The sequence below is a fragment of the Candidatus Thorarchaeota archaeon genome, assembly GCA_021498125.1.
In the GTDB taxonomy this organism is placed as follows: Archaea; Asgardarchaeota; Thorarchaeia; order Thorarchaeales; family Thorarchaeaceae; genus B65-G9.
Genome location: JAIZWL010000003.1, coordinates 170,025 through 227,695, shown reverse-complemented (window position 1 = coordinate 227,695; position 57,671 = coordinate 170,025). Strand labels below are relative to the sequence as shown.

The following is a 57,671-nucleotide window of genomic DNA, read 5'->3' as shown; positions in this document are numbered from 1 at the left end:
ACCCACAACAGGAGTGGACACATTGGGAGCACGAGTTGTCAGGAATATGCTCAAGCGTCTGAGCGAGGAGGAGAACCGGACAATCGTTCTGACAACTCATGACCTGCACGAGGTTTCAGAGCTGTGTGATAGAGTGGGAATCTTGAATGAGGGGCATCTCGTAGCAGTCGGTAGACCCGATGAGCTTGAAGAAAAATTCAAGGCTGCCAACCTAGAAGAGGTTTTCACTGGACTTGTCACCGGAGAGGGAATAGAGAAGATATGAGACTATGCACTTTGAAGCATTCATTAATCCAGTTTACAGCCATGACTAAGTATAACACATAAATTTTCGGAGAGGACTGACTCTGTGTGAAAAGTCTATACGACAGGCGATTATGAAAAGTATTAACACCATTTTGCCTCCGAATCCGATACTTCCGGGATTCATTCTGATTTGAACGATTTATGTCTATGGACTTTTCACACAGCTCCGAGAGGACTGAAATGTAGTTTAATGCATTACAAGTAAATGTAGAACTGACTGGAACCATCTGAGAGATGACACTCCAGTTCACGCCTAGCATAATGCCCACTTCGAAAGAGGCCCATTCAAAATAAGCAACAATGCGTAACTTTTTTACATATTGAAAATTGCGAGTTTCAAAGTTGCTCCCCGAGGCGTATATAATGACCACCAAAATTGTCGTAATAGGAATGGGTTATGTTGGAATTCCAGCTGCTGCATTGTTGGCGGACGTTGATGGATTTGATGTCACTGGACTGCAGAGAAGATCTAAGAGGTCAGGCTGGAAGATTGATGTTCTAAACAGTGGCAAGTCACCTTTTGAGGGTGATGAACCGGGTCTTGATGAATTAATCGCACGGGTTGTGAAGAAGAACACATTTAGAGCGACAGATGATATAGAGGTCCTGAAGGATGCGGACATTATCCTCATTGATGTTCAAACGCCAACCGACTCGATGAATATGCCACAATATCGGAGCCTGCGCGAGGTCAGTGAGAATATCGGCAAGAGAATAAAGAAGGGAACATTGGTCATTGTCGAGTCCACCGTTGCACCGGGCACTACCGAGAACGTTGTCAAAAAGATCATTGAGAAAGAATCAGGAATGAAGGGCGGAGAGGACTTTGATGTAGCATTCTCCTACGAAAGAGTCATGCCTGGAAGGCTTTTGGAGTACATTGTACACATGCCACGAGTGGTCGGTGGTATAACACCAAGGGCAACAGAACGAGCAGTTGAACTATACTCCAAGATTGTGAAGGAGAAGATTTACACTACCGATACATTGTCTGCTGAGCTCGCAAAGACGATTGAAAACGCGTACCGTGATGTGAATATTGCATTCTCCAACGAGATGGCTCTGGTCTGCGAGAGCTTGGGCGTCAACATTTACGAAATTATCAAACTCATCAATGCGCGACATGACAGACACATGCACATCCCCGGTGCGGGAGTTGGTGGTCACTGCCTACCAAAGGATCCGTGGCTTCTTAGATATGGTCTCTATGAATACGGTTCATGGAAGATCGAACCCGAATTCATCTCACTTGCTCGCAGAGTAAATAATCATATGCCAGTTCATGTGGCCACTCTTGCTGAAAATGCAATGATTTTGAAAGGCGTGGATGTTCAGGATTCTGTCGTGACCGTTTTAGGTCTCGCATATCTTGAGAATTCAGATGATACAAGAAATACTCCAGCTGCCACAGTAATTGCAACTCTCCAGAGTAAGGGTGCAACACTCAAACTTCATGACCCTTATGTCAGGGACTGGAAATTCACGAAACACGAGATTGAACGTGATGTTTACAAGGCTGCCGAGGGCTCGGACTGCCTCATTCTAGTGACCAAGCACAAGGAATACTTTGACCTTAATCTTGCTCGTCTAAAAGAGATTATGCGAACCCCGATTATCGTTGATGGACGTAATGTGTTTGACCAAGAGGAAATCGAAGCAAACGGGTTTGAGTTCAGAGCCGTTGGTAAAGCAGGAATTTCATACCAATAAACGTCTTAGTACATAGATATACGATTCATCAGTATTAAGACGGTATGTGATTCCACGAAGTCAGTATAATTAGTGTAAATGCGTTACCCGCAATGAATGAGCAGTTGCGATAAGTATCAAAAAACACGGCACATTTACACTTTCCAACCCATATTTTTAGAGAGAGCCTCTATTATATATCTGAGAAATTATAGGTTTATCAGATTCATCGCAGTTCGGCATGAGTTTACGAGGAGTCTCGGGGGAGACCCCTTTTCATAACGAATACAATACCGTGATCAAGAATGGACCAGCCTAAGACAAATGTGGAATTGAGTGGTGCGGCCCCTACTAGGAAGCCATCACCATCTTGATAGCAGCCAATTAACATAAACGATACCAATCTATGATTATTGAATGAGAACACCGATGAAAACAGACTATTCCACAGAACATCTGCGATCAGTAGTCAGTAGAATTTGGGCGGAAACAGATCGAGCAGTGGACACTATCTTAGATCGCGGTAAGATCGACCCACCCAGACAAGTTGTGATTCGAGAGGGAACGGAAAGGATAGGTGGATCTCTAGACGGCGAGATTCTGTATCTCAACAAGGAAGCAATCACTGAAGAGTTCATCTTACAAGGAGTCATTATTCGAGAGTATATGATGGCCACTCTGCCGAAGAGAATCACACCGCATGTTCAAAAGATGATTGGCAACAGCGTCGCAATATACTTCCAGAGGGGAACGAAACGCGAACAGTGGCGTGAGAAGGTCGGCACCTCGATGTTCGAGATGAAGTTTAGTACCCCTAGAGGGGGAGCAGGTCATGAAGACTGGCAATTTCACTGCTTTTGGAGAATTCTTGTGGAGGTCATAGAAGCAGCAGAGTGTGGGATCACAATTGGACTGGACGAGTATCGCAGAATTGTGCATAGGATAAGTGAGAGGTGCACTCCGTGCTTAGATGCTGATGAGGTATCACTCCTTCGCCGAATTGTAAAGTCCCCCCCATCCCCCTATAGCAAAATTGCGGATGAATTGAACAAGTCGATACAATGGGTGTCAAAGAAGATCAAGGAACTTGAAGAGATTGAGGTGCTACAGCGGTATACGACATTGAACCCACATATCATAGGTATTCGTGAATTTACTGTAATCAATACAGTCAACGAGAGGGACCATCTTAGACCAGTGGTAGATATGCTCAGTGAATTCCCATTCACCTACAAGATAGAAGAATGTTCACTAAGCAGGCGGTGCCTCATAGCGTCCCTCCGTGCACCAGATACGCGGACAAGCGTCCAAGCCATAAAGCTACTAGTTGAGGATCTATCAAGTCTTGGAGAAACACGTCTTCACGAGCATATTGCCTTGGGACATAGTGAGAAGCTCAAGTTCTATGATGTGGATGAGGGAATCTGGAGAATCCCATGGGATATTGCCGAAATTGAGTTTAACCGTATTTATCACGAGTCACTTGCAACAGTAATGCCCAAAATAGAGGCGGACATGACTCCCACAAGCAAATACTTGACCCGTTTCGATCTACAGGTGCTTCAGAGTGTCCTAGAAGGAGCGACACGAATCACAGACATTCGTCAGGCCCTTCGCGTTGGCCAAGCCAAGGTCGCCACTTCATACAAACTGCTTAGAGATGAGGGGATTATCTCAAATGCAGTTGAGCTATTTCGAATCGGACTGAATGAATGTGTGGCAATTCTTACAGAAGATCCGAAGGTGGCGGATTCAATTACGGCATGGTCACAGACACTACCAAAAGTTGGGGTCCGCCGATGGCTAAAAGGGGGGATGGAGATGAGATTGCAGTTACCTCAAGGAGGCACACTTGGTGTCCTTGAGGCGCTCAATGAGGTGTTACCGGATATTAATACCTTCACCATTCGAACTCGAACAGTGAAACAGTTTGTCATTCCTGTAGAGGAGTGGGACGAAGATCAACAGAGATGGGAGAACAACAGTCGCAGAATTGAAGAGTGGATCAATACGCATCAGTAGAGAAGTATGACATTCTACAAAATAACAGGCTATTGTGACAACTCATTACTGACTACTGAAACACAGTAGTTTCGAAACAGGCAGTAACAGCAAAAATCGAGGTTCCAGAGCCAGAGTCATCGGTTTATAATATCATAATGGACAACATATTGGCTGTAAGAGCATTATAATCATGCCATTATAATCATGCCATTATTGTGCTGCTAAATATCAGAGCTTGAATAAGATCATAGAGATGAGGGAATCTTGGTGTTCCTATTGTCCTCCCAGTTCAAACATAAATTACAACGACGCCGTCTTGAGGGAACTAATAGCGTATCCAGAGTGGATGAACGACTCAGAGGAGGGGCATGGAGGGTCTACCCTCTTCGGACATCAGATCCAATAACAATTCCAGTTTCTGATATCTCAGAACGATACTGCGAAACTATGCGAAACATATTCATCAGACATGTAATGGGAATCGAACCGACAATCACTGGTAATGAATATGACAATTTTGTCGTTAATGAGGTCATAACAAGAGCATATGAATATGCAAAGAGAGAACTTTACAATAGAGGCGCGATGAAGGGCATAGAGCTGAAAGATCGTCTCGATTTATATTACAATGAAATAATTGACTCTCTCAAGTCGTATGACTGGAACGAGGAAGAGAGTCTCGACACACGACTTGATTGGATAAGAGCGGTATGGAACAAGATCACAGACCAGATAGAATCGGCAATTGACAATGTGTTGGAAGAGCAACCACAGGTTGGTGCAGATGCGCTAGTAAATGCAGCACTCCCAATTATCATATCAGATCATTTTGCAGGAATCCAGATGGGACTAACCGAGTCGTTTAGCTCATACATCTGGATGCCTGAGCATGCCGTCATTAATCTCCGCATGGGCAAGAAACGACTATACCATAGACTTGCAACAGTCGCAAGCGCAATCTTTGCAGAGAAACTCTATGACTGTCCTATTGATATAGGATGCATTGTCTATGCCAAGTTTAATGGAACAGAGGATTTTAAAATCAAATATGAAACCTTCAACATCGGCGACTTGAGCCGGCGTGAATTTATCGACATCCGTAATAAGGCATTGCACATCATCCGTCAGAGAGAAGATCCCGGCATTGCTACATTCTGTCTTTCAGAATGCCCTTACTATCATGTGTGTCATGGTACGATACCAGATTAATCACAAAAAAAAGAAACCTCGGGTCGGAACACGCTCGCACAGGACCGACCCGAGCCTACTGAACTGAAGAGGCTAGGCCTCTATCTAGTCCCGACCTAGGTGGTTATTACCACGGCCAATCGGGACCCTTTGGATCATTGTTAGGGCGCTTCATGATTAACAATGCCCAATATAATAATAAAAAACAGTAAGTATCAAATTGAATTTAAAATTAAAACTTGCACTTTAAATTAATAATTTCCGCCCTCACCGAAACATGAACCCCATTCATCAAAGTTGCCTATAGAAATTCAATTTGAAATATTAAGGGAAAGTATTAGAGCCGGATTGACTCTTTTTTTTTAGGGATGTCGTATGAAATTACACATTGCCACGGTTGGCATCGATTACAGAAAACGAGTTGAATTCGTGGTCATGAACAAAGGTGCGGACCATGTCATTCTTGTATGTTCTGAGGAGAGCATTGAGATAGGTAAGAGCATCTGTACCATGTTTAGTTCAAAAGGCATCGAGTGTGAAACAATCATTATAGATCCGTGGAACTATGAGAACATCCTTGCAAAAACACTCGAGGCAATCGTGGAGCAGTTGGAAACGGGCCTCTTCTCAGAGATTGAATTTAATGGCTCATGTGGAACGCGAATTATGACTGCCACAGTATACATGGCGGCCATGATCATTGATGCACCGATCTATCTCGTAGGACGCTGTTCGGAGGGAGATGATATTGGGGAGGCGATAATGCTTCGGCCGATGCCCATATCCATGTTGACTTCCCCCAAAAAGATGATTCTTCAGAGTCTCAAGGACAGAGGTGGCAAAGTTGACTCACAAACAGAGCTGGGCAGTCGTACCGAACTTGGTGCCGACTCAATTTCCAAACACATTAGAGATTTGGAAAAAGCAAGATACGTGAAATGCCACCAACATGGCAGACGAAAGGCTATAGAACTCACGCACTTAGGAGAAATGGCCCTTGAACTCAAATATGTAAAGAGAACATTAGAAAAGAATAAACGGAAAATACGAGCGCGCAATCGTGGACCGTGATATCTCATGGCCTCACTTCAGTATCTGTGGAAGCACGGTGGCAAGATACTCAAGGAGGAAATAGGGATTGATCCAAACCCACTCTCAATAAACCAGACAGTCACAGATATGGCTCAGACCCTAGAAGACTTGGGTCGCAACTCGCTCAGTACTGCACTAAAAATTCTGATAGAGAGAGATCTTCCACAGGAGGCAGTCGCGGTCTGGATAAATGTTGTATGGGCACTGAAACAAGAAACCCTATGCTCAGAAGCGATCAATGATTTTGGAATGGCGCTTGCAAGCACTCGACTGACCTCAGAACAAGATACCAAGACGTGGAGAGAAACTTGGCAACAGATATCGCCGCACCAGAAGGTCACCCCGAATATTATCTACAACCCTGCAAATTTGTACATGTCAATATTTCAGGTAGGTGGAGCCGATACGATCAAGAGAATTATTAGAGAGATCGTTCTCTATGTCAGAAATGGCTCTGAGATCTTACTCACTGATTATGCAAAATTAATGATCCGTAGATATCGAAGGCTCATTCAGGAACTAACAGAAACTGACAAACGCGTTTTGCAGGCCTTACTAGACAATCCTGATAAGAGTATCAGGGATTTAGCCAATCTTACAGGAGTCACACCCAGTTATTTTTCTCAACGGGTCAACCTCATGAGAGAAAAACTAGTATTATTGGAATTTGACCATGTACCGTTCTCAAAGATTGCCATTAGAATGTATAATATTCTTTTAAAAAGCCGGTATAGCAAGAACGATGCACTTCATCTGATTGAGAGATCACCGTTTCTATATGGCTACCGTCCAGTGTTAGCAGGGGATTGGGATTATCTTGCGCTCTTCTGCATCCCTGAAACACGGCAAATATCAAGATGGCTATACAGATTTGAGAGACTGGCAAAACAATGGGAGATCAAAGTCACCATATCAGAGATTGTACGGTCAGGAGCGTCTACCTCATTGAGGTACTATCAACCAAATGGAGAGGGATGGCGTATACCTTGGTCGGCCTTGGGTCTGTGGTGCGAAAGACAGCCTAAGTGCGAGGAACAAGAGGAAGAGATGGTTCTCATACCATATGGCCATAGAAACATGCGAATTGATGAGTTAAACATGAAGATTCTCACCACTATAAAGAGAGGGATCACAAGCTATAAGGCGATCAGAGATGAGGTGGGCGGAAGCCAAAATATCATAGCCGCGCGACTCAAGAATCTCAGAGAGCACAAGTTCATCGTGAAATATATTCAATTATTGCACATCGGCTTGAGAGAAGGGGCAATGATCGAAACAAGAGATCCGGAGATGAAAAAGATCCTCTTGAGATTGGGGCCAAAGCTACCTCGTACTATTATCTCCATAGATAGAGCGTCACGGATTATAATGACCACAAATCTCCCGGAAGGCGGAAGCGTAGAACTTCTTAAGGCACTTGAACCAAAAAGTCATGCGTTCTCATTTGCATTTTTGGGAGACAATATCTACGGCGGATGGGAGATTCCAGAGTATTCTTGGAACCCGGACACACAGTCGTGGATGGTCCCAGAGGATGAGGTGAATCAATGGCTTGACAGCCTGAGATAAAAGAAACGCACCAATCACTTAAGGCCTCAAGCATTTTAACAAGTATAGGAATGGTGAAGAGGAATGGCGAGTAATCGAGAAATGAGCATCGAACAAGAGGTCAGACTGCTAAGAGCGGAAGTACAACGGCTTCGAAAGGCAGTAAGTAAGATCGTAGAGACCATGAATATAATGATCAACGAGATAGATCCCAATCTCTTGCTGGATGTGGATATTTAACAGCGCATATGCATTGTCGAATAGATGGAGATGCCACCAATTGCCCCGACAAAAGAGTATCACAATGGTAGTTGAGCGATTCTGGCCAGCAATTGGAGGTGTTGAGAAACATGTGTTCCGATTGGCTCAGGAACTCACTAGGAGAAGTTGGAGCGTACGGGTAATCACCGGTGCACATGAGAAGGGGCTTGCCGACATAGAGAAGGTTGAGGGGATCGAGATACACAGGATTCCATACACTCATGCCCGATCACCGCCTCGGGCAATGTCGTGGATAATAAGAAATCGACACCTATGGAAGGGTGTCGACATCATTCACATCCATGATACAGTTCCTCTTCTGGTCTGGTGTCTTCCAATTCTTGCGGTCAGAGGGAAAAGATCAACGGCTGCCACATTTCACGGATACGAGCATGATCCAGTCCCATTACGGTTCTTGCTCTTGCGTAGAGTTGCTCGAAGGTTGATGGGGAAGAGGACTCTCTGTGTTGGCCAATTTATTGAGCGGTGCTATGGAATAGAATGTGGACAGATAACTCTTGGAGCAGTTGAGATCCCTGCGAGTCCGTCTAACAATAGACAGGGTCTTGTCTATGTGGGGCGCATTGAGAGAGATACAGGGATCATGGAATACATCGAGGCACTCCGCATCTTGAGGGAGGGACACGGACTAAATCTGCACATGGAAGTAATCGGGGATGGTTCTCTAAGACCACAGGTGGAGCAGGTTGCAAGAGAGAGAGGTCTACCAGTCAAATTTCATGGTGCGATGCATGAGCCATGGTCAATTGCCGGAAGTGCAAAGGTATGTCTGGCTGTTGGATTTCTCTCCATATTGGAGGCCATGTCACTGGGAATTCCTGTGGTCAGTCTTGCAACGTCGCCTCTACGGATCTCATATCTGAGGTCAGTGAACGATGCAGGGGGACCGATCTCTATTCAGACAACCGCAGAGGGGGTTGCCAGAGAAATCGCAAGATTGAAGAGCAACCCACATCTGTATCAGAAGATCTCCAACACGGGCAAGATCTTTGCAGGCAGACACACATGGACAGCTCTGACTGAGGAATATCTCCGCCTCTGGAGATCACTGAGATAACACTACACACATTTGGACATGCGAAGGTAAGCGAACAAGGCCACTCCAGTTGCCACTACAAGAGCCACTGCTGAGAGGGAGATGGCAACAGCCCCTACAGGCACTACAAGAACAATAGTCCCAAGACCAAGAGCCTGGATGAGTTGGATGAGATAGTTGAAAGCGTAGGGAACGAGGACAAGGATATTCGAACGATTGCCGGGGGAGCCCGAAACCCAATGTACTTGAATAGTCAGATAGTGCCTCGCAAGTTCGAACAAGATCACAACAACAAAGACCGTAATCGCCCAACCAATATAATTCGAGAGAGGAATGCCCTCATACATCAGACCAAAGAACTCGGTGGGATCTTCCCAGATCCACATTCCCACAACAGTGGCCATGAGCGGATCGTTGATGAGATCCCAGCCAACCATTAGAGCTGCTGCTGTCAAGGCACGCAAGAGGGGAGTCCTGAGATCAAGTCCAGTGACACTACTCTTGTGGTCAGACATGGCCGCAGTCGGGAAGATGATACAGGCCATATAGTACGAGGGATAAAGTACATTGAACCATTGAAGTGGAATGACCCAAGGAACGCCGAGGACAAGTGTGCCTAACTTCGAGGTATAATGGTAATGTCCAAAGGGAACACCGAAATTGATACTCAACCACTCTAGAAAGAAGGTCATGATCACTGCAATAAGTAGGAGAATCACAATACCACGTCTCATGCTCCACCAGCCATGAAGAAACGCAAACAAGAGCATGAGAAAGAAGGGAAGGAACATGAGAACCATCCTGAGCAACGGTACAGGCTTGGACATCACTAAGAACAAGTTGGCGAGAAGCAGACCGGAGATTATGCTCAGGAAGAGCGTCTGCCGTGAGATCGACTTCAGGGCATCAGCGGACATACCAAGAAAAGTTGACAATCGACCTGTTAACTTCTTCGAACCGATTGTCTTGGAACGAAAATTCAATAACATAGGGGGCAATCAAATCACGAGAGAAGATGAGGAAGGTAGAGATCATTCTTGATAAGCTAGCATACTTACCGGGAGAGACCATCTCCGGAACATTAAGTGTGGTCACAGACAAGAACTTCAACGCCAATTGCGTATTGGTCTCTCTCAATGGCGAAGCATTTGCAGAGGTCTCCGAAGGCACGGGGGAGGATGAAACAACCTACAGCGAGCGGCAGACAGTGATCGACCAGACCATTCGCCTCAAGGAAAAAGGGATGATCAGTAAGGGAGTGACCAAGTTCCCATTCGAGTTCCAGCTTCCGGATGGCATTCCCGGATCGTATAACGGAACTAATGGAATGATATCATATTCCATCAATGGGAAAATAGAGATATCGTGGCGTTTGGATCCACGAGCCACACAGGTAATTAAGATCATGCAGCCCATCCAAAGACTTGCTCCTTATTCATACGAGTCGAGAATTACGTTCGATGAGGAGAACGAGATCATTATTCAGATGGACAGTGATTTACTTACTCCTGGCGAGCCGGTTGTTGTCCGATATAGAGTAAATGGACGACCAAAGATCAGAGGACTGAGATTTGACATTGTCCTCCGGGAAACAGTACGGCCAGAAGGAGAAGAGGAGACTTTCTCATCGGTCAAGAGCACTGGTTTTTTCGCACTCGAGGACATACCACCAGAAACGTGGATGCAGGCCGAGGCCAAGACGGAGATATCATGGCCGACAACGCCACAGAGCCAACTGATCCAAGCACAATACTTTGTCGAGGTGACTGCGGACATACCGTTTAGGTTTGATAAGACGGCATCGATCCCCTTACGAATTGGAAGACCAATAGAGAGCTAGTTCCCAAAACTACAATAATGCAAATGTAATGTGAGTGGACAACCACCGAACCATAGAAGGATTAGCCCATGAAGAAACGCAAGCGCCGTGATAAGAAGACGATCTGGCTCTTCAGAAAAGAGGTCAAGTCAGTACTTCGATCACGCTGGCTGCTTCTTGGCTTTATTATCAGTCCGCTCTTCGCATGGCTCTTTCAGGGAGCGTTCCTATCATTTATCGTGGCTCAGACGACCACCGAGCCGGAAACCGTATACATCACACTCGAGGATGATGGCATCTGGGGAACAACCCTCTACAATGCGATACATTCGCATACAGATGAACTCCTGATCGACCCGCTCGTCAACGTGACCCGATCATATGGAGAGGGCCTTGTGGCAAACAAGACCGTCTCGGTGTGGGTGTTAATCCCTGCAAACTTCACGCAACAGTTAGAGGAGACCAATAGAAGCACACTGGTAATCTGGGTCAATACAGGAAACTTCAGGGCTACTGCTGCTGCTCAGAGGATTGATGCCTTTGCAAAACAGATCATTGACAAGTTCATTATCATCCGTGATCTGCAAGTGAACTGGTACACGGTGGCACCAGAGGCGACATATGGCCACCAACTGGCAATATTTCTCGTCATGCTCACCTCCGTCTTGGCACCTGCACCCTACGTGAGTTCGTCTTTTGCAGGCGAGAGAGAGAAACATACTCTTGAGGCACTTCTTGTGGTCCCGATCAGTAGGGTCAAGATACTGGCCTCAAAGCTGGCCGCAGGGCTACTATTGACGATGATTTATTCCGTCTTCACAATCGTTGGGATTCTGATATACAACGTCTCAATTGTTCTTCGTGCGGCCCCACTTCCTCCGGATGTTGCAGACTACTTCATCAATCTCTATACTGTGAATCCGGCCACGCTTCCACTCATATTCTTCTGCCAGTTCCTCGTGCTGCTCTGCGCGATAGGTATCGGTGTGGTCATCTCCTGCCTTGCCAAAGATCAGGCAACTGCTGAGTCCGTTAACAATCTCGTGATGCTTGTGCCAACTATGGTCATTGGTATCCTTGGATTCACCGGTAGTATCCTGCAATATGGTGGTGCCTTTGGCGTAGTAATCATGCTGATCCCATTCAGTCATGCAATCGTGTTTCTGAATGGTGTACTATCAGGCGTTGCGAATCCAATAAGTCTGATGGGGAACGTGTTGTACCTGCTTGTGTTCACAATAGTATTTCTCATCATTGGAGCGAAACTCTTCGAGAGAGAAGCAATTATTGCATAACGAACCGTACACAGACAGAGAGCAAGTCTCAAACAATCAGGCTTTTGCCAATGATACGATCGTGCTATTGAACGTGGATCCTCCACCCAAGCTCTGTGTTGCGGCGGATGTCAAGGCATTCAGAGGCACAGCATTCAATCCGGCGCCAAGACTTGGAGTCCAGAGAACTCCCTCAGGCACAGTGTCAGAAACGATGGACTTCAGATGAATCTTACCACCAGAATTGGAAACACTGACTCGATCACCGTTCTGTATGTGGAAACGTTGTGCATCGCGTGGATTGAGGTAGATAACAGAGGGAATGGTACCATAGACCTCCTGAAATTGTGTGTGACTGTACTTTGGCAGAGAACTGCTCAATAGAATGAACCGGTCATCAGGGACTGCTAGTGTGATCTGTTGCGGAACGGGTGTGAGACCTCTCTCCTCAGCCTTGGTTATACTCAACTCAATCTTACCACTTGGCGTCTGGTACTCGGACAGAGTCCGACACCTGAGTCGTAACATAGCCCCATTGAGTAGATCAGCAAAGGTACCAGTCTCAAGAGCGGTTTCAATGGTTACCTTCAGTGCATCCAGAGGAGGTTCGTAGAGCCATGGCTCATGACGACCCAATCTCCGGGCTAACTCGTGCATCAGCCATACCTCACTCTTGCTCTCGCCTTGCGGGGGAATGACCCCTCGTGAGATCATGACATCACGATGCGCCCAAGGAATGACCACATCATCTTTCTCGAAGTAGGTACTTGCCGGGAGAACCATATCCGCAAATGATGTGGTCTCGGTCCAATGGGTCTCGTGAACTACCACATACACATCATCCCGTGCCAGACCTTTACGCAATGCCTCTTGCCCGGGAATCGACATGACCGGATTCATGTTGTAGATAAACACGAATCGGAAATCACCTCGCTCCACAGATTCCGCAAGCGCCACCTGACTAATCTTCTTGGGCCTGCGCTCCGAGAAAGATGCACCGCTCAAGTAAGACATATTCACGGAGAATGCACTCGTGTTACTGTAGAAGAAGCCTCGATGCAGTCCCACCAGTGCAGGAAGCAAAGACACGGCCCTGACGGACTCTGCCCCCTGGATGCTCTTTTGAAAGCCCACACCTATCATTGTAGCACTGGGCTTCAGTTGACTGTACATCGTTGCAAGTGTTTCGATATCCGCTTCCTTTACTCCAGAAATCGCCGTCACTCTCTTAGGCTCCCACGTCATGGCCTCCTCTCTAAAGGCATCAAAACCAACAGTCCACTCTTTGATGAATGCCCCGTCAATGAGCTCGTTCACAATGAGATATCTGGCGACACCGTAGGCCAGAGCCACATCTGTTCCCGGACGAGGCTGAATCCAGATGTCCGCCTGTTCTGCACTCCTACTCTTCCGCGGATCAACGACCACGATAGGTGCATCATTTCTATCCCTAGCCATCTTGGACAGCTTCCACATGTGTGGCGAGCTGACAGCACCATTAAAGCCCCAATAGATGATCAGTCGCATCTTCAGAAGGTCTTCGGGCTGTACACCGTAGGACTTTCCATAATGAAGGGAGAGAGCCGCATGACCCGAGATCGAACATAGACTGTAGTCGGTCCGAGTTACTCCGAGAGCGTTCCACAGACGGTGAGAATAGACAAAAGAGAGAAGTCCCGTGTTGCCAGCGTAGTCTATGAGAAGTACCGACTCTGGGCCATCTTGTTGCAACGTAGTGGAAAGGCGGTCGGCGACAGTATCGAGCGCATACTGCCAAGATACTCTCTCAAACGACTCACAGGGCTTTGATCCCCTGCAAATATGCGGGAAGAGAACGCGGTTCGTATTGACGCGCTCCATGTCCTTGAGAGCCCGTGGACAGGTGAGACCTTGAGTGGCAATATGGGAGGGATCCCCTCTCACCGAACTTATTGTTCCATCTGTATCGACTAGGACGTTCAGAACGCAATTGTCATAGCAGTCTCGTGGACAGACTACTCGATACGCGTAGGCCATGATGATCGTTTCCTCTCAAAACGCATTGTATCATTCTAAGCGATTTGAACTGGAAATTCTGCACGGTCATATAAACTCTGATACGAAGACGCAATCAGTTCGAAGTAATTCGAGGCGAGCGAGGGCACCTAAGAATCTACGATCAGGAACCACTTTCTGTGAAACAATATTTATACAGAGGTTCTATGGTCAAAGTGTACTTTTGATAGCTTATGGGGAAAATAGGAAAGAAGGTATTTTCGTTGAGTAAGGAGAGAACCGAGAACAAAATAGAGGGGGTGGCTATGTCGATGAGATGATCGAGATGACGAAACTACTGGTGAAGCGTGAAACGCTCCGGCAGGAGACCCGATGGCTGAGCGGAGAGGTGGCACGAAAAAAGAGGAACTGGGAGTCAAAGACAGAGACAGAGAAGACGAGAGAGACGCGCAAGAACACACAGCAGTATCCCGGGCCTCTTCTGAAGAAGATGAGGCATCTGGCGGCGGTCTGGAGAAAGATACGAAGGCTGGACAGAGAGATCGCACGACAGGTGGCCTCACGAGCGGTGTGGTGGTGTGAGGAACACGAGGTGCGGACGCTGGTCTTCGAGAGCCTGAAGAACTACACGCCCCCTGCCGGACGCCGGGGTCTATCGTGGGCGCTGAGTACGAACCTGTGGTCGAAGATCTGGGAGACCATAGTGTACATGAGGCAGCAGCTGGGTCACCGCTACGGCGGGGTGTGGAGTGTGAACCCCAAGTGGACCTCGCAGACCTGTAGTGCGTGCGGAGAGCGAGGCTACAGGATCGAGTGGCCGGGGGCAAGAGAGGAGCGGCGAGTACTTCTACTGTCCGCACTGTGAGGCGGAACTCCATGCAGATGTGAACGCCGCAAGGAATATCATCTATGTGCCCAGTGCCGTTGCTGGGCGGACAGACGGGACGGCATGTCCAAGTTTGTCCAACTAACAATCAACGGTCGACTTTGATAAACTGGAACAGGATGTGCCTGAAGAATTTAGGTCGTTTGTCAGAAGAGTGAGAGATGAGGATGTAAATGGGCCTTATGAGGAGGATAACCACTATTCCTTGTGGATGGCGGTTGTTGGTGCTGTGCTGGTAGCAACAGGTGGGATCTATCTCGGGTTCATCACCTTGGGGAACCAATCAACTCCCGTGGACATGATGCTGTTTATGTTTATAATAATCGGCGGGCCAATGTTGGTCGGTGGCATCAGTGTGTGGATGAGGCTCGTCAACGCTCGAAAGTTCTATGGCATCAAGCGATCAAAATTGTCTGATGCATTATTTCAATTAGACGCATATGAGTCAGGAGGAATGGAATGCGGACTGGGCGAGCCACCGATAGAAGCAGACAGACTAATTCGAAATCTCAATGCGCCTACGGGATACTATGACAAAGACCTGACCAAAAAGAGCTGCGAGCATTTGCTTTCAGAGTTTAAATATGGAGTGCCGATCTTGTTCGGGATGTTGATCTTTTCACTGATCGTGTTAAGAGGCGCTAACGATATTGTATCAGCAACAATAGGCTACAGTATCTTGCTGTTGTTCTGCATTTTGAGTGTTGCAGCCACTATTGATTTCATTCGTCTCGAGCGCAGGCTGAGAATGATCGAGGCTGACAATGCTCTGCCAGTGTCAGGTGAAACAATACAGGCGGTCTCAGATATTCTGGCACTACTAAGGAGAGAGTACAAATTTCCCTTGAGACTCGGGATTTTTCGCATCTATGACTATCTCATCTACACAGGAAGAGAATACAAACGTGAGGGGGACTACATAGAACATGAGGCATTATTCATACCTTCAATCTAGGATAAGATCAGACTTTACTTGGGACGGTCTCAGGCCACAGCCTTGCCACCAAGTATGCAATTGGAGAAGCCATACCGATTCAATGAGTAACGAATAGACTATCGAATAGGCCACTTTGGCTTGATCTCGATACCTGCACGCTCAAGAAGTGCCACACTATGTTCGGCTGCACGAGCAACCAGTTGTTCCTCATCAAGAGTGAGCAAATGACGGTGGTGCATCAGAATCCGACCATTGACGATTACTGTATCAACATTGTGACCAGAACCAGCATAGACAAGATTTGAGACCGGATTTGTATTGGGTGCAAGCCCAACAGTGCGCATGTCAACAAGGATCACATCGGCCAGTTTGCCGGATTCCAGAGATCCAATCTTATCGGCAAGTCCCATTGCTTTGGCTCCTCCCAGAGTTGCCATCTCCACAACAGATTCAGCAGGAACTGCAAGAGAATCGTTGGTCACGGGCTTGTGGATTAGAGCGGCAAGACGCATCTCCCGAATCATATCATACGTATTGTTGCTCGGTCCTCCATCGCAACCCAAGGAAACAGATACTCCGCGCTTAAGCATTAGAGGAATCTTTGCAAAACCTGATGCGAGTTTCATGTTCGAGGCTGGACAGTGGGCAATGTGGGCCCCGGACTTGGCCAACCTGTCAATTTCATGGTCCTCAAAGTGGATGCCATGCGCAAACACCATAGTCGGTCGGAGAAGTCCCATGGCCTCAGCAAAGTCTGTCAGATTTTTGTAGCCTTTCTCCTTTACGTATCTGACATCATCCACTACCTCTCCAAGATGCATTGTCATCAGGGTGTTTTTTTCTTCCGAGTGTGCAACGACTCTCTTAAAGAGATCATCAGTGACGGCCCCCAGAGACCTCAGTCCATACCATACCTGAATTCGACCATCAGCTTTTCCATGCCAACGAGAGTGCATCGAATCGGTTTCTCTCAGACAAGCCTCCTCATTCTCCACCATGCCAGGATACATGATATCAGGATTATCAGCATATCCTGTTGAGTTCATGACTATTTTCGAGAGAGCGGCGCGCATCCCAGTACGCTCAACGGCACGGGCAATTCCATCAAAACCATAACGGGAATGGATCATACACTCGACAAAAGAAGTTGTCCCAGTCCTAATCATCTCGGCCATGCACAGTTCGGCGGAGACCTCGCCATCCTCCTTTGTGAAGTTCCCTTGAAGAACCCAGACATATTTCTTCAACCAGTCGACTAATGACACATCATCAGCACAGCCGCGGATGAGGGCCTGAGCAAGATGTACATGTGTATCAACGAGCCCAGGCATGACAATCATGCCTGTGGCATCAATTACGGTATCAGCCCCGTATCCAGCGAGATCTTTGGTCTTGCCAATAGCGACTATGCGTTCACCCTCGCTATAGACAGCACCGTCCGGAATGATCTCCCGCCGCGAGTTCATAGTAATGACGTATCCATGTTTGATCAGAATTGACTTTGGCCCCATGAGATCACCGCCTAGCAGTAGGCAAAAGATAGAGACTGTTCCTAAAGAAAAGTCGTTCGGCTATCACTGATCACCCGATATATACTCGCGGGAACTGGATACAGACTTCCAGACCTTCCTCGGGTACGCCTTCAACTCGATCTCTTACAGTCAAGCGACAGCCATACTTTCGAGCAATCTTTTGAACGAGATGCAACCCAACTCCGCCATATCGTCGCTGTGGATTGAACAGGTCGCTCTTCTTTGAATCGGACAAGCCCGGACCGTTATCGGCGATACAGAGGTCGAACCATGCAGAGGAAGTTGTGCTATGGATCCATATCTTCTTGTCAGGACGCGGATTATGCTTGACCGCGTTCTCAAGGATGTTTCTTAACAGGTGGCCCAGAGCACTATCCGCACGAACAATCAGAGATTGCGGAAGGTCTTCAATGATCGGTGACACGTCCAGTTGACGTTCTAAGAGAGAACACTCCTCATGAAGGACCTCTATGAGGTCTATTGGGCGAGGCGGCTCCACCTTGGTTGCCTCGGCACGGCGCACCTTTGAGAGAATATCCAGACAGCGATCCACTCCATCGCGTATGTAGGTGGAAGCAGTGACCTGTTCCTCATTGGATTTAGCAAACCCTAACAGGTCAGTTCCTGCAAGGACCAGCTGGAGCTGATTACCAACATCATGCAATAAGAGGTCAAGAAGGAACCGTATTTCAGAATCAGCCTCTTTAAGATCCGAAACATCCGTGAAGACTGCAAGACTACCTTCATACTGCCCATCTCGATTGTACAAGGGAGTAGCTGATACAATGACAGGGATGTGGGTCCCAGACTTGGTAATGAGGTTCGCCTCGTACTGCTCAATCACTCCAGCCTTTCTTCGCATCATGGTCTCGTTGACGGTCTCAACAGTCCACCCCTCGAAGATCTTGGTGATTGGCTGACCGACTAGCTCTGAGTCATTTGTATACCCCAGCATACGATACAACGCGCTGTTGACCAATTTGATCTTGCCATCGGGAGTATCTACCGAGAGACCTGAGGTCATGGTTTCAATAAGCACACGATATTTGTGTTCGCTCTCCTCAAGCATTTGTCTGCTGCGTACCTCATCGGTCACATCAATGACAATAGCGATGGTGTACACATTGCCATCCATTCCCACAAGGACCGTACTGTGAATACGCATGATTCGGACCTGCCGATCATTCTCGCGGATAATACGGAACTCATAAACGGGAGGCACCGAGATACCTTCTTGCCGTGCAGCATACCTACCCGCGACCATCCCAATATCGTCAGGATGCAACCACTCTCTGAAATCATGACCGATCATGTTTTGCTGCTTTGTCCCCAGCATTCGTGCAAATTTTGCATTTGCATAGATAAATCGATACTGATCATCAACAATGAGTATTCCTGCGACGTTCGAGGATTCGACAATCACGCGAAAGAGATCTTCTTGGTCCATCGGATAGTCAGCCGGCTTCTTACTGCGAGACATATCACAGGCATAGATGAGAAGGCCATCTTTGGGATCATCGGCCTTGGTCACTGTGAGCTCGGCAGGAAGCCGAATACCATTCGTGTAGAAATAGGTCCTAAAAGTATATTTTTTATGCATCGCGGATGGAGAGGTCAAAAAGTCCTTGACGGCAGAACGACATTCTGGAGAGATAAAGGAGAGAAAAGAGAGGTGGCCAGTGAGTTTTATGGTCTCCAATTTAACAAGTTCACGAGCTGCTGGATTGGCATAGTGTGTGCCAAGATTTGAATCGATGATAAAGACGGCTATAGGGATTCCATCAAGAATTGCTCGCATCTTTTGCGGGCTGGGGTTGTCGTGGGAGGTCGAATCAGATGAGTTGTTCAATGCTATAACAATCCACAATGAATGAATGCAGGAAGGCGAGATTCGGAAGTCATGCATTACAGATATACTTTCTTATGAACACCTATTTGTAAAACACTTGTTGGAAAAAATGCTGGTATGGGCCACATGACAAAGACGCACGTCCAAGCATGGTACGTTGAGTAGCATAATCGGTCCTCGAACTCTATAGCCAACAACTTAAAGAGGCAACTATCACAAATGAGAAGGCCCGACTAATCAATAGGGAGCGGCCCACTTTGAGAGAATTCCTCACCATTGATATCGATCTTTGCACGGGATGCAGAAATTGCGAACTTGCATGTTCGGTCCATCATACTTCAACCTTCAATCCTCGCCGAGCACGGATCCAAGTGATCAGGGATGAGGCTCGGAATCTTGTCATTCCCGTAGTCTGCCTACAATGTGAACATCCACTCTGTATGGAGGCATGTCCAACAGGTGCCCTTGACTATAATGAGGCGGGGGTCCTGACTGTAGATGAGGCCCGATGTATAGGATGTGGAGCCTGTGTGACAGCATGCAAGTATGGAGGAATCACGTTGGACCCTATTGAGAGATACGCGATCAAATGTGACCTCTGTGGAGGTGATCCGGCCTGTGTCGCCGCCTGCGAGTACGGAGCGATACAACTTGTCGCAGCAGACTTGGATGGACTCGCGATACGAGACCACAACATTGCACGTGTGGCGACCATGCTAGGTATAGCTCAGGAGGAACAACAATGACATTTCCATACAAGGGATATGCTGGTAAATACCTCGAAGTCGATCTGACAAAGGGTAAGACCATTGTCAAAGATATGGTCAAAGAGTGGGCACGCCTCTATCTGGGAGGCACGGGCATCTCATCTAAAATTCTCTGGGAGCGCACAGGACCAGAAACAGAGCCGTTATCACCAGAGAATGTCCTTGTTGTGGGAACAGGTCCATTCACGGGAGTGATGTTCTCACCCTCAGGCAGAATGATGTTCGCCTCAAAGAGCCCGCTCACAGGTATTTGGGCGGAGAGCCACTCAGGCGGATTCTTTGGCCCAGAGATGAAATATGCGGGATTTGATCTCATTGTCATCAGTGGCAGATCTCCAAGGCCGGTCTATCTCTTTCTTCGAGATGGCGAGGCTGAATTAAGGGACGCACAGCACTTGTGGGGTCGAGAGACCGATGTCACAACTAGAATGATCAGAGAAGAACTACGAGACCCCTCCATAGAGACCGCCGTCATTGGCCCAGCGGGAGAGAGACAGGTGCTCTATGGCAGTGTGATAATTGATTTTTACAGAGCAGCCGGACGTACCGGACTTGGAGCAGTAATGGGCTCGAAGAATCTCAAAGGTATTGCAGCAAGCGGATCTCTTCCGCTTGAAGCATATGACATGGAAAAATACCTCGAGGCCAATAGACAGGAGATGGAAAAGCTTAGAGATCCGTTATGGGCCGAATCATTAGGTTCTCTCAGAAAGTATGGTACCACAGACCTCGTGGCTATTATCAATGAGATCGGCAGACTGCCCACCAAGAACCACTGGACCGGGTTTTACGAGCATGCTGATGACATAGGACCCGAGATAATTGCAGAACGATATCGCATTGCCCAAGAGGCATGTCATGGCTGCTCTATCGGATGCAAGTACATCTATCGTGTGAGAGACGGCAGGTTTGCCAGTGCCCCTGCGGGTGGGCCAGAGTACGAGACCCTGATGGCCTTTGGTTCCAACTGTCTGAACAACAACATCGAGTCCATCATGTATCTTGGAAAGAGATGTGACCAATTGGGAATGGACACGATCTCCTGTGGCAAGTCCATCGGGTTCGCAATGGAACTCTGGGAGAAGGGAATCCTCGACGCAAGTATGACAGGCGGTCTGGAACTCACTTGGGGTAATATTGACACGATGGTCGAGCTTGTAGAACAGATCGCCAAGAGAGAAGGACTGGGCGAGGTACTCTCACTGGGTACACGAAGAGCCGCTGAGAAGTTCGGCGGAGATGCGTGGCGATACGCAATTCACGTCAAGGGTCTCGAGGCATCGGGACAGGATCCACGAGCGCACCAATCAGTAGGATTGACATATGCGACCAACGTGAGAGGAGCGGATCATCTGCGCAGTCTCTCGAGCCTTGAGGAGCTTGGGTACCCGGAGATCGTCATTGAGAGGTTTGGCAAGGAGAAGGCCGACAAGATTCTGGACATTATGTCGCCGGACTACAAAGGCGAACTCATCTGGGATATGGAGAATCTCTATGCCCTTGTGGACTCGGCGGTCATCTGCAAGTATGGGACAATGTGGCCTCCGGTCTACTACTATGAGACCTTTGCCAACGTGCTACCACATCTGACCGGAATGACCGAATGGGGTGATGTTGCCTATGTCAGGCAGGCGAGCCGTAGAATCGCACACCTGAGAAGAGCATACAATCACAGACTGGGAATCACCCGAAAAGATGAGACCCTTCCCCATAGATTACTCAAGGAGGCCATGCCGACAGGCCCAGCAAAGGGCGGACTACCGGACTTGGATCAGATGCTTGACGAATATTATGACTTTCGTGGCTGCGACAAAAAGACGGGATTCCCCAAGCGGGAGAGGCTGATGGAACTCGGACTTGACTATGTCGCAGAGGATCTCGAGGCACGCGGAATGATAGCCAAATAGCATGGCAGATACCTCTTAAGCAACGGAGTGAGTGTTCAACTATGACAGACCTCCATCTCGAAGTAGCCGGTCTCAAGTTCAGAAATCCCGTGTTGACCGCAGCAGGCCCTGCTGCACGCGATGGCATGACACTCCTTGAGGCTATGGGTGGGGGTGCCGGAGGACTTGTCGCCAAGACCGTGAGCGTCAAGCCAGCAGAGGTGCCAAACCCGAACATGGCCGCTCTTGATCGGGGACGAGTCGGTGCCAGAAAGGGATTGCTCAATGCCGAGCTATGGAGTGAGCTGCCTCTTGAGCAATGGCTCGAGAAAGAGTACCCGATAGCCCTGAGTTCAGGTCTCCCGGTGATTGCTAGTGTGGGATACACTCCAGAGGAAGTCGCCGAGGTCGCTCCAAAGGTCCAGAAGGCTGGGGTCCACGCCATAGAGTTCTCCACGCATTACGTTGGAGGCCATGTCGAGATCGCAAAGGCATTACGCGAGGCTGTGGATATCCCCATCTTTGCCAAGCTGAGTCCAAAGGTCGATGTGGCAAAAGTGGCCAAGTCGCTGGAGAGGTATGTAGACGGTTTTGTTGCAATCAATACCTTTGGTCCCTGCCTGAGAATCGATATCGAGACCGGAAGGCCCATGTTAGGCAGTGAGGGAGGACTTGGATGGATGAGCGGGTCGGCCCTGAAACCTATTGCACTACGTTGCGTCGCGGACATTGCCTCAGTAGTTGACAGGCCCATCATAGGAGTAGGTGGTGTTACAACGGGGGAGGATGCGATAGAGTTCATGATGGCGGGTGCCAGTCTCGTCGAGGTATGCACTGCGGCGATCCTGAATGGCCCCTCGGTCTATGGGACAATTGCTCGCGGGATTGCGACATGGTTGAGAAATCATCAGTATGACTCGCTATGGGACATTGTGGGAATGGCCATACCTCATCTCAGACATAATGAGCAGTCAAGGCCACCAGTCCAGATCGACATGGACACATGCACCCTCTGTGGGTTGTGTGAGAAATCCTGTGTCTATGGAGCAATCAAGGTGGATCGTGAAGAGAAAGAGGTACGGGTGGACAGTGACAGATGCGTTGCCTGCGGCCTCTGTACCTCTATCTGTCCACCACATGCTATGTCGTTGAGATAGTGGTCGGTGATTATACGAACTGGTACGGATCAAGACCAGTGGTCAGAAGCTTTGCCTTTCCCTTTGTGACAGCAAAATCGTTCTCCACGCGGACCCCACCAATCCGCTTCAAGTACAGACCGGGCTCAACTGCAACAACATGACCCTCAGCGAAGTGATCATCATAATGATAGAAACTGGGTAGCTCGTGAACCTCAAGGCCAATACCATGACCAAGACCATGAAGCATTCCCTCTTGTGCCTCGGGGTTCAGCTTGCGTGAGGCGAACCCATGTTGTTTCAGGGTATTGTAACATGCCATATTGATATCATCGATCTTAGCCCCATCACGGAGCGCCTCGGCAGAGGCATTAGCCGCATCAATGACAGCATCAAACATCTTCCTTACGTCATCAGTGACAGGCCCCTTTACGACAGTGCGTGTGACATCGGCAACATATCGATCAAGCTTGAGTCTGGGAAACACATCAATGATTATAGGCACTCCTGCCTTGAGAGGGTCGCGTGGCCGCCCCAAATAATGAAAGTCATACCCCTTCTTCCCAACAGCCACGATCGAGTCCTCAGCCGCCTCAGCGCGCTGATCGAGAAGGGAATGATCAAGAGCAAGCTTGATGTCCCCAGCCGTGAGAGTCTGGCCATTATAGAGTAGATTGTTCTTGGGCCCGATGTCCGAATCCTTGATCATCGAGATGACCTTCGAAACCGCATCGATAGTTGCCCGTCCAGCCTTGGTGATCGTGCGGATCTCCTTGCGCGACTTTGTGGCACGAGCCTCCTTGATAAGGTCAGGCACTACCTTGATCTTGTAGCCCAACCCCTGGATAGCAACAAGCACACTGGCCGGAATATGATCAGGGACGCCGATCACGTCACCTGAGAACTCGTCCTTCAAGAGCGGACCATAGATGAGCTCGGGATTTTCACTGGCACGCTTGTTCTCACGCATCAGAGACAGATAGATCTCTGTGAGGTCGTAGGTCTTGCTAACAAAACTCTCTTTGTGAAGTCGTTCCAGTGTGTTAAAGCCGGTCGCTACAAGGGGCGGCTCACCACGATTATGAAGATAGGTCACAGTGTCAGGCGAGCGGAATCCGGTCAACCAGAAAATATCAGGAACCTCAAAGGCATTTCCCTCGGCAACAAAGGCATCAATACCTTCGTGCTCCATGAGCCGATCAAGATCTTCAAGCATAGTCTAACCCTCGTCATTCTAAGCACGAATCATATGAATAAGCCTTCCCGTGAGTGCTACATGTAGTGAAGCATTCGCTCTTCGACCTGCTTCCTGCTCGGCATATGATAGGGGCCGACGTGTTCCAGATTAAAGGATGCACAGGTCGCTCCAAAGAGACCTGCTCTCCTGACATCGCCTGACCGCACATATTCCAACAGGAAACCGACCATGTAGGTGTCGCCAGCTCCGGTCTCATCGACAAGCCGACTGCCAACGACTGCGGGAATATCCCAGTGTGATTTAGTGGTGAAAATTGTAGAACCTTTTCTCTCACGAGTCACAATAACAATCTGTGGGCCATGCTGGAGCGCTCGTTGCACAGCCACTTCTTCCGAGTCCGTCTGCATCGCAAGCAGAATCTCTTCCTCATCGGCCTTCATCACATCAACATGCCGTAGAACCCGTTCGGGATCGCCCCATTCCACAGGTTCAACAGGACCGATCCTGCTTGGCCTGAGAAAACCCTGCACATCAAGAGATACAAGGACACGCCTGAAGGCCATGGCCTCAATACAGGACAGATGAACCTCATCATTAGTCAGCGGACAGAAATGCACAATGTTTGTGTCGTAATGGTGCGGAAGATAGTCTTCACCCCGCAGAGGAGGGGCAAGGGCCTCAATACGCTGAGTGCGCTCACCATGTTCATCGTACTCGTTAACGAAGCGTGTCGATGTGGGACCGCTAGTACGCATCCCTGTGAGATCAAGTCCGGAGTTCCGCAGGGAGTCAATATACTGCTGCTCAAAATCACGACCGACTCGGGTGACAATACCAGCGCCAAGTGCTTCAAGGGTAGGGGCCAACATAGCATAGGCCGTGCCTCCACCAAGTGCCTCACGTTGCATCTCAGGGGTCACGAGAAAATCTCGACTGAGATGTCCGACGACTAGTATCTCCACACATTCGACGCTCCTAGAAGCAGTATACTATCTTTCAATGTACGTAAGGACTTCTACTTTTCGCTGGGACCGAATAATCCGTCCAATCGACAACGATTAAAACATGCGGTCGTAGATTAATATGAGTGATGACAGTTGGCGCGAGTGACTGTGAAGTTCTTTGCATCTGTTCGTGAAGCACTGGGGACAAGAAATGTAGAGCTAGAGGCGAACACGATACAGGATGTATTGGATGCTCTCGCCGAGATGTTTGGCACGGCCTTCACAGATAATGTACTAGACCCTGAGACTGGTAACTTGAAACGCTTTTATTCCTGTATGGTGAATGGTAAACGAACAGAACTCCTTGACGGAAATGACACGATACTGACTGAAGGTGACTCGATTGCGATTTTTCCGCCTGTTGGTGGGGGATAGAGGAGAGAGAGGAGGCAACCAAGTGACAAATGAAGTGGATTTGGTCATCAGAAATGCCAAACTTCTATTGGAAACCGGAATTGTACACGGCGGACTGGCAGTCGTGGATGGAAAGATTACTGCAATAGCGACGGATCTACATCTCCCGCCAGCCGCGGAAACCATTGACGCACACAACAAGATATTGATGCCCGGATTAATCGATGGGCACGCGCACCTTCACGACGAGGCTATGCTGGACCATGAGGACTTCACCACTGGAACAATACTGGCTGCTGCTGGAGGAGTCACCACAGTTGTCGAGATGCCACTCAGTAGTCAGGTGGACACACCATCGCTGGTGGAGGAGAAGATCAAAACTGGTGAGCGCCTTGCAATCACGGACTTCACACTCTATGGGGGAATGATCAATTCGGACAATGTCAGGAACATTCCTGCACTCATCGAGAAGGGAGTCGAGGGCTTTAAGACATTCACCTGTGAACCCTTTTACGCCAATGCGGGAGTCATTACCAAGGCCATGAGCGAGGTCTCGGAATTTGGGGGGCATCTGACCATTCACTCAGAGGATCAAGGAATTCTGGACGAGTTTGCTAAGGACTTGGATGGCGACTGGGATGCACCTATCACTCACGCGCTTGCACGGCCTGCTCTGGCTGAACAGCTGGCTGTACGACAGAACATCGGAATTGCAGCACAGACTGGGGGACACCTCCACATAGCTCACATCACCTCTAGAGAAGGAGTCCACGAAATCGCAGTTGGCAAACAGAACGGTGTAGAGGTCACCACAGAGGTCTGCCCACACCATTTGATCTTCGACAGAGATGAGATGAACCGTTTCGGACCAAAGAGCAAGATGAACCCGCCCCTACGTTCAAAACAGGACCGCGCTGCACTCTGGGCGGGACTGCTGACAGGGGCCATTGACATCGTTGTGAGCGATCATGCTCCTGCCCCCCTTGAAGAGAAAGAGAAGGGAGCAGAGGATATCCGTAAGGCCTGGGCAGGAGTTGACGGAATTCAGATGATTCTTCGGATCCTGCTCTCAGAAGGGATTAACAGAGGCCGATTATCATGGAACCGATTACTACGCATCACGACCCGTAATCCCGCTCGAATCTTTGGGCTCTACCCCAAGAAGGGAACATTCGTAATAGGGGCTGATGCGGACCTCGTACTGGTAGAACCGACAACCGAAGAGAAGATCTCCAGCGATGGGATATTATCAAAGAGCGGATGGACATTCTATAATGGTATGAAGATGACAGGAGTCCCCGTGATGACGTTCGTACGAGGAACACTGGTCTACCATGAGGGAGAGATCCTTGTCAAACCGGGGCATGGGCAGTTCCAACCGATGGGAAAGGGCACAATACTATTGGACCAACCGCAAGCGTAGACTGGTCTATTTCGCCTTTGGGAACCAAACCACAAACTCGGCACCCTCTTCAGGGCACGAATCGACACGGTCTCGAATAGTAAGAGAGGCCCCAAACCGCCGCGAGATCAACTTGGCCTGATGGATGCCAATTCCGCCAAATCGTCGTGCACCATCTAGAAGACTCTCCTTTTGGGAAGAGTCGATTCCGACACCATTGTCGGAGATTGAAACCTCCCAGCCATGTTGCACCTGAGCGATTCGGACCCAGACGATCTTTTCATCCTTGGTGTTGTACCGAACAGCATTATCAAGTAGATTAATGATCAATTCAGGAAGAAACGAGTTTGCAAGAACAATACAGTCCTTCTCTGGAAACGAGATCACAAATTCAACATGAGGATTACAGCTCTGAAACTCTGCCAGCATCGGACCAAGTGTTTTTTGCAGGACCATAGGTTCTAATTGAGAACTCTCAAGTCCTTCAATAGCCCGAGCCTTGGCAATTAGGCGAGTTATTCGATTGATAGAGTGAAGCACCAACTGTAAAGTCTGATTAGTCATATCGTCAACCATTGATGAAACCCCGAACAGAATGATCTGTAGATGGTTGGCAATATCATGAGCAATCACATCAAGATAGAGACTGGCTGCATCCTCGGCAGTACGTTTTGCCGTAACATCCGTCGCCAGATAGAGCGTCTTTTGGATTGCTGAGCCATTGTCTATTTTTGTACAAGAGACCTTGTACACATGCCCCTTGAGCTCGATCTCAGAGTCTAACAGTATGGCATCGAGTTCACTAAAACTCTCCTCGGAACATTGAGTGACAAGAAGTTCACAGTCTCTAAAGAGATCATAACAATGCCGACCATAGACTCTGTCAGCTGGCAGGTCTCCAAACAGCTCATTGGCTGCGGCATTAAAGCCAATAATTTGTTGCTCTGAATCAAGAATCATCGATGGATGGTCGATTGCATCATAGACGTGTTGCCAATCATCGGGCGACTCCAAGATTAATGCTACACCACCAGATGCAGAGGGAATAATCTTCAAGAACCGAGATGAAACGGGACCGAGGCAAATCTCGCGATAGACCTGTACGCCTGTGCGAACAGCCTCCAGCACGCCTTCATGAACCGTTTCTGATCGAAAAGCAATAAGACCAATCTTCCGATAATCTCGGTCGATAATCTCGTCAATACTCTTACGACTCATACGTAGTGCCGAGCCATTCACCCAACGAACAATCATAGTTGCATCTATGATGAAGATCGATTCCTTAGCTGTGCGTAGAAGCATATCCTGCACTTGCTGCACGGTATGAGAATCAATAGAGTCGGTCATCAGTTCATCAGGCCCATAATTAGAAAGGCTGTGGAATAGATAAAGCAACTAAACGTCGCTTATAGTCTTTTGTTTAACGGGCGAATTAATTGATACGAGAGCCAAATTTTATAAAAAAAGAGGCCCGTGTTGAAAAGGATTGAGACCTTTCGCTACAAGTTCAGTGCATCCCCGGAAGCCATAGCACAAACACCACGCCCTCTTCAGGATGTTGCGGAACGCGATCCCGAATCGAGAGCGTACCTCCAAACCACCGAATGATCAACGAGGATTGGTGGATGCCCATACCTCCAAACCTTCGTGAGCGATTGAGAAGACTCTCTTTACGATAGTCCGGAATTCCGGGGCCATTATCAGCAATCTTGACTAACCAGCCATCGTTTACCGGGTGAATACTGACCCAGACCGTTTTGTTATCATGAGGATTATATCGAACTGCATTATCCAGCAAGGCTTCGAATGCAATCTCCAAGAACCTATTTGCATATGTTGTACAGGGAGAGAAGGGGAGATCGGTAACTATCTCTACGTCACTATACTGACTCTTCAGCCGTAGCAAGAGCGGCTCAAGTATATCTTGAAGCACGACTTCCCCCAATGGCGCAGAATCGAGACCCTCAACTGCACGGGCCTTTATGATTAGTCGATCAATATTATCAATCGACGTAAAGACAAGTCGTGCAATCTCATCATCTTGATCTTTCGCAAGAATAGTCACGCCCAAAAGAATCGTCTGAAGATGATTGGCAATATCGTGAGAGAGGATATCAAGATAGAGCATGGCTGCTTCCTCGGCCAAGAGACGGTCGGATATATCAACACTGACATGAACAAACAGTAAAGGTACATCATCATTGCCAATTATGGGGGCAACAGAAACCATGACATCACGGCCGAGCATATCCATATGACCACTCATAGAGGGCGCTTGGAATGCTGAAGCTCGCAAGGCAAGAAACGGGCATCCGGCGGGTGGCGCATCAGTTGAGTGAAATATCTCATAACAGTGTTTCCCGATGACCTCGCTCTCAGGAGGATCGCCAAGAGCATGTAATATCGAGCGGTTCGCATAGGTAATCCTCTGTTGAGAATCCAAGATGATTGTGCCATATCCAATAGCGTCCAAGACCTTGTGCCAGTCCAGAGTCTGCGCGTCAACAGCTACTATTGGATTCCTTGTCGCTTCAGGGCGAATACTCACAGAGGCTGCACGTGGGCGGCCATCACCATCTAACAAGGGAGTGATCCGGATAGTCAGTCGTATGTGTTGCGCATCAGACACAGACTTGGTCACTTGAGATCCTTTACGAAACGCCGTAGCAAGAGCAGATGGAATGACCGAGAGATGGGGAGAGGAGCGGGTAATAGTGGTACAATCACTACCGACCAGATCATCAATAGGCCTATCAAACATCTGAACGGCGGCCTCGTTGACCCACAGAACTTTCATCGAGGAGTCCACAATGAGAACCACATCTCTATGAGACCTGAGAATCACCTCCTTCATTTTGGGAAGGATTGATGATCTGTCCGGTGTTCTACTCACAGCCATTATCCCCATCTGAGTACCTGCGTTTTGTAACGTGTTCCAATTCGAGAGCCCACATCTATGACCCCAAAGCATTTCGTTTAATAAATAAACATAGGTGGTGCAGTGAAGGTACTGTTAAAAGGTAATCATAAGATATAGTAATTTCTAGTGCCAAGTGAGCAGGTCACTGATAGCAAACACATGGACTGTTCGTGAAAAAAAAGAGCCCTATTTGAATAGCATCTGACCGCTCGGCCGATAAGTAATGACTCTGATGTGAATAATAATGGATGAGCCACAGTTTATCTTTGGAGACCCCCACATCTGTACTGGTTGCATGATCTGTGTAAACGTATGTAGTATGCATTACTTCAAGGTGATAGGTCCAGAGTGGTCACGTGTTCGAGTGATGCGAATAGAACCGGGCCTTGATTTCCCACTCTTCTGTAGAAATTGTGAGGATGCACCATGTATCGAGGCGTGCCCTGAAGACGCATTGACACGTACATCAAAAGGAGTCATCATTGTGAACAACAGACGATGCACGGGGTGTGGCGCCTGTGTTGATGCGTGTCCGTATTTTGCAATCCATCTCAACCCAGACACTGGTAAGGCGATCAAATGTATTCAGTGTGGCGAATGCGTGAGCCGTTGCCCAGTCAATGCGATCGAGATGATAACCGAGTCCGAATTACGAGAGAGGGACAAGGATGGCAGGCTGGAACAATTGTACGAGCAATATGGGCCAATTCTCTACGGCGAGCGAGGTGAACAATAATGATCAAGGGAATCGGTGGACAGGAACTGTGGGTGGACCTAACAAGAGGGTCAGTTGAGAAACGCCCGGTGGACGAAGAGATAGTTCGGAAATATCTGCTCGGTGCAGGGTATCTGTCACGAGTCCTGACGGACAAGATCCCAGTCGGGATCGATCCACTCTCGCCGAAGAATGTCTTAGGGTTTGCAACGGGGTTACTCACAGGCTCAATGTTTCCACAGGCATCACGTCATACTATTGCAGCACTCTCCCCACTCACTGACATTTGGGGGGAGAGCCACGCAGCAGGGTTCTGGGGGGCCGAACTCAAATTTGCGGGATATGACACCATCTTCTTCACAGGCGCTTCATCATCTCCAGTCTATCTGAACATTCGAGATTCAGAGGTCGATCTCTTGGATGCGGAGAATCTCTGGGGAGAGGATGTCTTTGTGACCGATGATGCACTCCATAAGCGACACGGAAGGATGTGCCGGACACTGGCCATCGGACAAGCCGGAGAGAACCTCGTTCGATTTGCCGCCATCATGAATGATAGAGATCGGGCCTCGGCTCGATCCGGCTTAGGAGCGGTGATGGGGTCAAAGAGGCTCAAGGCAATCGCTGTTCGTGGGAGAGGTAAATTAGAGGTCGCGGACCCCGCCAACTATCTGAGAGAGATGGACGAGTTCTACAGGAGGATGCTGGCCAATCCATTCACGCCTGAACGTGCACGGTTTGGCACGACAAACTTGATCGAACTGATGAACCACATTGGCAGACTCCCCACGTATAACATGCGTCAGGGCGTATTTGAGGGCTATGAGAAGATCAGTGGGGAGCTCATCAGCGAGAAGTATCTCATTAAACCGAGGTCTGATTTCAGCTGTCTCCAGCGATGTGGGCGCTATACGGCTGTTCGAAAAGGACCCTACGCATATATTGGAGGGTCTCCTGAGTTCGAGAGCCAGTCTTCTCTGGGATCAAGATGCGGAAATGATAATGTAGAGTCCATCTTGTATGCGCATCATCTGGCGAACATGTATGGCATGGACACTATCTCGTTGGGAGGCACGATCTCTTGGGCAATGGAGGCTTACGAGATGGGGCTGCTCACAGAAGAAGACACTGGCGGAATCGATCTGAGCTGGGGGAACCATGAGACCATCGTCAAGCTCACCGAGATGACAGCGTTTCGGCAGGGGCTCGGCGATCTCCTTGCAGAGGGCAGCTTCAGGGCAGCACAGAAGATTGGCAAGGGGAGCGAGCGCTTTGTGATGACTGTGAAAAAGCAGGAGATTGCAGGGCAGGAACCCCGTGCCCAAAAGTCCATGGGTCTTGCGGCAGCAACAGCCGCCCGCGGTGCGGATCATCTCTATGCATTTCCCGTTCTCGATGAGGCGGGCTTCGATAATGAGATTAAGAAGCGCTTTGGAGAACAATACCTTCCAGAGATGACTGATAGATTGAGCCCTGTGTACAAGGGAATCATGGTCAAAGAATGTGAAGATTACATGGTCGTGGTGGAGAGTGTGGGACTGTGCAAATACGGTACACAGATCCCTCCGGAGTTCTATTACGAGGATGTGGCAAAGGCACTGCGTCTACACAACGGTCTCAAGTTTACAGTTGAAGATCTACAGATCATTGGTGAGAGGATCGTGAACCTCAACAGACTGTTCAATGTCAGTCGGGGAATCACAAAGAAAGACGACTCTCTTCCAGATAGACTGACAAAAGAACCAGCCCCTGTTGGTCCTCCAAAGGGGCAGGTGGTCGAACTTGACCAGATGCTTAGTGAGTACTACAGAGAGAGAGGATGGGATACCGAAACAGGTGTCCCATTCGACTCGACCCTGAAGAAACTGGGACTCCGGTGACAGAAGACCAATCGATAGAGATGGCTATCGTACCAATCACGAATCAGACCCAGTCCTCATCGGGGCGAGTTCGCACTTCCATGTCACCGACAGAAACCTCAAGGTTATTCTGCTCGCAGAAGTTGATAATCTTGACCATGAGTTTGGTATCCATCTCATCAACGATCTGCCCCGAGGCAGAGGAGCAGCTGACAAGCACAGTTCCCGCTTCTTCCGAAACGACCTCTGCTGTAAACTCGTTGCCCAAGACCTCTGTTCCAATATTCAGAATTGCAGCCCGTATCTCTGCTGCTCCAAGATGGACCTGATGCCCGTGCCGTGGCCTGAATGTGTAGAGGCGCTGAGCAAAAATCTCAGACATAGAAACAGCCCCCTAGCTGGAACTCGCACACACATTCGTCACAGTGTCACGAACACCATCTATGTTTCGTAGCTCATCTACCACAAAGGAACTGAGAGACTCCGGACTCTTGAATGTGCCCTTGATCAGCAGGTCATAGGCACCATAGATGAGATATGCCTCTTCCACTGGTTCAAGGTCACGTACCTTATTGAGAATGTCATGGGCCTTTGCGGAATCAATCTTTCCCATAATGAATGCAATAATCATCGCACCAATACCTCCTCATAGGAGACACACGTACATACTTTTAATATAGCAAAGAGAGAAATAAAACTACCTATTTCTATCATTTGAAAGAGTTAAAATGAACGTACCCGGTCATTCAACTGTATGATTATGTACGTGCACAGGGCACGAACGCTTTTAGGAACGATACGCATACCAACACAAGGACCGAAGGGAGGTCCTCTAGTGGTGAAAACTACATTAAAGGCGAGGTCTAAGACAAGATCAAAGTCTAAGAAAAAAAGAGAGTTCGAACCTCGTATTTTAGCACTCTGCTGTAATTGGTGCAGCTATGCGGGAGCGGATCTTGCAGGAACGAGTAGGCTACAGATGCCGCCAAATGTGAGGATCATCAGGGTCAATTGCACAGGACGCATTGATCCGACCTTCATTCTTGATGCATTATATCAGGGCGCAGACGGAGTGCTCATCTCTGGCTGTCACCCCGGTGATTGCCACTATTCTACCGGGAATCTCAAGATGCGTGCCAGATTCGCACTCCTCCAAAATCTTCTCGAAGAGGCAGGAATGGATTCGAGAAGAATCCATCTTCAGTGGGCAAGCGCGGCTGAGGGAGATGTCTTTGCAGAGGGGATTCGGGGTATGGTGGAACGGATCAAAGAACTCGGACCAAGCCCAATGAGAAAGGAGGGAAAATAGGATGCCAAAGCGTGTTGCCTTTGCACAACTCTCTTCATGCTGGGGTTGCGACCAGTCCCTTGTAGACCTGCACCTTCGACTCTTGGAGGTCTTACCACAACTACAGATCATGTACTGGCCCGCTGTTGTCGATTACAAATTGAGTGACCTCGAAAAGATGCCGAAACAGTCTATCCATATCGGATTTGTTGAGGGTAGCTGCAGAACAAAAGAAGATGTTCACCTTCTCAACGTCATGCGCGAGAAGAGCCAAGTCCTCGTGGCATGGGGATCATGCTCGTGCTATGGAGGAGTGCAAGGGCTTCTCAATCAATGGAAGATAGACGAGGCCATTACAAGAAAGTTCCTCAAGGTCGAAACTATCACAGATCCAAGAGTCCCGGATGAGAATGTCCCGGGATTCACGGATCATATTGTTCCCAATCCCGACTTGGTTCCCTTCGAGTTGATTATTCCAGGATGCCCACCGACCAGTGACAATATCTATGATGCAGTGGTCGCTCTCCTGACAGGTAAACCGTTTGACCTTCCGAATAGGACTGTATGCGATCAATGTCCAAGAGAACGCGAGGAGAAACACATCACAGAGTTTCATCGGACCTACGAAGGCCATATCGATCCGAACAAGTGCCTTCTCGATCAGGGGTATCTCTGCCTTGGATTTGCCACAATTGGACTGTGCGGCGCGCAGTGCCCCTCTGCTAATTCTCCCTGTAAAGGTTGTTTTGGACCACCACCGTCCATCAAAGACCATGGTGCAAAAATCATCTCAGCCCTTGGGGCAATCACTGACATGAGCCCTGAGGAACTCAAGAAAATGTTCCCGGATCCGATAGGCTCGTTCTACTTTACAGATTATGCGGCATCATTCATCTCAAAGATCACTACTACAAAGGAGGAGTCATAATGACAGGCGAGAAAATCATACGGATAGAACCAGTCACTCGTCTCGAGGGCCATGGCGACCTCACGATTAAACTGGGTAAAGATGGCAAGGTCAAAGACGTACAATTCAATGTCACCTCCACAAGATTCTTTGAAAAATTCTTGGAGGGCCGCTTTGCTGAAGAGGTCCCGCGTATTGCAGAACGCATCTGTGGAATCTGTCCGGAACCACACCATCTTGCCTCTGTGAAGGCTGTTGAGGCAGCATGGGGGATTACTCCCACTCCCGCCGCAGTAAAGGTACGCCGACTACTCATCAATGCAAAACAGCTCTCATCACATGGACTACACTTCTTTGCACTTGCAGCACCAGACTTTCTTGCTGGCCCCTTTGGTGACCCCTCGAAACGGAACGTTGTCGCCATTATTAAGGCACTACCTGATGTGGGCAAACTCGCCCTTCAGATCATGCAGTATGGACAGGACTTGGCAATGGCTGTTGGGGGGAAGGCAATTCACCCGGTCACCGCAGTTCCCGGAGGCATGCTCAATCCCTTCTCTGAAGAGAAACGAGACCGCTTTCTAGACATGATGGAGGGTCTCAAAGAGTGGCTCGCTCAGACCGTAGATCTTGCCAAGAAGGTCGTAGAGGACTACTGGGATCCAATAACCAAGCTCGCGGTTGTCCCGACCTATTACATAGGAACTCACGACAAGGGCGCATTAGAGATCTATGATGGTAAACTTCGGGTTATGGATCCAAAAGGAAAGATAGTCGCGGACTTTAGACAGAAGGACTATCGAAAATACTTTGGAGAGTACGTGCCTCGCCACTCATATGCGACACATATCTATTTCAAAGAGGCAGGATATCCAAAGGGAATATGGCGTGCAAATTCACTTGCACGTTGTAACATTGCTGACAAGATGAAGACTCCTCTTGCTCAGGAAGCACTTGAGGAGATGAGATCCAAGCTGGGTCGTCCAATTCATGCGACCTTTGCATATCATTGGGCACGTGTCATCGAGATGGTTCAGGCTGTGGAAGAGATCGACCTGCTACTACAAGACCCAGACATCGTCAGGACAGACGTAAAAGTCACAGATGTTGAACCGCGAAAAGGGAATGGCGTTGGTTGCGTGGAGGCCCCTCGTGGTACACTAATCCATCATTACTGGACTGATGATAGAGGCATTGTGACAAAGGTGAACCTTGTCGTTGCAACAAACAATAATATTGCAGGAATCGAGAAGAGCCTGATGAAGATGGCCCGTCAGATCTTCGAACAGAAGATCCATGAGTCACTAAAACTGCCAGAGCCGATGATCAAATAGTTGCTGTCAGTACTCAGTAAGCGCGAGTCCTCAATTTTCGGTAGGATCACCAAGTCAAGATGAAATAGATATTTTCTGCGTCAGAATTCCATTAAGATGATCACTTATAGGTGAATATTGGAAATCTAAAAGCTTGAACAGCAGACTCAAGCGTAACAATATTGAGGCTTATATGTGTAGGAACAATAGTTTTAGGTGACGGTCGAGTGAAGGTTTAAAGATGAACACAGCAGACCTAGATAGGCGCATCGAACACTACGCCGCATGGTTAGCCCTCAGCAGTGTTAAAGAGTGCGATTACGAAACGGCCATTGAAATTCTTCGCCAATTCGAGAGTTTTGAAAAGGCCCTTCAATATCACCCACCCACTGAAAAGCAAAGTAAAGCGGATGAGATTATTCTCAGGGATGGAACGGCACAAAGACTTCTCGTACGAACACATTCAACACCTCAACTTGAAGAGTCAATTATTGACAAAGTTATTGCAAAGGCACGAAATTATGTCAAAGAAATAGACTACCGACAAATGGTGAAACGCATTCTACAAAAAGGGATAGAGATACATCCAATAATTGGACAGGGTTATCCGCGAGCCCTCTTTGACCTTGAAAACCCCCCACGGACATTATTTGTACGAGGGAATATACTACTAGACCGCCTAGACAATGCAATAGCAATTGTAGGTACTCGCAATCCAACCGAGTACGGAAAAAAGATGGCATATACTCTTGCAAAAGCCCTTGCCCAACGGGGATACATTATCATTTCGGGACTAGCCTTTGGAGTTGATGAACAAGCTCACACTGGAGCTCTCGATGCAGATGGGGGGAAGACCATTGCCGTGCTTCCCAGTTATGTTGAAAAAATTGTCCCGATGCATAATAGTTCTCTTGCCAATAAAATTCTTCAGCAAGGTGGGGCATTGATTTCCGAGTATCCACCACACACAAAGGTCAGAAACTATATGTTCGTCCAGAGGAACCGAATTATTGCAGCCCTTTCACGGGCAACAATTATTATTGAGGGGCGAACAGAAAGTGGAACTAGGCACCAGGCCCGATTTGCAATGAGCATGAAGCGTCCACTATTCGTATTACGACCAGTCCATCCAGAAATGCTCCAAGCGGAGTTACCATTGCACCTCATAAATGAAGGGGCCATACCCATTTCTGATGCCGATGAGATAGAGCAAAGTCTAGAGGTGTTATAGTGGCACATACTCCAGACATATGGAGGAGGGATGTGGAAATCAATGGAAAAAAGTACACTGTGACAAAAGAAGGCAATCAGATAGTCATTAAAAACAAAGAAAGTGGTAGTCAAGATGCATCATCCACAAGACGATACAAGATACATCAGGGAGTGTGCCCTCGCTGTCAAGGTACTCAAGGTTCCCTTGACATAGACAGGGGATGCTGCTCTACCTGTTGTGAATGGCAAGCACTCGAACGAGTTATTGCAATGGGTACATACTACACCTGGTCGGAGATTTCAGTACAACAAAGAATACAGGGACGTGCTCTGGATTTATCGCAGGATCTTATATCTGCAAAGAGCAATATGGAGATTGCGGAGAAGATAGGCGCGGCCCTTGGAATATTTGTTCTCTCGACAGCATCAGAGATAATGCAAATGAGCAATATAGTTACCGTAGTTCCAATAGATACTAGCCGTAAAAAATATAATCCTGTAGAAGTTATTGCTGAAAAGTGCTGTGAAATTACGGGCCTGCCCAAACCAAGAAAGGATCTCCTTCAGCGAATTCAAGAGAACGATGACAAAGAGATGCATAAACTCGGCAGAGGTGCCCGACGGATATCTGCGGAGAAGCAATTCATAGCGGGGCCAGGGGTGCTGCCTGCCGACTCCTCAGTTCTTATCATTGATGATATACTTACTACAGGAAACACATTGGAATACTGTGCACGAAGGCTCCGGGACAAAGGTGCCGTAAGTGTCGGAGGATTAGTAGTTGGACGAACTAATTAAATTTGGGAAGTGAGGGCATGTACCTGCTTAAACGTCCCATTATTGCTCGTAGACGGTTTTTGAGATATTAATCCACAGACAAGACCAACATTATGCTTTGAAATCGCTCTGTGTGCCATACTGTACACACGTATTTAATAATAGAAATATCCCCTGTAGTAATAGAAACCAGAATAGGGTATAGAGAGGTTCTGTGAAAAGTCACCTCCCGTCACACTCCAGGAAGCTGAGCCGCTCGATGTTGTGCAGGAGCACCTTCAGCAAGACCTCGCGACGTTGTTCGCGGAATCCTCCCTCGTGAACTCAGGCCTCCTCCGAACTGCACTTTCATCATGCCAAAGACGGTCTCGACCAGGCTCCGCTGCCCGTAGGCGTGTCTGGCCTTCCAGCCCTCTGGGTCTCGTCGGTACTCCCTGAGCAGCTCCTTATAGCCACGATAGCCGTGCGACCGGCCCGTCAGCCCCTCTTGGGTTCGATGGCAGGGTAGGCCCCGCGGTCATGGATGTACTGGACGTTCGCCCTTTCGAGAGAGGTAGGCCTTGCCCCCGTAGACCCGTTCGAGCTGTGGGGCCACGACCTGATCAAGGAGGGCGACCATGTGTCTGGCATCGCCCCCGGGTCGGGACCGGACCCGTGCTGCAAGGACCAGGAGGGTGTCGGTGTCCACGACGGCGTGGAGTGCCATACGTAAATCGCCGTTTCAGCGTCTTTTCGAGCACTATAAGGGATCAGATTTTACGATGCTGGTGAAAACTCCATTTGATATATGGTGGGTGGATACTGGCGGATTGACAGAGTTTCCAATTTTTGTTAAAGTAGTTGCAAATCAAATTGCTGGATCTTGGGGTTGGCATTATGAACCAAGAGTGTGTTTCATTGATGTCTATGTGACGGATGTTAGTGAGCATGCGCCCATTTCATGGATTACGATTGCTGAACCATACGTACACTTAGCAGATCTTTATACAAACTGTACTGCTATAGGCCACTCAAATGTGACAGGCAACTATGGGGATAATGAGAATTATACGGGTGGTAGTGAGATCCGTGATACATGGTCTGGTCAGACTACTCGACTTGTAATGAAATCCTGGAACAGTGCAGATGATTTAGATTCACAGTATTACCATATTGGCCAACTGCAAATAGTCTGTAATACCGGAGGTATAAACGAAACCGATTTTATTACAACATTAAAACTTTGGATTCCGAATCAAATTGCAAAAAACCATAATTATGACTTGCTTCATTTCAAATTAGTCGTTACCGTTTGTTGGAAAGCATATTGGTATTCATTTGGTTTTGCGGATAGAGAGTTAACACAAAATCAGACTCTCGTGATCGGTGACGGACAACCTAGTAGTGACGCAACATTATACCTTTTGCAGGCCGAAGATTACACAGTCGTGTTGTAGGTATACTATATTGTAATGTAAATCGATAATTATGACAGGAGGTTTCTAATTACTAATTATTTACCGTGATTTTTATGATGTATCGGCATATTCAAATATACCGTATAATTGCGGGGCCGTGGGTCGCGATAAAAGCTTATGCTCAAGGACCCATATAGAATCATAGTGAATTGTAGGTGACAAGAATGGATCCGATGTTCATGATCGCCCTGTTAATCACGGGAGCGGCAGTGGGACTTATTTCAGGAATGCTGGGCGTTGGTGGATGTTTCATCATGATCCCCGTCCAGTACTACATCCTCCTCGCCAGTGGAATCGACCCCACAATAGCGATACGCGTATCGTTTGGAACAAATCTACTAGTCGTCTTGCCAACAGCACTGAGTGGAGCATTTCGACATCATACGAAGGAGGTCGTCATGTGGAAACCCGCAATCACGTTGGGAGTAGTAGGGGCAGTTGCAGGATTCTTTGGAGCCTTTGTGGCATCACAACTACCAGGAAATATCCTGACGCTCATCTTTGGCTTGGCAATCCTGCTTGGTTCGGTGAGAATGATCACGGCCAAGCCGATTAGAACAGAAGGTGAGGTCAGTCAGAGTACAGCAGCCTACGTGTTCTGGGGAATCGTCTTAGGTTTCGTTACGGGACTCATTGGTATTGGTGGCGGGGTTCTTGTCATCCCGGTCATGATACTATTCCTCAACTTCCAGATGCACGAGGCAGTGGGAACCTCGACTGCAATGATGATCTTTACAGCTACCGGAGGCGCACTGAGCTACATGATCTTAGGTCTTGGGGTAGTAGGCCTGCCTGAGTTCTCAATCGGATACGTGAACCTTCTACAGTGGATCCTTCTTGCAGGGACAAGCATACCACTGGCACAGCTTGGTGCTCATTCGGCCCATAAGGTCAATCCGAAAGTTCTGAAGTGGATCTTCATCGTAGTGATGATTTACATGGGCCTGAAGATGATAGGACTCTTCTCATTTTTGGGACTACCAATCTAATCTCAACGGGGATGCCTAAATCAAACAAGGAGAGAAAGGAGACGTATGTATAGCACATACTCTCCTTCTCGGGATTTTACTTATTTTCCAGCAGGAGCGCCACGTCGGACTGCAAAGAAAAATACTACCAGCACTATGAGAATACTGGTACCGATCATTGTGATAAAGACACCAAAGCTCATTCCAAGTATGTCTGGGAGGCCACTGCTAGAAGTAGTCGTGGGTGTGGGGGTTGCTGTTGTAATGGGGGTTGTTGTGGTCACAGTTGTCGTTGTAGTGGTGCTAGTGGACATTGGTGTAACAGTAACAACTAGGTCATCTGAAACAGTATTTCCAGCTCCGTCCTCAAGTTCAATGCTCAATGTGTGTGTTCCTTGTGCAAGTCCATCGATTGATACCGAGATCGCCTCAGAGTCGGTCCATAGCCCTTGTGCAAGGACATCACCATCAAGATACACCGTATAGTTCGCGGCGTGGAGATCATGAGGTGTCCATTCAACGGAGTGCCCAGTTGTACCCTCGACATACTCGACATCATCAGGGGTGTCTAGAATGGGGGCTTGATCGTCCGTAACAAAGGACGCATGCAGATTTGCAGTGTGGCCAGCCGCATCAGTGGCTTCCACTACCAGCGCATGAAACCCGTCACCAGAAGGCAATTGTATCGTGTACGGCGTGGACAGAGGCACCCATGAGCCACCATCCCACTGGAAACGCACAGAATCAAGATGCTCATCCAAGATCGAGAAACTGATATCAACACCACTCTGATGAATGGTGCCATTGGTGGGTGATACAAGAGTGAGCACAGGGGCGGTATCATCAACTGTGAATATGTACTTGACAGTGACAGTGTTGCCAGCAGTATCTGTGGCATTGATCTGGAGGGTATGAGAACCGTCACCTGATGGGAGTGCTGTTGAGTAAGGAGCAGTCAGATTCACCCAAGTTTCACCATCCCAACTGCAAGCCACATAATCAAGATGAGTGTCTGTCACAGTGAACTGCACAGATGTACCACTTGGTTGAACTGAGTGATCCGCAGGGGAGTCGAGTTCGATCACTGGATCAGTGTCATCTACATAGAACACGTAAGTACGTGTTGCAGTATTGCCAGCCTCATCTGTAGCCCGGATGTCAAGTGTATGTGAACCGTCCGTTGAGGGTAAGATGGTTGCATAGGGTGTGGACCATACCTGCCATGTGGCCCCATCCCAGCGGAATTCGACCGTATGAGCATTGGCCTCGGTAACTGACACCTCGACCGAGATACCTGACTGATGAACTGTACCATTCTGAAGATGGACAAGATCAATAGCCGGTGCAGTATCATCGGTCACAAAGACGAATTGCTCAATCTGTGAGTTGCCAACTTCATCGGTTGCATTGACAAGAAGAGTGTGAGAACCGTCGCCTACTGGCAACAATGAATCGAATGGACTTGCCACAAGTGTCCAAGAACCACCATCCCACTGAAGGTACACAGTAGAGAGGTGCGCATCTGACACATCAAGGTCTATGGTCGTGCCACTCACATGAACTGTTGTATTGAGTGGAGCAATGAGCACCACAACAGGAGCAGAGTCGTCAGTTGTGAAAGTGTATCGTACAGACTCTTCATTCCCCGCAGTGTCATTGATCCAGACGTAGAGCGTGTGCGATCCATCACCAGTTGGAACATAGGTGTCATAGGGTGCTGGCCAGATACTCCAATCATCTCCATCCCAGTGATAGCGGACCGTGTCGAGATCATTATCGGACACAGATACATTGACCAGTGTGCCGCTCACCTGAACCGTATTATTAGCAGGGGAATGGAGAATCACCAGAGGAGTCGCATCGTCAGTGATGAACAGGTAGTGGACATATTGCCAGTTACCAGCCTCATCAGTGGCATTGACGTATAACGAGTGATCGCCATCTCCAGCAGGCATGCTCGTATCATAAGGTGAGGACCAGACTGCCCAAGCCGCAGAGTCCCAGTGGTAATAGACCGTGCTGAGATGAAGATCGGACACGGACACATCCACAAGTGTTCCACTATGATGCCGTGTATTATTGGCGGGACCGTTCAAGACCACTACTGGCTGAGTGTCATCAATCACATACACAATTGTGGTTGTAGTGGTATGACCAGCCTCATCAGTTGCCTCCACGTACAATGAGTGGGAACCATCACCGGAGGGGGTCTGTGTGTGATACGGAGCGGTCCAGATATTCCACGCATCGCTGTCCCAATGGTATCCGACTATGTCAAGATGAACATCCACAATGGACACCTCAACAGTTGTGCCACTCGGCTGGAGGGTATTATTTGCCGGACCGATCAATGAGATCGTGGGTGGAGTATCATCCACCACAAACTGGTAGAGCCTATGCGCATTATTTCCGGCAGCATCACTAGCGTATACACCAAGGGTATGACCACCCTCTGCAAGTCCACTGATCGTGATATCATAGGGGCTGCTGAGTACAGTCAAGGTGCCTCCGTCCCACGAGTATTGAACCAGTGAGAGTGTGTTCGCATCACTAACATCCAAGTCCACCACTGAGCCAGTAGCAACGACTGAGTTGTTCGCAGGAGCGTTCAGGGTGATCGTGGGGGCCGTGTCATCCACTTGGAACGAATAGACCTCGTGCGCCCAATTACCAGCAGAGTCAGATGCATAGACATCAAGGGTATGAGATCCTTCTGCCAGTCCAGATGTATCAATGTCATAAGGTGATGGGAGAGAGCTGTTTGCTCCGCCATCCCATGCAAAGAGGACTTGAGAGAGGACATGTGTGTCTGACACGTCAAGGTCAATAGTTGTGCCAGACTGGATCTCGGCGCCATTAGTGGGAGTGACAAGGGTGATTTGAGGAGCAGTGTCATCGATCACGAATGTGTAAGTGCTCTTGGCCCAGTTGCCAGCCGCATCTCGTGCGTAGACATAGAGGGTATGGGATGCCTCGCTAAGACCAGTTGTAGTAACATCATATGGCGCTGTGAGTGATGAGTTAGCATCACTGTCCCATGCATATAGGGTCTCGACCAATGTGTTGGTCTCAGAAACATCCAGATCAACAGTAGTCCCAGATTGAATTATAGAACCATCTGAGGGGGAGAGAAGCGAAATCGTGGGCGGTGTGTCGTCGATCACAAAGGAGTAGGTGTTCCCTGCCCAATTGCCAGCAGCATCTGATGCGTAGATGTGCAGTGTATGTGATCCCTCACTCAGACCAGAAGTCGAGACATCATATGGACTGGAGAGGGTCGCATTCGCATCTCCATCCCATGCATAGAGGACTGTTGCAATGGTGTTGTCATCGGTCACACTCAAGTCAATAGTGGTACCAGAGGGAATTTCAGAGCCATCACTTGGACTCTCTAGGGTGATCGTGGGGGCGGTGTCGTCGATGATGAATGTGTAGACAGAGTGCTGCCCGTTCCCTGCGCAATCAATAGCATAGACATGAAGGGTGTGAGTGCCTTCAGCAAGACCACTGGTACCAACGTCGTAGGGCGAACTCAGTGATGAGTTGGAACCACCATCCCAGTTGTAGAGGGTTGTCTCTAACGTGTTGTTCTCGGAGATGTTAAGGGATATAATCGTACCAGATTTGATTTCAGACCCATCCGCAGGTGAGAGAAGAGTAATGGTGGGTGAAGTATCATCGATAAGGAACGGATAGGTTTCTTGTGCCTGATTACCTGCCTCGTCCTGAGCATAGACTGTAAGAAGGTGGGTTCCTTCAGCCAATCCGGATGTTGAGATATCAAATGGACTGGTCAGTGTAGAGTTAGTTCCACCATCCCAGTTGTACCACACATAATCAAGGTGAGAGTCTGTGACCGACAGATCAATCAGTGTCCCAGACTGGATTTCGGACCCATTAGAGGGGCTGTTGAGCAGTATCACAGGTGCAGTATCATCCACAGTGAATTGATATTTTGAGGAGGCCTCATTGCCCGCTGCATCCTGTGCATAGACATAGAGCCAGTGGGTGCCCTCCGAGAGTCCGGCGGCCGTGACATCATAAGGAGAAGACAATGTTGTATTTGAGGTCTCATCCCAGTTGTAGAGTACCTGATTCAGTGTATTGGAATCGGTAATGCTGAGATCAATGGTTGTGCTTGAGGTAATGAGCGACCCATTTGAGGGGGATACAAGTGTGATCACTGGCGCGGTATCGTCAATGACAAAGGAGTACACATGCTGATTCCAATTTCCAGCAGCATCCTGAGCATAGACCGTCAGAGAATGAGAACCCTCAGATAGTCCAGCAGTACTCACATCATAAGGACTGCTCAAGGGAGTGTTTGTATTACTATCCCAGTGATAATGGACATCTGACAGTGTGTTTGCTTCCACTATGTCGAGGTCGATTACAGTACCTGAGATGATCTCCGCACCGTCAGCAGGTGCATTGAGAACGATGGAAGGTGCTGTGTCATCAATCACGAACGAGTATGTCGTCCCGATCCAGTTCCCTGCCGCATCTCGTGCGTAGACGTGGAGGGTATGAGTCGCCTCACTGAGACCCGCAGTAGACACATCATAAGGAGCAGAGAGCGTGGCATTAGAGGAGCCGTCCCAGTTGTACAGCACTTGGGCAATGGTGTGACTGTCTGTGACGCTCAGATCAATCGTTGTCCCGGATTGAATCTCAGCACCATCTGAAGGGGAGTCCAGCGTGATCGTAGGTGCTGTGTCATCAATCACGAACGTATAATCCTCACTGGCCCAATTACCTGCCGCGTCCTGTGCGTAAACGTGTAACGTGTGACTTCCTTCTGAGAGCCCAGTGGTCGTCACATCATACGGACTTCCGAGAGTCGCATTGGAAGTGCCGTCCCAGTTGTACAGCACTTGAGACAATGTATGTCCATCGGTGACTGTGAGATCGATTGTCGTGCCAGACTGGATCTCGGACCCATCTGAAGGGGAGTTCAGTGTGATCGTAGGTGAAGTGTCATCAATAGTGAATGAGTAGGTCTCATGCGCCCAGTTCCCAGCCTCGTCCTGTGCATAGATGTTCAATACATGCGAGCCATCGGATAGACCGCTCGTATCGACATCATACGGACTGGAGAGGGTTGTATTAGTACCTCCGTCCCAATTGTAGAGGACCGATGCCACAGAATGACTATCAGTAACGTCAAGATCGATCATCGTACCGGACTGGATCTCGGACCCATCTGAAGGGGAGTTCAGAGTGATCACTGGAGCAGTATCATCTATCACAAAGGTATAGGATGCATCGCCCCAATTTCCAGCCTCATCCTGCGCATAGACGTACAGGGTATGACTGCCTTCAGACAGCCCAGTGACGGTGATATCGTACGGACTACTAAGGGTCAAGTTCGACCCCCCGTCCCAATTGTAGAGAGTAGAGGACAGAGCGTTCGCGTCAGATATCCCAATATCGATGACGGTTCCTGAGTTAATCACAGATCCATCCGCTGGAGAGTTCAGTGTGATAGTGGGGCTTGTATCATCAGTCACAAATGAGAAGTTCTGTAGAGTGATATGACCTTGGCTGTCCGTCGCATTCACATACAACGTATGGTTGCCATCACCAGAGGGGAGGGTCGTTTCATATGGCGAGGGGAGTACTGCCCATGAACCAGTATCCCATCGGTAATAGACCGTACTGAGATCCCCATCTGGATCTGTTATGTTCAGAGAAATAGTCGTTCCACTCGGCTGAACACCGCCTGCGGCCGGAGCGGTAAGATTCACAATAGGCGCTGACCCTGAATATGACACGTTCCACAGATATTTGCGAACCGCGTTATTTCCAGCCTCATCGGTGGCATTGACATATAGAGTGTGTGCGCCTTCGCTAGATGGAATCTGAGTATCATAAGGGGCGGACAGCACACCCCAAGAACCAGTATCCCATCTATAATAGACGGTACTGAGATGCGTATCAGAAATATCCAAGTTGACTGTTGTACCACCGGATTGTTCCGTATTATTCGCTGGCGACACCAGAGTGATCGTAGGAGCTGTGTCATCTGTTGTGAAGGAATAGGAACTTTGCCTATAGTTCCCAGCCTCGTCTGTCGCATTCACATACAACGTGTGAGACCCATCGCCAGAGGGAATGGACGTATCATATGGAGAGGGGAGGACTGCCCATGAGCCGGAATCCCAGTGGTAGTAGACTGTACTGAGATGGGTATCGGAGATCGATAGATCCACAGTCGCACCACTTGGCTGGACACTGCCATCTGCGGGGCTGACAAGCGTGATGGTAGGTGCGGTATCATCACAGACAAACTGACGAGAGGTCGTGACCTGATTACCAGCAAGATCGGTCGCTTGGACGTAGAGCGTATGAGTCCCATCGCCTGTAGGGACCTGAGTATCATATGGAGAGGCGAAAGTCTGCCATGAGTCAGAGTCCCAGTGATAATTCACAGTGTCTAGATGTGCGTCGGAAACCTCCACATCCACGGTTGTCCCACTGGTCACAACAGCCCCCGCATCTGGAGTCACAAAGGTGACTGTTGGATCCGTATTATCGACATGTAGTATAATCTGTCGCACCGTGATCTGCTTAAGACTGTCTACAGCAATGACTCGCAGCGTGTGGTCACCCTCATCAGAGGTGATATTGACAGGGTCACTCACCGCACGAGCCTGATACTGCCCATCCAAATAGAATTCCACATATGAAACAGACACATCATCCGAGGCTGAATAGACTACTGTGAACGGAGAAGAGACCCACGAGTTCCGTTCAGGGGAAGTCACATGGAGAGTGGGAGCCGCATCAACGCCCAGAAAGTTCAGAATGCGATCAAGAGCGTCCACACGATCCGCGGCATAGGAGATAGCCTCAAAGTTGAATCCGAAATAGACCACACGATAGCTTCCAGAATAGGAAACCGCAGCACCAGGTGATCCCGAAACGGCATATTGGAGACATTGGACACCACCATTGACTGGTGAGATTTGATCGGGATAGCCATTATCACCGCCACCATCGCCTCCTCCTAACGCATAGCTCACACCATCAAAGATGGGATCGCTTGCCACACCGTTTACTTGGCCAGCATTCGTATCGTCCGAGATATAGTCACCATGAAGATATGTCTGAAGCCAAGTTTCCCAAGACCCGTTAGAATCGTAACCAATGTCCTGACCACTGATGAAGAGCTTGCCACCATTGGTGAGAAAGGCCTGTAGATTTGATTGGTCTGTGGAGGTCAGTGTTGTCTGATAGTCATTTGAGGTGAACCAGATCACTATCTCATAGGACTGGAGAGTTGCGGATGAGGGAGAGCCATCACTGGAGACCGTCCATCTATCAAAGCCGGAGCCTTCAGCAAACCCTAAGGCATTCAATGCAGCAATATAATATTTTTCGAAAGTGCCTCCATTGTCATCATCGACAAGAAGAATCTGTGGGCTGTAGGTCTGAACCCAGACATTAGATGAGTCATAGCTTGTACCACCGCTACCTATAGCCTTGGCAAGGAAGGTCACATTTCCTGACTCAAGACAGGACACATTCATTGTGTACTCATAGTAACCAGTACCTGAGTTGTAATCGTTAGTGAGATCGATCCATGTATCATTCCAGAAACGCAGGCTGACAGAGGACAGACCAGTACCACTGGCAGAGACCTGAACTGTGAACTCGCCCGTCAACTGAGCGTTCTCAGCAGGCGTGACGATACTCACAGACGGAAATGATGTTCCAGACTGGCTGGAGAAAGTAAAGGTCCCACCACTTCCACGGATGTATTTGACAACGATATAGTACGTACCAGTTGAAGATGGGGTGAACGTGATATGTTCGGAGGCACCCGTGGCAAAGTTGATCGATTTTGCGAGTAAGATAGGCTCACCATAGGTGTCATATGAACCATCATAGAGATAGAGATCAAAGTCGGCCCCAGCGGGGACATCAAGATTGAATGTATAGGTCGTGCCGCTGGTCAGAGTGAGATGGCGGGCCCAAGCCTTCCGACCAATATCACCAGTGACAATGGTGGCGGATTCGGAAGTGCCAATCGTGTGTTCATAGAGATAGGCCTCCAGAGCTGCGTCGGCGTTCACTCGACCATACCCCTCGACAGTGTCCTTACCGCCACGATTGATCGTTCCGATCTCATAGCTGGTCATCATAAGCAGCTGCTTCACAGTGTAAGGTTTGGCTGTGCTATCGTATGTCCAGCTGCTGTAGCCGCCCATGGCATCCACTAAGAGAGCGGCCAGTCCTGCAACATAGGGACAGGACATAGAGGTTCCCTGCATGAGAGCCATATCATTTGACTGCTGTTCTGAGAAAGCACCATCCGCCTCTTGATCATTTGAGTCAACAGAGAGAATTGCGCCCTGAGTGGACACGCCACCGGGAGCTGCAAGATCGGGTTTTGCAGTATTGAGATGACCGGGACCCTCAGAGGAGTAGTCGGTTATCTGATTGTGGTCACCAGATGCCGCGACACAGATCACCTCATTCACATGCCCAGGCGTGTTGATATGATTCGCACCTTGACCATCATTACCTGCACTGACCGCTGTGACAATTCCTTTTGACACAAGGTTTGCTGTAGCAGTATCTACAGAGGCCACAGTGCTTGAAAAACCAAGACTCATTGAGGCAACAGTGATGTGATAGGTCTGAGCATTGTTATAGACCCAGTTAAGACCATCAACAAGATCGGTAGAGGAACCAGAGCCACTATTGTCAAAGACCTTGACGCTCACTAATTTAGTATCAGGTGCGACTCCGCTAAATCGACCATGCGAGTCGCTCGGTGTGGAGTAGGGATAGACATTGATACCGACAGCACGGAACTCCCCACCTCCAGACGGATAGGAGACCTGTATCTTGACGGACCAGATCCCGGTCTCATTGGAGTTGATCGTTGCCGTGAGATTACGTTGGGATGCTGTAGAGACAACAGAGTCAACAATTGTGCCATTAGGTGCCACCAGTCGGACTTCCGAACTACCGACGTTTGTGCCCCCGCTCCACAGCGTCATGATATCAATTCGACCGGCAGCCTTGACCTGAATATAATACGAGAAGAACCCAGAGGCACTACTGGAGAGCGAGTACTTGATCCCCCATGTTGTCCGGATTCGGCCATCAGGAAGCTGAGAGTCATACTCCTTGCCTGCTGCAATCCCCGCACAATGACTGCCATGACTATTCATGTCTTCAGGGGAGGCCGAGTTATCAGAAGTGGCATCATGCCAACCTACTATCTTTCCGTTAGTAAAATCACCAGAGGCATATGGAGAGAGCATTGTATGGGAGTCGTCGATACCAGTATCGAGAATTGCAATTGCACTGTTGGAATCACCTCTGTAACCTAGAGTGTCCCATACGTACGTTCTAACATTCGTGAGAAGCGTAGCAGTGTCCATATGGCGGACCATCTGCTGGTTCTCCTCGACAAGCTCAACATCTCCAAAATTAGCAAGGTCTGCGACTTTACTGGCGGAGATGTTTCCAGCCAGCCCATAGAACGCGCCCTCAAGACGCCGGGTCAGAGTGCCGCCAAGCATCTCAAAATAGTTGATCGCATCATCAAGCTCGCCATCCCGCACAGCCACGATCACACTCACAGGACCATCAACAGAACCAGTAGATTCGCGAAGAGCAATCGTCTTCTCCAGAGAATCATGAATCTTGTTAGAGTTGTGATCAACAGAGGCAAAAATTTCGGCCTTTCTCTGTTCAAAATCGATCACATTGGAAGGCGTCACTATCTTCACAGGTGAGAGTTTAGGAGTCGTCACTGGGACCACAGTCCGATCGACAGGTTGCAGAAGCGAGTTTAGACCATAGTCACCAACAACCATGGCTCGATCGTCGTGTTCGTACCAGTTCAATGCGCCACTATTTGCCAGTGGAAATAGTTGCACTACAAACATAAACAAAAGAACTCCAGCTACAAGTCCAATTCGGAGCTTCGTCAAATGCATTAAGGTTCCTCCACAATCCACAGCACAATAAGAAAACCATCGCTTTGTAGCAACAGGGGCTTTGATTCTTAGAGCGCCGCAAGCGTCACATTCGTTTGCATCAATGACAAAAGGGGATATTTATGTTACGAGAGAGGGATGCGGAAACTGTGTTAGCCTCCGCCCCAATCTCATAACGATTTTGCGGAATATCTGCTCTATTCGAGGAAAAGAGACACTTTACCGGGTCGCGCATAACGTGCCTTGTTGTGAGGATCATAGTCAGGTCTCTCTGCCTTATGCACGATAATCTCCATTCCCAGTTCGTCCTGCATATAGGCCGCAGAACTCTGAAGCGCCTCCATCTCCGCACGGGCACTTGCAGCATGCGGCCATAGCCCATTCTCCTTGACGATCTTGGTCACGAGGGCCTGTGCATCCTTTCCGTACTTTTTGAAGTCCGGATTTGACATGATCAATTTCATCAGTTGACCGACTATCAGAGGTACATCTGCCTTCTTGACCGTGTCCATCAGGTCAAACTTCCACTGAGGGGCCACATAGATATGTACCCGAGTAGGACTCTGACCTTTCAATAGACCTTTAATCTCACGTATGTCTGCGATTGTAGAGGTGACCACATCAAAGGCGCTCTCGATAGCAGGATCGATCAGCTTCTTGTCATATTTTGGCCACTGCGCAAGAGAAACATAGCCATCACGCTTCATCTTTGACCAGAACTCTTCTGCAATATGTGGAGTCATCGGAGCTACCAAGCGCACCCAGATATCACAGACGTAAGCCATCGTACTCTCACGTTCCTCCTTCGGAACCTCCTTCCGGCGCAGGTAGTGGTTGATGACACGGATCATCTCGGTCATTGAGTTAATGGCATAGTCACGGAGCTTGAACGAGTCGAGGTACTCTGTGCAGTCCCGCACGATGGAATTGACCCGTGAGAGGACCCATCGCGTCACCATGGTGGGGTGATCCTTCTTCCGATAGACTCGTGGTTCTTTACGCGAGTACTTTTTCATGATTTCCGCAAACCGTCGCAGACGATTTCGGACAGCAGGCACATCTCGTTCTCGCCAGTCCATCAGACTTGCAGGCTCTGCTGCTGAGATGACATAAGTACGATAGACATCGGCCCCATACTTCTGAGGGATTTCAACGAGGGGGATCACGTTGCCCTTAGACTTGGACATCTTCGCTCCCTCTTTGATCACGTGCTCGTTCAGGCTGATACATTTCAACCAGTGCTTCTTGGGGAAGATAGCCACATGATGAAAGATCGCAAAGCTCAGATGGTTTGTGATGTGAGAGGGCGCAGTATGCCTCTGGTCATTTGGATACCAGTATAGAAACTCTGACCGCAGATCCTCCAAGATCGTGGCATCTATTCCGGTCTCCTCTGATACCTTCTCCGGCTTCCCCTTACCCAGAAACACGTAGTCAAAGAAGCCAACGGTCAACTGCTTTGGCTTTAACTTGTGCGCACGGATCTTGTGACTGATCGTGTAGTAGGCCATATAGATCGTGGAATCAGACAGCGACTCGATGATCCAGTCAGGGTCGAAGGGCAGACGTGTCCCAATCCCGCGCTTGCGCGCACACGGTCTCTGCGTCAGCCAATCAAAGGTGGCCTCGAAGAGATTTCTGAATAGATCAGGCACGATATCCATCGAGTCGAGTGCCTTGTGAGCATTGTCCTTCCAGCCGGGAGCCAGATAGTCGAGGAACCACTGACCAGCAAAGACACCAACTTGGACATCAGTACCGCACTTGCAGACAACAGGACGCTGATCGGGCTCGTAGAATACATCGCATCTGTTGATGGACTTCATCCATGCGACCACCTCATCCTTGACATCCTTGATAGGGCGCCCTGAGAACTGGCCACAGTTGTCCTTCATGATACCACTATAGAACTCAGCCTTGTAGATCTCCTGAGTTGCCTCCTCCAATGCCTCGTCTTCGTCCTGTGACGTGATATTGCGTTTTTCGACTGCGTCCTTTGCAGGGAACTCGCTATAGCCCTCGATATCGATCATGCTGATCATCTGAATACCACGAACATCCTCGGCCGAGATACCGTATTGCTCCAGACCTGAGGGGTCTTCCCAGAGGTCTCGTAGGGCAATGTAGTCGAAGGGTGCATGGGCTGGAACGGAATAGACAACACCTGTGGCATTGTTGGGATCAACAAAGTCAGCAGGGAGAATCGGCAGTTCTCTATCATCATGTATCGCAGAGAATTTTTGACCGACTACCTCTGACCCGGGGAACTTCTCCAATATCTCAACCGTTTTGGCCTGAAGCCTGAGCTTTTCAGCCGCAGCCTCGGAGATCAGCCACTTCTCCCCGTTGACCAGTGCCCATACATAGGTCTCCTTTGGGTTGATCCACATGTTCGTGACGCCAAAGATGGTCTCAGGGCGTAGAGTGGCAGGGACTATGTAGCCATCCTTGAATCCGAACTTGATAGCGGTGAACTCCTTGATCTTGGCTGTAGCACCCTCCAGCAGGTCGTCTTCTCCAACGGGGTTTCCGCAGTTTGGACAATAGAGTAGTGGATAGTCACCCTGTTTCAGGTAGCCCTTGTCTTTGAACTTGTGATATTGCCAACTGACAAACTGATTATACTCCTTATCGCCAGTCGTGAACTTTCGTCGCCAGTCAATACTATACCCGAGAGCCTTGAAGTCAGCAGAGATCGCATTTGCAAAGAACTTGGCCGTGGTCCATGGGTCAGTGAACTTGGCCAGCTGCGCATCCACTTCCTCCTCAGTATCCAGATAGAGCCGCAGGTCACGTTTGTATTGTTCAATGGCCTTTTTGTCACCTACTTTGATCCGCTCGACCATCCCTAGAATGGGAGTCCCGGTCATGTGTGAGGCCATCGGGAAGAGGACATTGTATCCACGCATTCTCTTGTAGCGGGCAATCAGGTCTCCAACCGTATAGGTCCTACCATGCCCAATATGCAGCGCGCCATTCGTGTAGGGATAGGGCACTGTAAGGAAGAACTTCGGTCGGTTGGGGTCTGGATCCGCCTCGAAGATCTTGTCCTTGGCCCAGCGGCGCTGCCACTTCTTCTCAATCTTTGCAAATTCACTCTCACTATCGCTCAAATTCACTGACCTCTGTACAAGTTATTGAATGACCGACGAATGAGCCGAAACGAGTACCCTCTATAAAGGCCTCGAAAAAGCAACTGGTATTAATTGAGAACGCAATCCATCCTGGCTCACTCTCGCAACCTGCTCATGTCATTGTCCCTTATAGAGCTTTGGACAATTCACAGTAAATGTAATAAAATATATTTACTTTATCCGATCACATTTTGAGCAATACAAGTCATCATATACTAATTCACATCAAGAGCAACGAGAAGGGGCGTCATACCATGAGTGAATCAAAAGATGATGAATATTCGGTTTCAATAAACAAAACCGCCCTAACGAGGGAATTAATCAAGTATGTGATCATTGTAGTATTTCTTCTTGGTCCACTCATATTGCTTGTACTCGTGGACGATTGGATTAGGTCAACTATCAATCCACAACCAAACGGTCCGACTTACTGGGGAATAGTTGGAATAGTCCTGATATGGTATGCAATCACATTGGCCTTTGTACTTCCGTATCTAACAAAAAAGGTCGATAAGCGGTATGCAACATGAAAGCCATTGCGATAAAGAAGGAATCATGTGGTTTCGGTCAGCATTTACACTATCAACAAATGCGTGAGATACTATTCACCATCTAACCATTGCACTTCTGATAGTCTTCGATTCATGCTCATTCGGATTTTTTCAACAGACGATTTACAGCAGTAATAAACTCATGCGCGTCATCCAAGACCAATGGCACCGTCCGAACAATAATATCAAGATCAACCTCGAGATATTCGTGAACAAGTATATTTCTCATGCTTGCTAAATTCGCAAGGCGTTGCGCTAGATCAGAGCCAATAATATTACGCGTACCAAGAGCAATCACAGTCTCCCTATAGCTTTTAGGAATTGGCTCGTGTAGTTCAGCCAATATGCTGGCGGAGATATCAATTATGGCTTGGCCAATTACTTCCAAACAGCGCTCAATCGACTGTAGCAGCGTCAAATCTTCAAGCTTTTCAAGCGTAATAGGGAGTTGCTGCCGCAAATATTCAAGTTTAGAGAGAATATGAGATATTCTTCTACGAACAACAACAGAGTCAATTGCCATGTCATAGTCCCCTCAGTGCCATATCAAGATACTTTTTCTCAAAAATACGATAGTCGGGGTAGTATTTCATCACTCGTGCCTTAAATCGGGCCCAAGCATGATCTCTCTCGTACAAGACCTTGCCATCACGTGCAATTCGATATTTTAGTGACCAATCTACATCCTCAAGTATGACAAGGTCTGTATGAAAATTTGGACCATTAACAGCAGATGTGAGTTGAAGCAAAAGATTCCAACGTGTCTCCTTACCCGGCAATGTTGTGTGTATAGCTATGTCTGTGTCACTATGAAGATGAGAATCTCCTCGAGCACGAGAACCAAATAGAATGATCAGATCAATACTCTCACCACCGAGTTCAAGAAGAATATCACGGAGCCTTTCGGGGGAGAGCATTATGATCACCAAGTACTTGAAATCTTAACTCACAAGTTCTATTGAATTATGACCTAATAAGACAATTGATAGAAACTTGACAATGTACAAACATCCGTAAATCGCTTGCCTTGTGCAATATCATCATAAGGCGCAGGCGAACTGGAGGGTCATGATTCCCGACTGGATGACAGTCAGAAACGTATTCATCGACATCCACGATAGACTTCGACCATTTGCAGAGATAAAAGAAATCCTTGAAACAGTCGAGCGAACGTGGGACTTGAAAAAGTACTTCAACGGGTCCAACCTTGGAGGACGCTGGATATTTCAGGTATACAGTAGAGAGTTTGTGTCCGAGCTGGCAAATCTGATTAATACTATCAACCAGAAATGTGGCCGACATGGCCCGATAGTAGAGGTCATGAGCGGGGACGGGGTTCTCACGAAGTTTCTCACACCACTTGTAGACCACAAAATCATAGCAACCGATGCCAAATCTGATAGGTACCGAATCGCATTCTCAAAAGAGGTTGAGACCATCACGGCATTGGAATCAATCGAAAAGTATGATCCATCAGTGGTCATAATGAGTTGGGAACCATTTCTATCAATGGATGCAATTGATATTGTAAGAAAGAAAATCCCACTCATATGGATTGGACAACCAGATGCATGCGGTCACCCTGAACTTGTTTTATCATACTGCAAGGATAATGGAACAGACTCGTGCATAAGAGCCGCAAATCAATACACGATTGGAAGACATGATTCTTTATTGAAACGTGATTTCAAGACTGATGTATTGCTCTTCAACTGTGAGAGAGACTGGTTTGTGTGATACAGCGGTTAATATCGCATTATGGCAATGAGAGCATACCGATCTGAAGAGGAACCATCAATGGTCAAACCGACTGTAGATGCAGTAGATATTGATCTCAAGACTGGCAGCACTCTGGGATTCTATACATATGGTGAGGATAGACCTAATGTGCTAGTCGTCGCAGGAATGAACGGGGTCTCGGCGACAGATGTCTATGCTGCCTATCTGATAATGAAGCACCTGCAAGAACTGGACAGAATTGATGGATCGGTGACCGTGCTCCCCGTTGCAAATCCGCTCCCATTCCGCCTAGGTGTGCAGGTCTCACCGCTCGATTCCAAAGACATTGATTCCACATTTCCGGGGAATGAACGTGGAAGCGTGACAGAACGAACGGCCTGGGCGATCTGGAGACGTGCCGTACAAGCGCAATACGTCATCCATCTAAGAACGGGTCATCTCTCCTGCACCAGCCACATTGTCGCACTGCACCGGGACTATATTCACGTCAGGAATCTTGCCTCACAATTGTCACTCCCCTTTGTTGTACAGAGCGCGGGTACAAGAGGCGCGATGCATGTGGAAGTTGCCCATGAGGGGATACCCGCAGTCACCATCGAGATGCGTGGGGGAAGAGGCGAAGTTGATCCACAGGCTGCTGTGGAGGTCAAAGAAGCAATCGCCAACTTTCTACGGATCACGGGAATCATTCCGGGTGACAGTATCGAGGTCTCAAACACTATGATGGGGTCACTACAACAGATCAATGTTGATGCAGAGGGGTTCTTCATTCCAACAATCAATCTCGGTGAGGTCGTATCGCCCGAAGATGTGATTGGGCAGATTCAAGACCGTAAAGAGGTACGATCCCCATTTGGAGGCGCAGTGATTGGTATTGGTCGGATGTCATATGTCTTTGAGGGAGATGTGATAGCACAAGTGGCATCTCCACTCATTGATAGATGGGCCTCATCACCCGTAGAAGAAGAGAGGACCTCACCACCGAGAAGGAAGTGGTAAGACCATGGAATGCGACCATGATGAGGCACTTATGAGGATCAATGTGGGCGACCGAAGACTCCGTGAGTCGGGTCGTTTATTATTGATAGGAAGCTGTATGAGATCACGATATCCAGAAATCGTCAAAGAGTTCCGTGAACGCGATGGTGGCCAGGCCGTTCTCGATGTATGCATGGAAGAGATGCATGTGAACCATGCCGGATTCAAAATCGCATCCATAATTCGATATTCTGGGATCAAGCGAGTGACTGCTCTCACCGTGGATGGCAGTCCTCATTGTGTACAACTCCATTATGTCATTGAGGACATTAAGCGCCATTTCACTTCTGAAGTCGAAACCGCTCATTATGTGGTTGAGAGAGGGAAGGTCTTTGAGATCACCCCAACGGCTGTAAAACGCTCAAGACACCTCTCGAAGATCCAACATATGCTTGACTCGAAGTGAAGAAACACTCCGAAGAGGTCTCAGCAATCAGTGACAGCATAATTCACGCCATAGAGAGTTTGCACTAATTTTGCAGTCAATTACAAGAAATTGACAATCTAAAGAAAAAGAGAGAGAATAGGCCGGGGCCTTCGGGAGAACGTGCTTCCCGAAGGAACACCGGACAGCCTATAATTGATCTACATGATTCCAAGCAGGCCGGCCATGCCTTCGCCGCCCATGCCTGCAAGCTGCTCCTTAGCA

The 57,671-nt window shown here is 48.4% G+C and carries 45 protein-coding genes and 1 pseudogene (2 of these 46 cut by a window edge); 31 read left to right on the top strand and 15 right to left on the bottom strand.

What is annotated here, in order from left to right; genetic code table 11:
• The 8 genes from K9W43_10080 to K9W43_10045 all read left to right on the top strand — a co-directional run.
• A protein-coding gene (locus K9W43_10080; GenBank protein MCF2137565.1) for an ABC transporter ATP-binding protein crosses the window boundary here: on the top strand, positions 1-265 show its end. Its footprint begins 500 nt before the window's first position; 265 of the gene's 765 nt are visible here — the last part of the coding sequence; the start codon falls outside the window, past its left edge; the stop codon is at positions 263-265.
• Between the two features lie 404 nt (positions 266-669).
• Positions 670-2,016 (top strand): nucleotide sugar dehydrogenase, encoded by a 1,347-nt coding sequence (locus K9W43_10075; protein MCF2137564.1) that lies wholly within the window; start codon positions 670-672, stop codon positions 2,014-2,016.
• A gap of 408 nt (positions 2,017-2,424) precedes the next feature.
• Entirely contained in the window at positions 2,425-4,017 is a 1,593-nt protein-coding gene (locus tag K9W43_10070) for an Lrp/AsnC family transcriptional regulator (GenBank protein MCF2137563.1), read from the top strand.
• A gap of 249 nt (positions 4,018-4,266) precedes the next feature.
• Positions 4,267-5,208 carry a type I-A CRISPR-associated protein Cas4/Csa1 gene (gene cas4a / locus K9W43_10065; GenBank protein ID MCF2137562.1) on the top strand — a complete coding sequence of 314 codons (942 nt, stop codon included), beginning with the start codon at positions 4,267-4,269 and terminating at the stop codon, positions 5,206-5,208.
• Between the two features lie 354 nt (positions 5,209-5,562).
• Entirely contained in the window at positions 5,563-6,258 is a 696-nt protein-coding gene (locus K9W43_10060; GenBank protein ID MCF2137561.1) for a DUF6293 family protein, read from the top strand.
• Between the two features lie 6 nt (positions 6,259-6,264).
• Entirely contained in the window at positions 6,265-7,848 is a 1,584-nt protein-coding gene (locus K9W43_10055; GenBank protein MCF2137560.1) for a winged helix-turn-helix domain-containing protein, read from the top strand.
• 63 nt (positions 7,849-7,911) lie between these two features.
• A complete protein-coding gene (locus K9W43_10050; protein MCF2137559.1) occupies positions 7,912-8,067 on the top strand; it encodes a hypothetical protein in 156 nt (51 codons plus the stop codon).
• A 40-nt stretch (positions 8,068-8,107) separates the two neighbouring features.
• A complete protein-coding gene (locus K9W43_10045; protein MCF2137558.1) occupies positions 8,108-9,166 on the top strand; it encodes a glycosyltransferase family 4 protein in 1,059 nt (352 codons plus the stop codon).
• 2 nt (positions 9,167-9,168) lie between these two features.
• On the opposite strand, the gene K9W43_10040 is transcribed toward K9W43_10045, so the two are convergent.
• Positions 9,169-10,062: a carotenoid biosynthesis protein gene (locus K9W43_10040; protein MCF2137557.1), complete on the bottom strand. Its 894-nt coding sequence runs from the start codon at positions 10,060-10,062 to the stop codon at positions 9,169-9,171.
• Between the two features lie 98 nt (positions 10,063-10,160).
• On the opposite strand from K9W43_10040, the gene K9W43_10035 reads away from it, so the two are divergent.
• Positions 10,161-10,985, top strand: a complete 825-nt coding sequence (locus K9W43_10035; GenBank protein MCF2137556.1) for a sporulation protein — start codon at positions 10,161-10,163, stop codon at positions 10,983-10,985.
• Between the two features lie 68 nt (positions 10,986-11,053).
• Positions 11,054-12,259, top strand: a complete 1,206-nt coding sequence (locus tag K9W43_10030; protein MCF2137555.1) for an ABC transporter permease — start codon at positions 11,054-11,056, stop codon at positions 12,257-12,259.
• A 36-nt stretch (positions 12,260-12,295) separates the two neighbouring features.
• Here K9W43_10030 and K9W43_10025 read toward each other — a convergent pair whose 3' ends face one another.
• A complete protein-coding gene (locus K9W43_10025; GenBank protein ID MCF2137554.1) occupies positions 12,296-14,254 on the bottom strand; it encodes a molybdopterin-dependent oxidoreductase in 1,959 nt (652 codons plus the stop codon).
• A 304-nt stretch (positions 14,255-14,558) separates the two neighbouring features.
• Here K9W43_10025 and K9W43_10020 point away from each other — a divergent pair, with 304 nt between their 5' ends.
• From K9W43_10020 to K9W43_10010, 3 genes are read left to right on the top strand one after another with little or no spacing between them, the layout of a single operon-like run.
• Positions 14,559-15,098: a transposase gene (locus K9W43_10020; protein MCF2137553.1), complete on the top strand. Its 540-nt coding sequence runs from the start codon at positions 14,559-14,561 to the stop codon at positions 15,096-15,098.
• Complete coding sequence (locus tag K9W43_10015; protein MCF2137552.1) at positions 15,016-15,204, top strand: transposase; 189 nt, start codon at positions 15,016-15,018, stop codon at positions 15,202-15,204. The genes K9W43_10020 and K9W43_10015 overlap by 83 nt, the downstream gene beginning before the upstream one ends.
• A gap of 36 nt (positions 15,205-15,240) precedes the next feature.
• Positions 15,241-16,074, top strand: coding sequence for a hypothetical protein (locus K9W43_10010; GenBank protein MCF2137551.1), 834 nt, complete (start codon positions 15,241-15,243; stop codon positions 16,072-16,074).
• 98 nt (positions 16,075-16,172) lie between these two features.
• On the opposite strand, the gene K9W43_10005 is transcribed toward K9W43_10010, so the two are convergent.
• Positions 16,173-17,567 carry an amidohydrolase gene (locus K9W43_10005; protein ID MCF2137550.1) on the bottom strand — a complete coding sequence of 465 codons (1,395 nt, stop codon included), beginning with the start codon at positions 17,565-17,567 and terminating at the stop codon, positions 16,173-16,175.
• Positions 17,568-17,637: 70 nt separating this feature from the next.
• The gene (locus K9W43_10000; GenBank protein ID MCF2137549.1) at positions 17,638-19,494 is read right to left on the bottom strand and encodes a PAS domain-containing sensor histidine kinase; all 1,857 of its coding nucleotides are present in this window, start codon (positions 19,492-19,494) and stop codon (positions 17,638-17,640) included.
• Positions 19,495-19,694: 200 nt separating this feature from the next.
• On the opposite strand from K9W43_10000, the gene K9W43_09995 reads away from it, so the two are divergent.
• The 3 genes from K9W43_09995 to K9W43_09985 are packed head-to-tail and all read left to right on the top strand — an operon-like array spanning position 19,695 to position 23,247.
• Positions 19,695-20,183, top strand: coding sequence for a 4Fe-4S dicluster domain-containing protein (locus K9W43_09995; GenBank protein ID MCF2137548.1), 489 nt, complete (start codon positions 19,695-19,697; stop codon positions 20,181-20,183).
• Positions 20,180-22,111, top strand: coding sequence for an aldehyde ferredoxin oxidoreductase family protein (locus K9W43_09990; protein MCF2137547.1), 1,932 nt, complete (start codon positions 20,180-20,182; stop codon positions 22,109-22,111). The genes K9W43_09995 and K9W43_09990 overlap by 4 nt, the downstream gene beginning before the upstream one ends.
• Before the next feature lie 41 nt (positions 22,112-22,152).
• Positions 22,153-23,247 (top strand): 4Fe-4S binding protein, encoded by a 1,095-nt coding sequence (locus K9W43_09985; protein ID MCF2137546.1) that lies wholly within the window; start codon positions 22,153-22,155, stop codon positions 23,245-23,247.
• A gap of 10 nt (positions 23,248-23,257) precedes the next feature.
• On the opposite strand, the gene K9W43_09980 is transcribed toward K9W43_09985, so the two are convergent.
• Both K9W43_09980 and K9W43_09975 read right to left on the bottom strand, forming a co-directional pair.
• Positions 23,258-24,442 (bottom strand): Xaa-Pro peptidase family protein, encoded by a 1,185-nt coding sequence (locus tag K9W43_09980; protein MCF2137545.1) that lies wholly within the window; start codon positions 24,440-24,442, stop codon positions 23,258-23,260.
• Between the two features lie 56 nt (positions 24,443-24,498).
• Positions 24,499-25,386, bottom strand: coding sequence for a carbohydrate kinase family protein (locus K9W43_09975; protein ID MCF2137544.1), 888 nt, complete (start codon positions 25,384-25,386; stop codon positions 24,499-24,501).
• 144 nt (positions 25,387-25,530) lie between these two features.
• On the opposite strand from K9W43_09975, the gene K9W43_09970 reads away from it, so the two are divergent.
• Positions 25,531-25,803, top strand: a complete 273-nt coding sequence (locus K9W43_09970; GenBank protein ID MCF2137543.1) for a MoaD family protein — start codon at positions 25,531-25,533, stop codon at positions 25,801-25,803.
• A gap of 22 nt (positions 25,804-25,825) precedes the next feature.
• Complete coding sequence (gene pyrC, locus K9W43_09965; GenBank protein MCF2137542.1) at positions 25,826-27,205, top strand: dihydroorotase; 1,380 nt, start codon at positions 25,826-25,828, stop codon at positions 27,203-27,205.
• 6 nt (positions 27,206-27,211) lie between these two features.
• On the opposite strand, the gene K9W43_09960 is transcribed toward pyrC, so the two are convergent.
• Positions 27,212-28,531: a PAS domain-containing protein gene (locus K9W43_09960; protein MCF2137541.1), complete on the bottom strand. Its 1,320-nt coding sequence runs from the start codon at positions 28,529-28,531 to the stop codon at positions 27,212-27,214.
• 160 nt (positions 28,532-28,691) lie between these two features.
• A complete protein-coding gene (locus K9W43_09955; GenBank protein MCF2137540.1) occupies positions 28,692-30,077 on the bottom strand; it encodes a PAS domain-containing sensor histidine kinase in 1,386 nt (461 codons plus the stop codon).
• A gap of 394 nt (positions 30,078-30,471) precedes the next feature.
• Here K9W43_09955 and K9W43_09950 point away from each other — a divergent pair.
• Together K9W43_09950 and K9W43_09945 are read left to right on the top strand one after the other, a co-directional pair.
• Positions 30,472-30,720 (top strand): annotated as a pseudogene (locus tag K9W43_09950) (4Fe-4S binding protein).
• A 119-nt stretch (positions 30,721-30,839) separates the two neighbouring features.
• Positions 30,840-32,699 carry an aldehyde ferredoxin oxidoreductase family protein gene (locus K9W43_09945; protein ID MCF2137539.1) on the top strand — a complete coding sequence of 620 codons (1,860 nt, stop codon included), beginning with the start codon at positions 30,840-30,842 and terminating at the stop codon, positions 32,697-32,699.
• A gap of 43 nt (positions 32,700-32,742) precedes the next feature.
• Here K9W43_09945 and K9W43_09940 read toward each other — a convergent pair whose 3' ends face one another.
• Both K9W43_09940 and K9W43_09935 read right to left on the bottom strand, forming a co-directional pair.
• Positions 32,743-33,060, bottom strand: coding sequence for a hypothetical protein (locus tag K9W43_09940; GenBank protein MCF2137538.1), 318 nt, complete (start codon positions 33,058-33,060; stop codon positions 32,743-32,745).
• 12 nt (positions 33,061-33,072) lie between these two features.
• Positions 33,073-33,309, bottom strand: a complete 237-nt coding sequence (locus tag K9W43_09935; GenBank protein MCF2137537.1) for an Lrp/AsnC ligand binding domain-containing protein — start codon at positions 33,307-33,309, stop codon at positions 33,073-33,075.
• A 279-nt stretch (positions 33,310-33,588) separates the two neighbouring features.
• Here K9W43_09935 and K9W43_09930 point away from each other — a divergent pair, with 279 nt between their 5' ends.
• From K9W43_09930 to K9W43_09900, 7 genes are all read left to right on the top strand, one after another.
• Positions 33,589-33,987 carry a hydrogenase iron-sulfur subunit gene (locus tag K9W43_09930; GenBank protein MCF2137536.1) on the top strand — a complete coding sequence of 133 codons (399 nt, stop codon included), beginning with the start codon at positions 33,589-33,591 and terminating at the stop codon, positions 33,985-33,987.
• A 1-nt stretch (position 33,988) separates the two neighbouring features.
• On the top strand, positions 33,989-34,894 hold the full coding sequence (locus tag K9W43_09925) for a F420-nonreducing hydrogenase (protein MCF2137535.1): 906 nt from the start codon (positions 33,989-33,991) through the stop codon (positions 34,892-34,894).
• A complete protein-coding gene (locus K9W43_09920; protein MCF2137534.1) occupies positions 34,894-36,207 on the top strand; it encodes a Ni/Fe hydrogenase subunit alpha in 1,314 nt (437 codons plus the stop codon). Before K9W43_09925 ends, K9W43_09920 begins: the two co-directional genes overlap by 1 nt.
• Positions 36,208-36,427: 220 nt before the next feature.
• Positions 36,428-37,417 (top strand): DNA-processing protein DprA, encoded by a 990-nt coding sequence (dprA, locus tag K9W43_09915; GenBank protein ID MCF2137533.1) that lies wholly within the window; start codon positions 36,428-36,430, stop codon positions 37,415-37,417.
• Positions 37,417-38,196, top strand: a complete 780-nt coding sequence (locus K9W43_09910; protein MCF2137532.1) for a hypothetical protein — start codon at positions 37,417-37,419, stop codon at positions 38,194-38,196. The genes dprA and K9W43_09910 overlap by 1 nt, the downstream gene beginning before the upstream one ends.
• A 659-nt stretch (positions 38,197-38,855) precedes the next feature.
• Entirely contained in the window at positions 38,856-39,611 is a 756-nt protein-coding gene (locus K9W43_09905) for a hypothetical protein (GenBank protein MCF2137531.1), read from the top strand.
• Between the two features lie 185 nt (positions 39,612-39,796).
• Positions 39,797-40,621 carry a sulfite exporter TauE/SafE family protein gene (locus tag K9W43_09900; protein ID MCF2137530.1) on the top strand — a complete coding sequence of 275 codons (825 nt, stop codon included), beginning with the start codon at positions 39,797-39,799 and terminating at the stop codon, positions 40,619-40,621.
• An 80-nt stretch (positions 40,622-40,701) separates the two neighbouring features.
• Here the strand turns inward: K9W43_09900 and K9W43_09895 are convergent, their stop codons facing one another.
• Entirely contained in the window at positions 40,702-50,559 is a 9,858-nt protein-coding gene (locus tag K9W43_09895; protein ID MCF2137529.1) for an Ig-like domain-containing protein, read from the bottom strand.
• A gap of 197 nt (positions 50,560-50,756) precedes the next feature.
• The gene (gene leuS / locus K9W43_09890; protein ID MCF2137528.1) at positions 50,757-53,672 is read right to left on the bottom strand and encodes a leucine--tRNA ligase; all 2,916 of its coding nucleotides are present in this window, start codon (positions 53,670-53,672) and stop codon (positions 50,757-50,759) included.
• 275 nt (positions 53,673-53,947) lie between these two features.
• On the opposite strand from leuS, the gene K9W43_09885 reads away from it, so the two are divergent.
• On the top strand, positions 53,948-54,223 hold the full coding sequence (locus K9W43_09885; GenBank protein ID MCF2137527.1) for a hypothetical protein: 276 nt from the start codon (positions 53,948-53,950) through the stop codon (positions 54,221-54,223).
• A gap of 118 nt (positions 54,224-54,341) precedes the next feature.
• Here K9W43_09885 and K9W43_09880 read toward each other — a convergent pair whose 3' ends face one another.
• Together K9W43_09880 and K9W43_09875 are read right to left on the bottom strand one after the other, a co-directional pair.
• Entirely contained in the window at positions 54,342-54,767 is a 426-nt protein-coding gene (locus tag K9W43_09880; GenBank protein MCF2137526.1) for a DUF86 domain-containing protein, read from the bottom strand.
• Between the two features lies 1 nt (position 54,768).
• Entirely contained in the window at positions 54,769-55,161 is a 393-nt protein-coding gene (locus K9W43_09875; GenBank protein MCF2137525.1) for a nucleotidyltransferase domain-containing protein, read from the bottom strand.
• Between the two features lie 151 nt (positions 55,162-55,312).
• Here K9W43_09875 and K9W43_09870 point away from each other — a divergent pair, with 151 nt between their 5' ends.
• The 3 genes from K9W43_09870 to K9W43_09860 are packed head-to-tail and all read left to right on the top strand — an operon-like array spanning position 55,313 to position 57,428.
• The gene (locus tag K9W43_09870; protein MCF2137524.1) at positions 55,313-55,981 is read left to right on the top strand and encodes a hypothetical protein; all 669 of its coding nucleotides are present in this window, start codon (positions 55,313-55,315) and stop codon (positions 55,979-55,981) included.
• Between the two features lie 27 nt (positions 55,982-56,008).
• Positions 56,009-56,983: a succinylglutamate desuccinylase/aspartoacylase family protein gene (locus tag K9W43_09865; GenBank protein ID MCF2137523.1), complete on the top strand. Its 975-nt coding sequence runs from the start codon at positions 56,009-56,011 to the stop codon at positions 56,981-56,983.
• Between the two features lie 4 nt (positions 56,984-56,987).
• Positions 56,988-57,428 carry a hypothetical protein gene (locus K9W43_09860; protein MCF2137522.1) on the top strand — a complete coding sequence of 147 codons (441 nt, stop codon included), beginning with the start codon at positions 56,988-56,990 and terminating at the stop codon, positions 57,426-57,428.
• Between the two features lie 179 nt (positions 57,429-57,607).
• Here K9W43_09860 and secY read toward each other — a convergent pair whose 3' ends face one another.
• Positions 57,608-57,671 carry the end of a preprotein translocase subunit SecY gene (gene secY / locus K9W43_09855; GenBank protein MCF2137521.1) on the bottom strand. The gene runs 1,439 nt beyond the window's last position, so 64 of the gene's 1,503 nt are visible here — the last part of the coding sequence; its start codon lies off the right edge, out of view — the gene reads right to left on this strand; it ends in the stop codon at positions 57,608-57,610.

What these genes read in the sequence shown, in the direction of transcription:
- K9W43_10075 (MCF2137564.1), top strand. Translation starts at nt 670, where the DNA reads ATGACCACCAAAATTGTCGTAATAGGAATGGGTTATGTTGGAATTCCA.
- K9W43_10070 (MCF2137563.1), top strand. Translation starts at nt 2,425, where the DNA reads ATGAAAACAGACTATTCCACAGAACATCTGCGATCAGTAGTCAGTAGA.
- K9W43_10060 (MCF2137561.1), top strand. Translation starts at nt 5,563, where the DNA reads ATGAAATTACACATTGCCACGGTTGGCATCGATTACAGAAAACGAGTT.
- K9W43_10055 (MCF2137560.1), top strand. Translation starts at nt 6,265, where the DNA reads ATGGCCTCACTTCAGTATCTGTGGAAGCACGGTGGCAAGATACTCAAG.
- K9W43_10050 (MCF2137559.1), top strand. Translation starts at nt 7,912, where the DNA reads ATGGCGAGTAATCGAGAAATGAGCATCGAACAAGAGGTCAGACTGCTA.
- K9W43_10040 (MCF2137557.1), bottom strand. Translation starts at nt 10,062, where the DNA reads ATGTCCGCTGATGCCCTGAAGTCGATCTCACGGCAGACGCTCTTCCTG.
- K9W43_10035 (MCF2137556.1), top strand. Translation starts at nt 10,161, where the DNA reads ATGAGGAAGGTAGAGATCATTCTTGATAAGCTAGCATACTTACCGGGA.
- K9W43_10030 (MCF2137555.1), top strand. Translation starts at nt 11,054, where the DNA reads ATGAAGAAACGCAAGCGCCGTGATAAGAAGACGATCTGGCTCTTCAGA.
- K9W43_10025 (MCF2137554.1), bottom strand. Translation starts at nt 14,254, where the DNA reads ATGGCCTACGCGTATCGAGTAGTCTGTCCACGAGACTGCTATGACAAT.
- K9W43_10020 (MCF2137553.1), top strand. Translation starts at nt 14,559, where the DNA reads ATGACGAAACTACTGGTGAAGCGTGAAACGCTCCGGCAGGAGACCCGA.
- K9W43_10005 (MCF2137550.1), bottom strand. Translation starts at nt 17,567, where the DNA reads ATGGGGCCAAAGTCAATTCTGATCAAACATGGATACGTCATTACTATG.
- K9W43_10000 (MCF2137549.1), bottom strand. Translation starts at nt 19,494, where the DNA reads ATGCATGACTTCCGAATCTCGCCTTCCTGCATTCATTCATTGTGGATT.
- K9W43_09990 (MCF2137547.1), top strand. Translation starts at nt 20,180, where the DNA reads ATGACATTTCCATACAAGGGATATGCTGGTAAATACCTCGAAGTCGAT.
- K9W43_09985 (MCF2137546.1), top strand. Translation starts at nt 22,153, where the DNA reads ATGACAGACCTCCATCTCGAAGTAGCCGGTCTCAAGTTCAGAAATCCC.
- K9W43_09980 (MCF2137545.1), bottom strand. Translation starts at nt 24,442, where the DNA reads ATGCTTGAAGATCTTGATCGGCTCATGGAGCACGAAGGTATTGATGCC.
- K9W43_09960 (MCF2137541.1), bottom strand. Translation starts at nt 28,531, where the DNA reads ATGACCGACTCTATTGATTCTCATACCGTGCAGCAAGTGCAGGATATG.
- K9W43_09945 (MCF2137539.1), top strand. Translation starts at nt 30,840, where the DNA reads ATGATCAAGGGAATCGGTGGACAGGAACTGTGGGTGGACCTAACAAGA.
- K9W43_09940 (MCF2137538.1), bottom strand. Translation starts at nt 33,060, where the DNA reads ATGTCTGAGATTTTTGCTCAGCGCCTCTACACATTCAGGCCACGGCAC.
- K9W43_09935 (MCF2137537.1), bottom strand. Translation starts at nt 33,309, where the DNA reads ATGATTATTGCATTCATTATGGGAAAGATTGATTCCGCAAAGGCCCAT.
- K9W43_09925 (MCF2137535.1), top strand. Translation starts at nt 33,989, where the DNA reads ATGCCAAAGCGTGTTGCCTTTGCACAACTCTCTTCATGCTGGGGTTGC.
- K9W43_09920 (MCF2137534.1), top strand. Translation starts at nt 34,894, where the DNA reads ATGACAGGCGAGAAAATCATACGGATAGAACCAGTCACTCGTCTCGAG.
- dprA (MCF2137533.1), top strand. Translation starts at nt 36,428, where the DNA reads ATGAACACAGCAGACCTAGATAGGCGCATCGAACACTACGCCGCATGG.
- K9W43_09900 (MCF2137530.1), top strand. Translation starts at nt 39,797, where the DNA reads ATGGATCCGATGTTCATGATCGCCCTGTTAATCACGGGAGCGGCAGTG.
- K9W43_09895 (MCF2137529.1), bottom strand. Translation starts at nt 50,559, where the DNA reads ATGCATTTGACGAAGCTCCGAATTGGACTTGTAGCTGGAGTTCTTTTG.
- K9W43_09885 (MCF2137527.1), top strand. Translation starts at nt 53,948, where the DNA reads ATGAGTGAATCAAAAGATGATGAATATTCGGTTTCAATAAACAAAACC.
- K9W43_09880 (MCF2137526.1), bottom strand. Translation starts at nt 54,767, where the DNA reads ATGGCAATTGACTCTGTTGTTGTTCGTAGAAGAATATCTCATATTCTC.
- K9W43_09875 (MCF2137525.1), bottom strand. Translation starts at nt 55,161, where the DNA reads ATGCTCTCCCCCGAAAGGCTCCGTGATATTCTTCTTGAACTCGGTGGT.
- K9W43_09870 (MCF2137524.1), top strand. Translation starts at nt 55,313, where the DNA reads ATGATTCCCGACTGGATGACAGTCAGAAACGTATTCATCGACATCCAC.
- K9W43_09865 (MCF2137523.1), top strand. Translation starts at nt 56,009, where the DNA reads ATGAGAGCATACCGATCTGAAGAGGAACCATCAATGGTCAAACCGACT.
- K9W43_09860 (MCF2137522.1), top strand. Translation starts at nt 56,988, where the DNA reads ATGGAATGCGACCATGATGAGGCACTTATGAGGATCAATGTGGGCGAC.